This is a genomic window from Pedococcus ginsenosidimutans (assembly GCF_039544395.1).
GTDB classification, from domain to species: Bacteria; Actinomycetota; Actinomycetes; order Actinomycetales; family Dermatophilaceae; genus Pedococcus; species Pedococcus ginsenosidimutans.
This window is the reverse complement of record NZ_BAABLO010000002.1, coordinates 1-57,671: the sequence shown is the minus strand read 5'-3', so window position 1 is coordinate 57,671 and position 57,671 is coordinate 1. Positions and strand designations below refer to the sequence as shown.

General features: G+C 71.5%; 42 protein-coding genes, 2 tRNA genes and 1 pseudogene. 20 read left to right on the top strand and 25 right to left on the bottom strand.

All coding sequences use genetic code 11. From position 1 onward, the window contains the following. Positions 1–441: 441 nt before the first annotated feature. The 10 genes from ABEA42_RS04405 to ABEA42_RS04360 all read right to left on the bottom strand — a co-directional run bounded on the left by ABEA42_RS04405 (position 442) and on the right by ABEA42_RS04360 (position 12,189). Positions 442–1,968, bottom strand: a complete 1,527-nt coding sequence (locus ABEA42_RS04405) for a ParB N-terminal domain-containing protein (RefSeq protein WP_345501333.1) — start codon at positions 1,966–1,968, stop codon at positions 442–444. A gap of 233 nt (positions 1,969–2,201) precedes the next feature. Beyond that, positions 2,202–3,155: a hypothetical protein gene (locus tag ABEA42_RS04400; protein ID WP_345501334.1), complete on the bottom strand. Its 954-nt coding sequence runs from the start codon at positions 3,153–3,155 to the stop codon at positions 2,202–2,204. 1,354 nt (positions 3,156–4,509) lie between these two features. After that, positions 4,510–4,585 (bottom strand) — tRNA-Ala (locus ABEA42_RS04395). Between the two features lie 26 nt (positions 4,586–4,611). Next, entirely contained in the window at positions 4,612–4,731 is a 120-nt protein-coding gene (locus ABEA42_RS04390; protein WP_345501335.1) for a DLW-39 family protein, read from the bottom strand. A gap of 44 nt (positions 4,732–4,775) precedes the next feature. Continuing rightward, positions 4,776–4,852: transfer RNA gene (locus ABEA42_RS04385), tRNA-Ile, on the bottom strand. Between the two features lie 186 nt (positions 4,853–5,038). Then, positions 5,039–5,485 carry a DUF3566 domain-containing protein gene (locus ABEA42_RS04380; RefSeq protein WP_345501337.1) on the bottom strand — a complete coding sequence of 149 codons (447 nt, stop codon included), beginning with the start codon at positions 5,483–5,485 and terminating at the stop codon, positions 5,039–5,041. Between the two features lie 56 nt (positions 5,486–5,541). Next, a complete protein-coding gene (gene gyrA, locus ABEA42_RS04375; RefSeq protein ID WP_345501339.1) occupies positions 5,542–8,169 on the bottom strand; it encodes a DNA gyrase subunit A in 2,628 nt (875 codons plus the stop codon). A 118-nt stretch (positions 8,170–8,287) separates the two neighbouring features. After that, entirely contained in the window at positions 8,288–10,300 is a 2,013-nt protein-coding gene (gyrB, locus tag ABEA42_RS04370) for a DNA topoisomerase (ATP-hydrolyzing) subunit B (RefSeq protein ID WP_345501425.1), read from the bottom strand. 339 nt (positions 10,301–10,639) lie between these two features. After that, on the bottom strand, positions 10,640–11,743 hold the full coding sequence (locus ABEA42_RS04365) for an alcohol dehydrogenase catalytic domain-containing protein (RefSeq protein WP_345501340.1): 1,104 nt from the start codon (positions 11,741–11,743) through the stop codon (positions 10,640–10,642). Next, positions 11,740–12,189, bottom strand: coding sequence for an acyl-CoA thioesterase (locus tag ABEA42_RS04360; protein ID WP_345501342.1), 450 nt, complete (start codon positions 12,187–12,189; stop codon positions 11,740–11,742). Before ABEA42_RS04360 ends, ABEA42_RS04365 begins: the two co-directional genes overlap by 4 nt. Before the next feature lie 101 nt (positions 12,190–12,290). On the opposite strand from ABEA42_RS04360, the gene ABEA42_RS04355 reads away from it, so the two are divergent. Then, positions 12,291–13,952 (top strand): NUDIX hydrolase, encoded by a 1,662-nt coding sequence (locus ABEA42_RS04355; protein WP_345501343.1) that lies wholly within the window; start codon positions 12,291–12,293, stop codon positions 13,950–13,952. Here the strand turns inward: ABEA42_RS04355 and ABEA42_RS04350 are convergent. From ABEA42_RS04350 to dnaA, 5 genes are all read right to left on the bottom strand, one after another. Beyond that, positions 13,943–14,596 carry a DciA family protein gene (locus ABEA42_RS04350; RefSeq protein ID WP_345501344.1) on the bottom strand — a complete coding sequence of 218 codons (654 nt, stop codon included), beginning with the start codon at positions 14,594–14,596 and terminating at the stop codon, positions 13,943–13,945. The two genes, ABEA42_RS04355 and ABEA42_RS04350, sit on opposite strands and share 10 nt — an antisense overlap. Continuing rightward, the gene (gene recF, locus ABEA42_RS04345) at positions 14,589–15,788 is read right to left on the bottom strand and encodes a DNA replication/repair protein RecF (RefSeq protein WP_345501346.1); all 1,200 of its coding nucleotides are present in this window, start codon (positions 15,786–15,788) and stop codon (positions 14,589–14,591) included. The genes ABEA42_RS04350 and recF overlap by 8 nt, the downstream gene beginning before the upstream one ends. Positions 15,789–15,846: 58 nt before the next feature. Beyond that, positions 15,847–16,911 (bottom strand): phosphogluconate dehydrogenase (NAD(+)-dependent, decarboxylating), encoded by a 1,065-nt coding sequence (gnd, locus tag ABEA42_RS04340; RefSeq protein ID WP_345501347.1) that lies wholly within the window; start codon positions 16,909–16,911, stop codon positions 15,847–15,849. A gap of 121 nt (positions 16,912–17,032) precedes the next feature. Continuing rightward, positions 17,033–18,166 carry a DNA polymerase III subunit beta gene (gene dnaN, locus ABEA42_RS04335; protein ID WP_345501348.1) on the bottom strand — a complete coding sequence of 378 codons (1,134 nt, stop codon included), beginning with the start codon at positions 18,164–18,166 and terminating at the stop codon, positions 17,033–17,035. 682 nt (positions 18,167–18,848) lie between these two features. After that, the gene (gene dnaA / locus ABEA42_RS04330) at positions 18,849–20,381 is read right to left on the bottom strand and encodes a chromosomal replication initiator protein DnaA (RefSeq protein ID WP_345501349.1); all 1,533 of its coding nucleotides are present in this window, start codon (positions 20,379–20,381) and stop codon (positions 18,849–18,851) included. Between the two features lie 450 nt (positions 20,382–20,831). Here dnaA and rpmH point away from each other — a divergent pair, with 450 nt between their 5' ends. From rpmH to ABEA42_RS04290, 8 genes are all read left to right on the top strand, one after another. Beyond that, entirely contained in the window at positions 20,832–20,969 is a 138-nt protein-coding gene (gene rpmH / locus ABEA42_RS04325; protein WP_056882794.1) for a 50S ribosomal protein L34, read from the top strand. Further along, entirely contained in the window at positions 20,908–21,384 is a 477-nt protein-coding gene (rnpA, locus tag ABEA42_RS04320) for a ribonuclease P protein component (protein ID WP_345501431.1), read from the top strand. Before rpmH ends, rnpA begins: the two co-directional genes overlap by 62 nt. After that, positions 21,381–21,710: a membrane protein insertion efficiency factor YidD gene (yidD, locus tag ABEA42_RS04315; RefSeq protein WP_345501352.1), complete on the top strand. Its 330-nt coding sequence runs from the start codon at positions 21,381–21,383 to the stop codon at positions 21,708–21,710. Before rnpA ends, yidD begins: the two co-directional genes overlap by 4 nt. 96 nt (positions 21,711–21,806) lie before the next feature. Continuing rightward, on the top strand, positions 21,807–22,835 hold the full coding sequence (gene yidC / locus ABEA42_RS04310) for a membrane protein insertase YidC (protein ID WP_345501354.1): 1,029 nt from the start codon (positions 21,807–21,809) through the stop codon (positions 22,833–22,835). 11 nt (positions 22,836–22,846) lie between these two features. After that, the gene (locus ABEA42_RS04305) at positions 22,847–23,527 is read left to right on the top strand and encodes a Jag family protein (RefSeq protein WP_345501356.1); all 681 of its coding nucleotides are present in this window, start codon (positions 22,847–22,849) and stop codon (positions 23,525–23,527) included. A gap of 241 nt (positions 23,528–23,768) precedes the next feature. Continuing rightward, the gene (rsmG, locus tag ABEA42_RS04300; RefSeq protein WP_345501358.1) at positions 23,769–24,536 is read left to right on the top strand and encodes a 16S rRNA (guanine(527)-N(7))-methyltransferase RsmG; all 768 of its coding nucleotides are present in this window, start codon (positions 23,769–23,771) and stop codon (positions 24,534–24,536) included. A gap of 339 nt (positions 24,537–24,875) precedes the next feature. Continuing rightward, positions 24,876–25,856 carry a ParA family protein gene (locus ABEA42_RS04295; RefSeq protein WP_345501359.1) on the top strand — a complete coding sequence of 327 codons (981 nt, stop codon included), beginning with the start codon at positions 24,876–24,878 and terminating at the stop codon, positions 25,854–25,856. Positions 25,857–25,909: 53 nt separating this feature from the next. Continuing rightward, positions 25,910–27,163: a ParB/RepB/Spo0J family partition protein gene (locus tag ABEA42_RS04290; protein WP_345501361.1), complete on the top strand. Its 1,254-nt coding sequence runs from the start codon at positions 25,910–25,912 to the stop codon at positions 27,161–27,163. A gap of 166 nt (positions 27,164–27,329) precedes the next feature. Here ABEA42_RS04290 and ABEA42_RS04285 read toward each other — a convergent pair whose 3' ends face one another. The 9 genes from ABEA42_RS04285 to ABEA42_RS04245 all read right to left on the bottom strand — a co-directional run bounded on the left by ABEA42_RS04285 (position 27,330) and on the right by ABEA42_RS04245 (position 38,084). Further along, positions 27,330–28,526 (bottom strand): N-acetylmuramoyl-L-alanine amidase, encoded by a 1,197-nt coding sequence (locus tag ABEA42_RS04285; protein ID WP_345501363.1) that lies wholly within the window; start codon positions 28,524–28,526, stop codon positions 27,330–27,332. A 301-nt stretch (positions 28,527–28,827) separates the two neighbouring features. Further along, the gene (gene trxA, locus ABEA42_RS04280; RefSeq protein WP_345501365.1) at positions 28,828–29,154 is read right to left on the bottom strand and encodes a thioredoxin; all 327 of its coding nucleotides are present in this window, start codon (positions 29,152–29,154) and stop codon (positions 28,828–28,830) included. 91 nt (positions 29,155–29,245) lie between these two features. Next, the gene (trxB, locus tag ABEA42_RS04275) at positions 29,246–30,250 is read right to left on the bottom strand and encodes a thioredoxin-disulfide reductase (protein ID WP_345501366.1); all 1,005 of its coding nucleotides are present in this window, start codon (positions 30,248–30,250) and stop codon (positions 29,246–29,248) included. A gap of 116 nt (positions 30,251–30,366) precedes the next feature. Further along, positions 30,367–31,140, bottom strand: coding sequence for a hypothetical protein (locus ABEA42_RS04270; protein ID WP_345501367.1), 774 nt, complete (start codon positions 31,138–31,140; stop codon positions 30,367–30,369). A 79-nt stretch (positions 31,141–31,219) separates the two neighbouring features. After that, positions 31,220–31,768: an RNA polymerase sigma factor SigM gene (sigM, locus tag ABEA42_RS04265; RefSeq protein WP_345501369.1), complete on the bottom strand. Its 549-nt coding sequence runs from the start codon at positions 31,766–31,768 to the stop codon at positions 31,220–31,222. Between the two features lie 27 nt (positions 31,769–31,795). Then, on the bottom strand, positions 31,796–33,757 hold the full coding sequence (locus tag ABEA42_RS04260; RefSeq protein ID WP_345501371.1) for a protein kinase family protein: 1,962 nt from the start codon (positions 33,755–33,757) through the stop codon (positions 31,796–31,798). Between the two features lie 54 nt (positions 33,758–33,811). After that, positions 33,812–35,476, bottom strand: coding sequence for a murein biosynthesis integral membrane protein MurJ (gene murJ, locus ABEA42_RS04255; protein ID WP_345501373.1), 1,665 nt, complete (start codon positions 35,474–35,476; stop codon positions 33,812–33,814). Continuing rightward, the gene (locus ABEA42_RS04250; RefSeq protein ID WP_345501375.1) at positions 35,473–37,590 is read right to left on the bottom strand and encodes a DUF6049 family protein; all 2,118 of its coding nucleotides are present in this window, start codon (positions 37,588–37,590) and stop codon (positions 35,473–35,475) included. Before ABEA42_RS04250 ends, murJ begins: the two co-directional genes overlap by 4 nt. Then, positions 37,590–38,084, bottom strand: coding sequence for an NUDIX hydrolase (locus ABEA42_RS04245; RefSeq protein ID WP_345501377.1), 495 nt, complete (start codon positions 38,082–38,084; stop codon positions 37,590–37,592). Before ABEA42_RS04245 ends, ABEA42_RS04250 begins: the two co-directional genes overlap by 1 nt. A gap of 98 nt (positions 38,085–38,182) precedes the next feature. Between ABEA42_RS04245 and ABEA42_RS04240 the strand changes: the two genes are divergently transcribed. From ABEA42_RS04240 to ABEA42_RS04190, 11 genes are all read left to right on the top strand, one after another. Beyond that, complete coding sequence (locus ABEA42_RS04240; protein ID WP_345501426.1) at positions 38,183–39,631, top strand: CCA tRNA nucleotidyltransferase; 1,449 nt, start codon at positions 38,183–38,185, stop codon at positions 39,629–39,631. Beyond that, the gene (locus tag ABEA42_RS04235; RefSeq protein ID WP_345501379.1) at positions 39,628–40,392 is read left to right on the top strand and encodes a glycerophosphodiester phosphodiesterase; all 765 of its coding nucleotides are present in this window, start codon (positions 39,628–39,630) and stop codon (positions 40,390–40,392) included. Before ABEA42_RS04240 ends, ABEA42_RS04235 begins: the two co-directional genes overlap by 4 nt. A gap of 187 nt (positions 40,393–40,579) precedes the next feature. Then, a complete protein-coding gene (locus ABEA42_RS04230) occupies positions 40,580–41,053 on the top strand; it encodes a hypothetical protein (RefSeq protein ID WP_345501381.1) in 474 nt (157 codons plus the stop codon). Then, a complete protein-coding gene (locus ABEA42_RS04225) occupies positions 41,050–41,868 on the top strand; it encodes a PP2C family protein-serine/threonine phosphatase (protein WP_345501383.1) in 819 nt (272 codons plus the stop codon). Before ABEA42_RS04230 ends, ABEA42_RS04225 begins: the two co-directional genes overlap by 4 nt. Continuing rightward, positions 41,865–43,568, top strand: a complete 1,704-nt coding sequence (locus tag ABEA42_RS04220; protein ID WP_345501384.1) for an FHA domain-containing protein — start codon at positions 41,865–41,867, stop codon at positions 43,566–43,568. Before ABEA42_RS04225 ends, ABEA42_RS04220 begins: the two co-directional genes overlap by 4 nt. Beyond that, on the top strand, positions 43,565–45,160 hold the full coding sequence (locus ABEA42_RS04215) for a serine/threonine-protein kinase (protein ID WP_345501386.1): 1,596 nt from the start codon (positions 43,565–43,567) through the stop codon (positions 45,158–45,160). The genes ABEA42_RS04220 and ABEA42_RS04215 overlap by 4 nt, the downstream gene beginning before the upstream one ends. Beyond that, a complete protein-coding gene (locus ABEA42_RS04210; protein ID WP_345501388.1) occupies positions 45,157–45,927 on the top strand; it encodes a hypothetical protein in 771 nt (256 codons plus the stop codon). Before ABEA42_RS04215 ends, ABEA42_RS04210 begins: the two co-directional genes overlap by 4 nt. 12 nt (positions 45,928–45,939) lie before the next feature. Beyond that, positions 45,940–52,278: an Ig-like domain-containing protein gene (locus tag ABEA42_RS04205; RefSeq protein ID WP_345501390.1), complete on the top strand. Its 6,339-nt coding sequence runs from the start codon at positions 45,940–45,942 to the stop codon at positions 52,276–52,278. A 49-nt stretch (positions 52,279–52,327) separates the two neighbouring features. Further along, positions 52,328–53,296, top strand: a complete 969-nt coding sequence (locus tag ABEA42_RS04200) for an AAA family ATPase (RefSeq protein WP_345501392.1) — start codon at positions 52,328–52,330, stop codon at positions 53,294–53,296. 14 nt (positions 53,297–53,310) lie between these two features. After that, positions 53,311–54,807, top strand: a complete 1,497-nt coding sequence (locus tag ABEA42_RS04195) for a DUF58 domain-containing protein (protein WP_345501394.1) — start codon at positions 53,311–53,313, stop codon at positions 54,805–54,807. Further along, positions 54,804–57,197 (top strand): transglutaminase domain-containing protein, encoded by a 2,394-nt coding sequence (locus ABEA42_RS04190; protein ID WP_345501396.1) that lies wholly within the window; start codon positions 54,804–54,806, stop codon positions 57,195–57,197. The genes ABEA42_RS04195 and ABEA42_RS04190 overlap by 4 nt, the downstream gene beginning before the upstream one ends. A gap of 97 nt (positions 57,198–57,294) precedes the next feature. On the opposite strand, the pseudogene ABEA42_RS04185 reads toward ABEA42_RS04190, so the two are convergent. Beyond that, positions 57,295–57,671 (bottom strand): annotated as a pseudogene (locus tag ABEA42_RS04185) (inositol-3-phosphate synthase); the annotation flags it as partial.

The following is a 57,671-nucleotide window of genomic DNA, read 5'->3' as shown; positions in this document are numbered from 1 at the left end:
GACCTCCTCGACCTCATCATGGAGCCAGGCAAAGTTGTCCACCGTCCACGCGATCAGGTGAACATCATGTCCCTTCATTTGGTTGTGGTCGCGGCACAGGTAAACGGCATTGCCAGGGCTGGTCGGACCGCCGAGAGCCCAAGGAAATCGATGGTCCGTCTGCAAAGAAGTCGCCGAAGGGCACGCGTAACCCCATATCGTGCTGGCCGCGCATGACTCATAAGCCGGCGGCGGGTTCTGGAATGACCGCTGGCGACGGCAGGGCGTCTCACTAATGAGTTGGTCCCTCCACATTGGGTGGACCAACACTGCCGATTCAGGAAGGGTCAACGAGCCGCCTACGTACTCTATATAGATGTCAGACCAAAGGCGGTAGCGAACGGTGTTCAGAAAGCGAAAATACGACTCGGCCGAGTCGACTCGGCTACGAATGTCCACCAATCAACTCCAAGTAATGTTGATCTTTAGCTGACTTCGCGAGCCACCGTAGTATTCGGCCCCCACGAGAAGTCGCAGGGATCCAGGGGCCTGAGGAAGGATGACTCCACGTTTGAGGCTCGACAGGTTGAATTCGTTTCCGAGGGGTCGGCTCTCATCGACGATCCTCAAGTTGCCGACGTTGATCGAGTGACCCACAAGCTTTAGACGCCTAGCAGCGCCAATGTTCAAGGGCTTGGTCCCATTGATGGGCAGAACCGTTTCCAGTCTGTTGCGGCGGGCACCACCGCGCCCCGGATCCGAGGCCAGCAGGGTCAGTTCCGCACCGTCACCTGCCAGCCAAGATGGAATGTCGCTAGAGACCCCCAGGGCCCCTTTGGCGAACATGTCTTCGAATACCTTGTTGGCAACCCGGCGGGAGACGTTGCCGAAGTTGCCGCCCGTACTCTGAACCCAACCAGTTACGTCCCAGTTGCTCGCGTTGAATTTCAGCGCTTGGAGCACGCTGTCCCAGTCCGTTGGGACACCGTGTTTCAAGAGGTAGGTGAGGACTCCCACAAGATAGGCGTCCATCAGGTACTTCTGACGATGTGAAGCGTCGCCAAAGAACGCACTGTCCGTCGTAGGCGTAGTGACATTCCGCGAAAGGGCAAGTACCGCGAGGGCGATTTGATCAGCGACGACCGCTGGGCCGAGCGAGGACCCAGGGCGACTGAAGTACTGACCAAGGACAATTTCCTTCAGGCCCAGCGAAGTATATGAGAAGCCTCCCCCTGCGGCCGCGAGCAACTTCGTCGGGTCTGGGTTGAATTGGACCTTGTCGTAGAACGGATTCGTAACGTGGCTGGGCCCTACGTTCTGATGCTCGCAAAGCATGGCGACGGTAGTCATGGCCTTCCACTCTGATGTGGATGTCCCACCGGCGGCATCTTGATAGGCGCCGAGTTTGAATGCGTACTGCAGCCAGTGCTCATGCAACTCGTGTAGCGGAGTCGCATATGTCGTCACCTCAGCGAACACCTTTGCAAACTGCGCTGGGCTATAGGCTTGGGATGCCTCGCCGTGGAGGAGCACTAGGGGAATCGGATTGGAACTGTTAGTCGATTGGGACACTCCCTCCACGCGGTGTTGTCCGTCGAGGATCCACAACGGCTTACTACCCTGAGCAGCGGGAACATTCACTGATATTTCGAAGACCTCGGTCGCTTGACCGTTCAGAATCTGTTGCCGAACGTGAACGTGAGCAACATCTGCGACAGCCAATAGCACAGGGTTTGGCATTAGTTCGCCTGGTTGGCTGAACTTGTCCCTGATAGCTTGCCACTTCTCGGGAATTACAGGGCGTTGCCAGTTCTTGATGGGTGGATTGAGAACGTTACGAGCGATATCCGCATTTCCGCTATTTGGATTGAAACTCGGGACCTCTGCAACGGACTTGAGTTGGTCGGCGGCCAGATAGCCCAGGTAGATGGGAAAACTCTTCGTTCCGTCCGACAGCATCGTCTGCAGAGCGCGGATAACGGGCACCATCTTCTCCGATTCTCGGGGCGGCGACACAGGCATTCCGAAGCCTACCTGCGCCTCCCCCAGAAATTGAGGGGAGCGCGGAAGCTCGACCGGCTCGCGAGAGTCGTGGCGTGGGGAGGTCGCAACAGGAGGCGCAAGACGGGGGCGTGCGCTGCGTCCACGGTCGGCTCCTGCAGACGAAGCCTATGAGGAGCGAGTCCTCGTTTCAGTCGCGATCGACGTGGTGCCACCATTTGCTAGACCGGGTCAATGTTGCCGCGCGCGCTGAATCTTGTGTCGTACTCCCCGCGCTGTGCTGAGTACATATCCGGCGGTCTCTCCTGCGCATACACCCAATACCAGAGCGGTACCGGGGCGAACAGGCCTCGGATACTCGCCTCGTGCAGGAGCGTCTTTATGGTTTCCTTCGGGATCAGGATCGCGCGGTTGTTGGTCGTCACCGTGAGGTCCTGGAGGAGCTCCCGAGGCAGAAGGTACACCCCACCGCGGAATGTCACAGACAGGTCCACTGGCGTGGGTAGGCCATCTGTAAGCAGCGCCTCGACAAGAAGGGGAGGACAACGCTTGCTTGTCGCGACCACGTCGATCTCGTTCGCACCACGCCCTGATGCGACGTGCGCAGCCACATGCCGCCAAACGCGGCTGAACGAAAGCGCGTCCGCGACCGTTTGGCCCTTTTCGGTTGGGACGATGTCTAGCAGATGCGGCTGGCTGCCATCGGCTGGCCACCTCAGGACCAGAAGTGTCTTTCCCTCTGCGACGTACGGTCGGCCCAAGTCCGCCACCGCACGACATCTGAGCGACGTGGCCGTGTCTACCTCAACGAGCAGACTGCCTGGTGGGGTGTTGGACCCTAGGACGTAGACGATGGGGTCATCGAAGGACCATCTGTCTACGCCCTTCTTGGTTGCGTCCCACAGCGCCGCGATCTCGCTAAGACTTTGACTCACCTTGTGCGAGATCTGCAGCCCGTCGAACGCGTAGTCCCAGCCCTTCTGTCCCGTCGGAGGCCGCGTCAGCCGAGTCGAAGGTTCAACTTGGCGAATGTAGTTGCCCAGTGCATCGAAGAACAGATCCTCAAGCAGCGCCGCCGAGTTCAGTCCGTAGTAGTGGTCTCTGAACTGCCTCTCGGCTGCAGCGAGCGGAATCAAGTAGTCAGGTCGCGCCAGCATTCCCCGTACGGCCCTCATGAATCGAGCTTGGGGATCTTGGGATGCGGGTGTCAGCACAAGAGGCCACCTTGCCAAGCTCCGGACCGCAAATCAGTCATTCGCCCACCTTCTTCCAGAAGTCTTACCCCGCGCCGTCCCGTGCCGGCGCGAGAGCCAACTGGGTGAGCTTTCCCTGAGTAGCTTCACTCGAGCTGCTTTGAGCGAGCGCACGAGTTCCAACACAAATGGAAACCATCGCCAGCACCATGTCCCGGATGTCGATATCAGCGCGGCGAGTGTAGTCAGCGGGCCGCGCGCGCGGCGTTACCTGACCGGTGTCACACGCGAGAGGCCGCGCTCGATCGTGATCGCGTTGAGCGGCCGAGAGTCTGATGTCGGGTGGCGCCGGCGCAGCCGAGCAGTGACCGGCTGCAACAACGCGGTCACCGATGGCAGCCGGCAGGCGATCAAGCTACGGGCCAATCTCTGGGTGGGTGCGAAGTGCCTCAGGCGCCACGGATAGCCATGAGCGGGGGCTTATCTCCACTGGTACCGGGCCGCACCTTGAGACGCTGCGAGCCAGATCCGCAGCAGGATCTTCGGAGGCGAGGAGCTCCGCCTGTTTGTGCGCCAGGTCGCCTCCTCGACAGCCTCGTCTGGCGACTCGCCATCGACCCAGCGGAGCGCGATCCGGCCGCGGAGCCCGCCGTAGCCCGGCTGGCTAGTCAGACCGCGCATCCATTGCTCGAGCGTCGCGTCCAGAGCGCGGATCTTCGACTCGCCGAGAAGGTGTTCGGCGAGCAACGAAAGTGCATCCTCGTATTGCCGGGTGACGCGCTCGAGCTCTCGGCCCGAGTCGGCAGCCATCGCCCGCGTCGCAGATACCGTGTCTTTGCATAGGGAACACCGAGGGCACGCGCAATGTGAGTGATTAGAACCTCCGCCAGTCCTCACCTTTGCTCGTGACCATTTGCTGCCACTTGGGTGTCCTTGTGCAGTCATGCAACAGCATCTGCAGACGAACGTAACCAGGTCACGTCATTTGATCCTGCGGTTTCCTAATCCGCCACCCTCCAGTCGGAGACGTCGACCGTCGACCAGATGTCTGGGGGCAGGTCAGGAGAGTCCCCGCCGTCGGCCGCCATGTTGTCACTCTGGCACATTGCTGGTCGCAGATTGGGTAAACCCAAACGACGACACCCAATCGCGCACACCGCCGCAGCACTTCGCTGGACGACCAGTGGCATAGCCGGACCGTCCCGGCGAATCCGTCAGTAGCGACGTTCTGGGCCGGAAGACGTCTCAGCTCCCGTCAGGCACGTCACTGAGGTACTTCTCTGAGGTCCGAACGCGAAAGGGCTCTGACCGACGAGCGGAAAGTGGTTCTGACCTGTGGTGGAGCCAAGGGGACTCGAACCCCTAACCCCCTGCTTGCAAAGCAGGTGCGCTACCAATTGCGCCATGGCCCCCGGGTGGGGATCGAACCCCAGGACTCCTAGGAGGGAGAGTCCGTCGCCTGGGCCCAGAGGTCCTTCTCGGCCTGCTGGGCCTTGAGCTTCTTCTGGATCGCGGCAGCGCCGACTGCGGTCACGACGATGAGCAGGAGCTTCTTCATCGGTGGTCCGCCTTCCCTCGCAGAGAACCCGCGGGGATCGGGATTGGTGGGCCTAACAGGACTTGAACCTGTGGCCTCTTCCTTATCAGGGAAGCGCTCTAACCGTCTGAGCTATAGGCCCGTGAGCCCAATCTCCGCTGCGCCACGGAGGGTGGCGCGAGGCACGAGGTTACATGACGGTGGGGCTGCCCACCAAAACGGTTCCGCGGTGCCCCGACACACGCAAAACGCCGGTTGCCCGGCAACCCGCGGGACACCATCCCGAGGTATGCCGGGCAACCGGCGTTTTGCGTGAGAGAGCGGGGGCTCAGTCGTCGGTGAGGGTCAGCTGGAGGCCGCCCACGAGGGCCGAGCAGATGTTGTAGAGGAAGGCGCCGAGGGTCGACAGCGCGGTCAGCAGGATGACGTCGATGACCCCGATGACGATGCTCAGGGACAGCACCCGGCCGAAGCCGAGGAAGTCCATGATGTCGAACGGGTTCTGGGTGTCGTTGAAGACCGTCCCGACCAGGCGGTTGACCTCGGAGAAGACGCCCATGCCCGACAGGATCATCCACAGCACCGCGACCATGACGACGCCGGCGATGCCGAGGGCCACCGAGATGAGGAACGACATCTTCATCGCCGACCACGGGTCGACCCGGGAGACAGTGAGCTTGACGCGTCGCGCGCGCCCCGCGGCGGCGGTCGCTCCCGCCGGGCGGATCGGGGCTCCGGTCCGGGCCGTGCCGGCGGGCTCGGCGCCGCGGTTCATCCGCCCCGCCTCCGGTCCTCCCGGGCGCGACGAGGTGCTCGTCTGGCCTGCCGTGCTCACTCGTTACCTCCGGTGGAGTCGGTCCCGGGCGCCTCGGGTGCGGAGGGCTCCTGCTCGGACCCAGCACCGTCGACGACCTGCTCGTTCACAGACGACGGTACGGCATCAGCGGCCACGGAGTCGCCTGCGGCACTCCCGTCGGCGCTCAGGTCGCTCTCATCCTCCGACCGCTCGGGGTTCCGGGCCACGGCCACGACGGAGTCGCCGTTGCCCGGGTTGGCGAACTTCATGCCCTGGGTGTTGCGGCTGCGGCGGGTGACCGGGGCGACCGGCATCCGGACGATGTTGCCCTTGCCCATGATGACCAGGACCTCGTCGTCCTCGCTGACCGTGAGCGCGCCGACCAGGTCGCCGTTGCGCTCGGTGATCTTGGCGACCGCGACACCGAGGCCACCACGGCCCTTGGCGTTCCAGTCCGAGGACGGGCTGCGCTTGGCCATGCCGTTCTCGAAGACCACGAACACGTCCGGGTCCTCGCCCTCGTGGATGACGCTCAGCGACAGCAGCGAGTCGTCGCCGCGGAACCGCATACCGGTCACACCACTGGTGGCGCGGCCCATGGGGCGCAGCTGCTCGTCGGTCGCGTGGAACCTGACCGACATCGCCTTGCGGGACACCAGGAGCAGGTCGTCGGTCTGGGAGGCGAGGTCGGCGGCGACGAGCTCGTCGCCCTCCTTGAGGTTGACCGCGATCAGGCCACCGCTGCGCGGGGAGTCGTAGTCGGCGAGCCGCGTCTTCTTGACCAGTCCGTTCTTCGTGGCGAGCACGAGGTAGGGCTGCTGCTCGTAGTCACGCACGTCCAGCACCTGGGCGATCTTCTCGTCCGGCTGGAACGCCAGCAGGTTGGCGACGTGCTGGCCCTTGGCGTCGCGTCCGGAGTCCGGCAGCTCGTAGGCCTTGACGCGGTAGACCCGGCCGAGGTTGGTGAAGAAGAGCAGCCAATGGTGGGACGTCGTGGTGAAGAAGTGGTCGACCATGTCGTCGCCGCGCAGCGAGGCGCCGCGGACGCCCTTGCCGCCGCGGCCCTGCGAGCGGTACGCGTCGACGCGGGTGCGCTTGGCGTAGCCGCCGCGCGTGATGGTGACGACCACGTCCTCCTCGGGGATGAGGTCCTCCATCGACATGTCGCCGTCGATGAGCTCGATACGGGTGCGGCGGTCGTCGCCGTACTTGTCGACCAGCTCGCCGAGCTCCTCGGACACGATCGACCGCTGGCGCTCGGGCTTGGCGAGGATGTCCTCGAAGTCCTTGATGAGCGCCTCGAGGCGGTCGTGCTCGTCGATGATCTTCTGGCGCTCGAGGGCGGCCAGGCGGCGCAGCTGCATCTCGAGGATGGCCCGCGCCTGGATCTCGTCGATCTCCAGCAGCTCGATGAGGCCGTCACGCGCCGCCTCCACGGTCTGCGACCGTCGGATGAGGGCGATGACCTCGTCGAGGGCGTCGAGGGCCTTGAGCAGACCACGCAGGATGTGGATCTCGTTCTCGGCCTTGCGCAGGCGGAACCGCGTCCGGCGCTGGATGACCTCGACCTGGTGCTCCACCCAGTGGCGGATGAAGGCGTCGATCGGCAGCGTGCGCGGCACCCCGTCGACCAGGGCCAGCATGTTGGCACCGAAGTTGGTCTGCAGCTGGGTGTGCTTGTAGAGGTTGTTGAGCACGACCTTCGCCACTGCGTCGCGCTTGAGCACGATGACCAGGCGCTGGCCGGTGCGGCCGGAGGTCTCGTCGCGGATGTCCGCGATGCCCGAGAGGCGACCTTCCTTGGTCAGCTCGGCGATCTTCTGGGCGAGGGTGTCCGGGTTGACCTGGTAGGGCAGCTCAGTGACCACCAGGCACTGCCGGCCCTGGATCTCCTCGACCTCGACGACCGCGCGCATGATGACCGAGCCGCGGCCGGTGCGGTAGGCGTCCTCGATGCCCTTGCGCCCGAGGATGAGCGCACCGGTCGGGAAGTCCGGGCCGGTGACCCGGGAGAGGACCGCGTCGAGGAACTGCTCACGGTCGGCCTCGGGGTTGGCGAGGTACCACTGCGCCGCGTCGGCGACCTCACGCAGGTTGTGCGGCGGGATGTTGGTGGCCATGCCCACGGCGATGCCGGAGCTGCCGTTGACGAGCAGGTTGGGGAACCGGCTCGGCAGGACGGTCGGCTCCTGCGTCTTGCCGTCGTAGTTGTCGCGGAAGTCGACGGTCTCCTCGTGGATGTCCCGGACCATCTCCATGGCCAGCGGCGCCATCCGGCACTCGGTGTACCGCGGGGCGGCAGCCGGGTCGTCGCCCGGGGAGCCGAAGTTGCCCTGGCCGTCGACGAGCGGGTAGCGCAGCGACCAGTCCTGCACGAGGCGGACGAGGGCGTCGTAGATCGAGGAGTCACCGTGCGGGTGGTACTGACCCATCACCTCACCGACGACGCGGCTGCACTTGTTGTAGCCGCGGTCGGGGCGGTAGCCGCCGTCGTACATGGCGTAGACCACGCGACGGTGCACCGGCTTGAGTCCGTCACGGACGTCCGGCAGCGCGCGGCTGACGATGACCGTCATCGCGTAGTCGATGTAGCTGCGCTGCATCTCCGCGTTGAGGTCGATCGCCTCGGTCCGGTCGTACTCGACGGGCGGTATCTCAGTCATGAATTCCCTTGTCCCTCAGTGCAGTTCACGAGAACCGCACTTTCAAAGATCAGCACTTCAACGATGGGGGCGTACGTCGCGCGGCGGGTTCCACGTGAAACGTGGGCCCGCGGCGCGCCTAGATGTCCAGGAACCGGACGTCGCGGGCGTTGCGCTGGATGAAGCCGCGCCGGCTCTCGACGTCCTCGCCCATCAGCACGGCGAAGATCTCGTCGGCCGCGGCGGCGTCGTCGAGCGTCACCTGGAGCAGGACCCGGTGGTCGGGGTCCATCGTGGTCTCCCACAGCTCCTGGTAGTCCATCTCGCCCAGACCCTTGTAGCGCTGGATGCCGGCGTCCTTCGGCAGGCGCCAGCCCTGGGACTGACCGGCCTGGACCATGGCGTCGCGCTCACGGTCGGAGTAGGCGAACTCGTGCGCGTGGTTGCTCCACTTGAGCCGGTAGAGCGGGGGCTGCGCGAGGTAGACGTAGCCCTCCTCGATGAGCGGGCGCATGAACCGGAAGAGCAGCGTCAGCAGCAACGTGCGGATGTGCAGACCGTCGACGTCGGCATCGGCCATGAGCACGATCTTGTGGTAGCGCGCCTTGGACTTGTCGAAGTCCTCGCCGATGCCGGTGCCGAACGCCGAGATGAGCGCCTGCACCTCGTTGTTGGCGAGCACCTTGTCGATGCGCGCCTTCTCGACGTTGAGGATCTTGCCCCGGATCGGCAGGATCGCCTGGTTGTGCGGGTTGCGGCCACGCACGGCCGAGCCGCCGGCCGAGTCACCCTCGACGATGAACACCTCGGAGATCGAGGGGTCCTTGCTCTGGCAGTCGCGCAGCTTGCCGGGCAGGCCGCCGGACTCGAGCAGGCCCTTGCGGCGGGTGGCCTCGCGCGCCTTGCGGGCGGCCATGCGGGCGGCAGCCGCCTGCACGGACTTGCGGACGATGTCGCGGCCCTCGCTGGGGTGGGCCTCCAGCCAGTGCCCGAACTCGTCGGTCATGGCGCGCTGGACGAACCCCTTGACCTCGGAGTTGCCGAGCTTGGTCTTGGTCTGCCCCTCGAACTGCGGCTCGCCGAGCTTGACCGACACCACGGCGGTCAGGCCCTCGCGGATGTCGTCGCCGGTGAGGTTGTCGTCCTTGTCCTTGAGGATGTTCTGCTTGCGCGCGAAGTCGTTGATGAGCTTGGTCATCGCCGCGCGGAAGCCCTCCTCGTGGGTGCCGCCCTCGTGGGTGTTGATGGTGTTGGCGTAGGTGTGCACGGACTCGGAGTACGCGGTCGTCCACTGCATCGCGAGCTCGAGGCTCAGCTGGCGCTCGGTGTCCTCGGACTCGATCGAGATGATCTCGGCGTGGACCGGCTCGGACTTCTTCGAGCTCACCAGGTGGGTGACGTAGTCGACGAGGCCGTTGGCGTAGGTGTAGCTGACCTGGCGCGGCTTCTTCTCGGTGGCGTCGACGGTCTCGGCCGCGTCCGCCTCGGACTCCTCGACCCGCTCGTCCACCAGGTTGATGGTCAGGCCCTTGTTGAGGAACGCCATCTGCTGGAACCGCGCACGGATCGTCTCGAAGTCGTAGTGGGTCGTCTCGAAGATGTCGCCGTCGGCCCAGAACGTGATGGTCGTGCCGGTGCGGTCGGACTCCTCCATCTGCGCCAGGGGAGCGGTCGCGACACCGTGGTCGAACGACATCCGGAACGCGTGGCCCTTCTGCCGCACCTCGGCGTCGAGCCGGGTCGACAGGGCGTTGACCACGGAGGAACCGACGCCGTGGAGCCCACCGGACACCTTGTAACCGCCGCCGCCGAACTTGCCGCCGGCGTGGAGCTGGGTGAGCACGAGCTCGACGGTCGACACGCCGTACGCGTCGTTCATGCCGGTGGGGATGCCGCGGCCGTTGTCCTCGACCCGCACCCCGCCGTCGGCGAGGAGGGTGACGTCGATGGTGTCGGCGTACCCGGCGAGGGCCTCGTCGACGGAGTTGTCGACGATCTCCCAGACCAGGTGGTGCAGGCCCCGCTCGCCGGTCGACCCGATGTACATGCCGGGGCGCTTGCGCACGGCCTCGAGCCCCTCGAGCACGGTGATCGCGCTCGCGTCGTAGTCGACACCCTCGGGGACCCCGGCGAGCTCGGCCTCGGCGCGCAGGCGGGCAGCCTCTGCCTGCTCGGCGGTGAGGTTCTCGGAGGTCTCGGGGATGGGCGTGCTCTCGTGCGGTGTCTGGTCAGACTCGGACACGGTGCTCCTTCTCCGGTGGGGCAGCCGCTCGGGGGTGGCCCCGGCACGTCGCTGCACCCTGCTCATGACACGCGACCAGTCTGGAGACCAGCTGGCCGCGATTTCACCTCACAGTCTACCTGTCGGCGGTGTCGGAGAGGCCTCAGGCGGCCCGTGAGCCGGTATTCGAGCCAAAAAAGCACCCCCAAATGACTCCCGGTACGTCACCCCGCCCCTCAGAGCCGGATTCTCGCGTTTGTCGCCCGGTGGTCACAGCACGACGACCTGGCGGACCGCGCGCCCTGCCGCCAGCTCGTCCATCGCGTGGTTGAGGTCGTCGAGGGCGATGCGCGAGGAGACCAGCGCCTCCACCGGCAACCGTCCCTCCCGCCACCACTGGGCGAGGACGGGTATGTCGCGCGACGGCACCGCCGAGCCGAGGTAGCTGCCGATGACGGTCCGGGCCTCGGCGACGAGCAGCAGCGGCGAGATGCTGGCCCGGGCGTCGGGGTGCGGCAGCCCGACCGTCACCGTGCGCCCTCCCGGGGAGGTGGCCGCGAGCGCGGCCTCGAACGCCCGGGCGCTGCCGGCTGCCTCGACGACGACCTCCGCCCGCAGCCCGCGCCCGGCCAGCTCCGCCGGGTCCAGGGCCTGCGCGGCCCCCAGCTCCAGGGCCAGCTCGCGCTTGGCGGCGACCCCGTCTACCGCGACCACCGGACCGGTGCCCAGCGCGACCGCGGTGAGCAGGGCCGCCATACCGACTCCTCCGAGGCCCACGACCATCACGGACTCTCCCGGCGCAGGGGGAGCCGCGTTGAGCAGGGCCCCGCCACCGGTCAGCACGGCGCAGCCGAGCACCGCCGCGACCTCCGGGGGGACGTCGTCGGGCACCGCGACGACCGATCGGGTGTCGACCACCGCGTGGGTGGCGAAACCCGACACCCCGAGGTGGTGGTGCACCGGGGCGCCGTCGCGGGAGAGTCGACGGCCGCCACCGAGCAGCTCGCCCGCGGCGTTGCTCGCGGAGCCGGGTGCGCACGGCACGCGGCCACCGGTGGCGCAGCCGGCGCACTGGCCGCACCGCGGCAGGAAGGTCATGACGACCCGTTGGCCCACGGTGAGGTCGGTGGTCCCGGCGCCCAGCGCGACCACCCGACCCGCTGCCTCGTGGCCGAGCAGCATCGGGACCGGGCGGGGACGGTTGCCGTCGACGACGGAGAGGTCGGAGTGGCAGACCCCGGCCGCCTCGACGGCGACGACGACCTCACCCGGGCCGGGGTCGGCCAGGTCGAGCCCGCACACGGTGACCGGACGCGTGTCGGCCCAGGGCCCGGGTCGGCCGACCTCCTCGAGAACGGCTCCGGTGATCCTCATCCCCGGTCCTCGACGGCGCGCTCCAGCAGCTCGCGCACGGCGGCCGGGATGGGCACGCTCGACCGGGAGGTGCGGTCGATGTACACGTGGACCCAGTGCCCGAGTGCCGCCACCTCCTCGGCGTCGGCGGCGAACAGGCCCAGCGCATAGGTGATGCTGCTGCGGCCGAGCCGCTCGACCCGGACGCCGACGTCGAGCGCGTGGGGGTACTCCAGCTCACGGAAGAAGCGGCACCCCGACTCGGCCACGACCCCGAGCTCGGGCAGCGCCATGACGTCGACCCCGGCCCCGGTGATCAACCAGCCGTTGATGGCCGAGTCGAACAGCTCGTAGTAGACGGCGTTGTTGAGGTGGCCGTACATGTCGTTGTCGGACCACCGCGTGGTCGCCCGCACGACGTGGTCGAAGTGCCCGCGGGTCAGCGCGCGGTCGCCGTCGGCCGTCATGACCCGATCCTAGGGAACCCCGTCGCGCGGGGCCGCTTCACGGACATCGGGAGGCGATCCCCCTAGGGTCGGCGGCGACGACCCCGACCAGAGAGGCCCCCGTGCCCGACGCCAAGACCTTCACCGACTGGATCTCCGCGGCGGCCAACGTCTTCACGGTCGGGGTGCCCTTCACCGTGCTCCTGCTCTGGATCTCCGGCCGCAACCCGCTGGTGCGGTCGGCGCTGGCACGGGACCGGCGCCGTACGGTCGGGAGGGTCCTCGCTTCCCTCGCCGAAGGGCCGGTCGTCACCGAGCGCGTGCGTGCCAGGCGCGCCTGCGGCGAGAGGGTGCGGGCCGTGCTGGCCGACACCACGTGCCTGACCCCGGCGGAGGAGCTGCGCTGGCTGGACCAGCGCGGCGCGGACTCCGACCACCCCCTGTCCGCGCTGGGAGCGGGTCCGGACCCGGCTGAGTCGCTGCGAGAACTCGCCGACGCCTACCGGCGCCTGGGGGCCCGCCAGCGCGCCCGGGGCCTGCTCGGCGGTGGGTCGGCACCGCTCATCGCCATGCAGGCCGACACCGCCGACGCGGTGGCGACCCATCTGGGGGAGGCTGCCGCCTTCATGCGTGGCGGTGCCCCGACCATGGGTGCGCTGTCGGTCCGCTGCGAGGCCGGAACCTCACGGCTCGAGCTGTCGAACCTCGCCCCAGGGGCAGGTCCCGGCGGCCTGCTCAACGCTCTGTCGGTCTCCCACGTCCGCGAGCGGTGGGTCGTCGCCGGTGGCCTGAGCGAGGCCCTCGCCGAGGAGGACGGGACGCCCACCCGCACCGTGGAGCTCACGCCCTCCCAGCGCCGGGTCCTCGAGGACCGGATGATCGGGAAGGCGTTCGACGGGGTGCTTCCCTCGCTGCGGGCGGTGCGGCTGCAGCGCGACGGCATGAGCGGGTGGCTGCGCCTGCACCTCACCCTCGCGGAGGCGTCGTACAGCGCCGTGGTCGCCACCCAGTACGTCGGCAGCAGGGGACTGGGTACCCCGCGTGCGGAGCTGAGCGCCCAGGCCGCGGTCCTGACGCTGTCCTGCCTGCCGGTCACCTCGGACGGCTACCTCGTGCTGGCCCGTCGCTCCGAGCACGTGCCCTTCCCGCACCGGCTCAACCCCGGCGTCAACGGCAACCTCGAGATGCGGCCCCGCTTCGGCATCGGCCACGACAACGACCCGCTCGGGCTGCCCGACCCGCTGCGCGCCCTGGCCCGGGAGGCCTGCGAGGAGCTGGCGCTCGAGGTCACCCCCTCCGACATCCAGGTCTCGGGCACCTGCCGGTTCGACACCGACGACGAGGTCGGGACGACCGTCCTGCTGAGCAGCTGCCGCACCGGCCTCACCGCCCACGAGGTCGCCGTGCGGGCGGGTCGGGCCGACCCGGCCGAGGGGCTGTGGGAGGTCGACGACACCATCGTCTTCGTGCTGGCCCCACCGACGACCACCAGCACCGAGCTGCACCCGCTGCTGGTGGAGACGCTGCGCTGGACCCTCAACGCCGCCGACCACCAGCCCCACCTGACGAGCTGCCTGCTGGCGCACCACTCGGCCCAGCTGCACGACCACTTCCGTGGGCCCGGGGAGCCGGGTGCTCGGCGGCTCACCGTGGAGGAGGCGAGGCCGCGCGTCGAGGCGTTCCTGCACTCACTGGTCACGAGCGGCCCCGTGCCGCCTCCTGAAGGCACCATCCTGCTGAAGCGCGGTACGGGCGAGGCGGTCGAGGTGTCGGCTCAGCCGTAGGTGTCGCGCGGGCCGGGGCCCTGGCTGCGGCGCGGCCCCTTGGACCACGAGGGGGCGCTCGGGCCCACGATCTTGAGGGCGGCGACGGTCCCCTTGCCCACCTCGTTGTCCAGCCGACCCATGATCGAGGCCTCCAGCAGGCGCAGCTGGGTGGTCCAGGCCGTGGAGTCGGCCCGTACGGTGAGCACGCCGAGTTCGAACGTGACCGGGGTGCAGTGCTGCGCCACCTCATCGCCGACGATCTGGGGCCAGCGGCCCATCACCGACCCGACCGCGACGTCGACCTTCCAGCCGCGGTCGGACAGCAGCCGGTCGAGCTGGTCGCCGAGCAGCAGCGGGTCGCGCCCGTCGCGCCGGACCTTCGACGGCTCGCCCGGCCGGCGGCGACGCATCGGTCTCAACCCCGGACGCAGGCCCTTGTCCCGCGCGGCGGCCCGGGCTCGTTGCAGGGCCGCGGCCGCTGCGTCCTCCGCCGCGGCCGTCAGCTCGTCGGTCGTCAGGTCGGTGGTCGGGTCGTCAGTCTCGGCGTCGGCACCGGCTCCCTCCGCGCCCTCCGCGAGCTGCGCGGCCGGCTCCTCGAGCGCGTCCTCGAACGGACCGTCGCGGCGACCGTCCCCCGGTCCCGGCTCGCGCCCCTCACCCACGCAGGGCCACCTCACCCAGGCTCACGGCGTACGTGCGGCCGGTGAGGGTGCCCGGCACGTCCGCATCGACCGCCGCGGTGATGAGCACCTGCTCGCAGTCGGCCACCATCGCCGCGAGCCGCTCGCGGCGGCCGGAGTCCAGCTCGGCGAACACGTCGTCGAGGATGAGCACGGGGTCGTCGCCGAGGTCGTGGCGCAGGAGCTGGTATGCCGCCAGCTTCAGCCCCAGCGCGAACGACCAGCTCTCGCCGTGGCTCGCGTAGCCCTTCGCCGGCAGGTCCCCGAGCGACAGGACCAGGTCGTCGCGGTGCGGCCCGGCCAGCGACATGCCCCGTTCGACCTCCCGGTCACGCAGCTCGGCCAGGGTCTCGAGGATCTCGGTGCGGAGCTGGTCGATCTCGGGCACCTCACCCGCGGCCAGCTCCGCCGACGCCGCCTCGCGCAGCGAGCTCTTGTAGGACACCCGGGCGTCGGACTGGCCGGCACTCACCTCGTCGTAGGCCTTGGCCAGGTAGGGCCCGAGGTCGCGCAGGAGGCGGAGCCGGGCGTACAGGAGCTGGGACCCCACCGAGGCGAGGTGCTCGTTCCAGATGTCGAGGGTGTGCAGCGCGGAGGCGCGGGCGTCCTCGACCGGCTCGTCCGTGGGGCGGGGTGCGGGGCGGCGCTGCCCGCGCCGGAGCACCGGCGCCGCCGACTTGAGCAGGGCGTTGCGCTGCTTGAGGACCTTGTCGTAGTCACTGCGCACGCTGGCCCACCGCGGCTGCCGGGACACCAGCAGGTCGTCGAGGAACTTGCGGCGCTCTGACGGGTCGCCCTTGACCAGGGCGAGGTCCTCAGGAGCGAACAGGACGGTGCGCAGGGTGCCCAGCACGTCCCGCGGCCGCCCTGCCGGAGCCCGGCCGAGCCGCGCCCGGTTGGCCCGGCCCGGGTTGATCTCGAGCTCGACCAGGGTCTCGCGCCCGTCCCGCACCACCGCGCCGCGGATCACCGCCTGCTCGGCACCGAACCGCACGAGCGGCTGGTCGGTGGCGACCCGGTGGCTCGACAGCGTGGCGAGGTAGCCGATCGCCTCGACCAGGTTGGTCTTGCCCTGGCCGTTGAGCCCGACCAGCGTGGTCACCCCCGGCTCGAGCGGCAGCTCGGCCGTGGGGTAGCTGCGGAAGTCGGAGACGGTCAGGTGGCGGACGTGCACGGTTGACCGATCACGGACTCGAGGGCGGGCGCTGGCTCGACGGCAGGACGCCGAGGAGTCAGCGCGCCTTCTTGGCGCCGCGCGTGGAGCCGGTGCCCGAGGACGGTCCGGCCGCTGCGGCCTTGCGTCCCTTGGCGGTGGCCTTGGCGGCGCTCCTGGTGGGCTTCTCCTTCGGCGCGACCTGCGCGGCCACGGCCTTCTCGTGCTTGGGGGCACCCTCGGCCCGGAGCTTCTCGCCCTCGGCGACCGACATCACCTGGTGGCCACCGAACCCGCCACGCAGCGCGGCGACGGCCTGCATCGTGGGGGACTCCTGCTGGCGCGAGGCGAACCGAGAGAACAGCGACGCCGAGATGACCGGCATGGGCACCGAGTTGGCGATCGCCTCCTCGACGGTCCACCGGCCCTCGCCCGAGTCGACCGTGTAGCCGGACACGTCCTCGAGGTGGGGGTTCTTCTCGAGCGCGTCGACGAGCAGGTCGAGCAGCCAGGACCGGACGACGGTGCCGCGGGTCCAGGCCTTGAAGGCACCCGGTACGTCGGTGACGATGTCCTTGGCCTCGAGCAGCTCGTACCCCTCGGCGTACGCGGCCATCAGGCCGTACTCGATGCCGTTGTGCACCATCTTCGTGTAGTGGCCGGCACCCACCTTGCCGGCGTGGACGAAGCCCTCCTCGCGGGGGCCCTCCGGGCGCAGGGCGTCGAAGATCGGCATCGCCTTCTTCACGTTGGCCGCCGAACCGCCGACCATGAGGCCGTAGCCGTTCTCCAGGCCCCAGATGCCGCCGCTGACGCCGCAGTCGAGGTAGCCGATGCCCTTGGTCTTGAGCAGGGCCTCGTTCTCGAAGTCGTCGGTGAACCGGCTGTTGCCGCCGTCGATGACCAGGTCGCCCTTGTCGAGCAGGCCGGCGAGCTTGGCCACGGTGGCCCGCGTCGGCTCACCCGAGGGGACCATGACCCAGACGGTGCGCGGCGCGTCGAGCTTCTTGACCAGCGCGGCCAGCGTCTTGACGTCGGAGACGGCAGGGTTGTTGTCGAAGCCCACCACCTCGTGGCCCGCGCGGCGGATGCGCTCGCGCATGTTGCCGCCCATCTTGCCGAGGCCGATCAGACCGAGCTGCATGTGACGACGCCTTTCGTGTGGGGGATGCGCGGGGTGTTCCCGGGACGTCCGCACGTGGGGCCGGACCGGGCGAGACGGCATACCGCGCCGTGCGCGTAGGTCAGGCTACGCCCGGGGGTGGTCAGCTCGCGAAGCGGACGGGCATGAGCACGTAGCGGTAGGACGTGTCGGCCTCGCCGTCCTGCTCGGCCTGGCCGGAGAGCACCGCCGGCCGCGAGGGCTGGGTGAACGACAGCCGCGAGTAGTCCGTGCCGACGGCACCGAGGCCGTCGAGGAGGAACTGGGGGTTGAACGCGATCTCGATCTCGGGCCCGGACAGGGTCGACTCGACGGCCTCCGAGGCCTGGGCGTCGTCCCCGGTGCCGGCCTCGATGGCGACCTGGCCGTCGGTGAACCGCAGCCGGACGGGGGTGTTGCGCTCGGCCACCAGTGCCACGCGCTTGACCGCCTCGACGAGCTCGGAGGTCTTGATGACCGCCTCGGTGTCGACGCTGGTGGGGAAGATCGAGGTGACCTTGGGGTACTCGCCGTCGAGCAGGCGGCTGGTCGTGCGGCGCTGGCCCGCCTCGAAGCCGACGAGCCCGTCACCGCCGGCCGAGGAGCCGAGCGCGACCTCGATGGACCCGGAGGCGCCGAGCGCCTTGGCCGTCTCCGACAGCGTGCGGGCCGGCACCAGGGCCAGGTGGGAGGCGTCGGTGGCGTTGGGGTTCCAGGTCAGCTCACGCATCGCGAGGCGGTAGCGGTCGGTGGCCAGGAGCGTCATCTTCTCGCCGTCGATCTCCACGCGGACCCCGGTGAGGATCGGCAGCGTGTCGCCGCGGTCGGCCGCGATCGACACCTGCGCGACAGCCTGGGTGAAGAGCCCGCCGTCGACGTGGCCGCTCGCGGTGGGCGAGATGGGCAGGGTGGGGTAGTCGTCGGCCGGCATCTGCATGAGGCTGAACCGGGACGAGCCGCAGGTGACCGCGACCTTGTTGCCGTCGGTGGCGACGTCCACCGGCTTGGAGGGCAGGTTGCGCGAGATGTCGGCGAGCAGTCGTCCGAGCACGAGGACCGTCCCGGCCTCGGCGACGTCGGCGGCGACGGTGATCTTCGCGGAGACCTCGTAGTCGAACGCCGACAGGGTGAGGGTCCCCTCCTCTTCGGCGACGATGAGCACACCGGCCAGCACGGGGACCGGGGGACGTGCCGGCAGCCCACGGGCCACCCAGGTCACGGCGTCGGCGAGCACCTCACGTTCGACCCGGAACTTCACCGTCGTACCTGCCCTTCGCGCGGCCGCGCCGCGTACTCAAACCCCAAGAATGTGATTGCGCACTGACCCTAGTGCCCGGTGTGGGTGCGGCCAACCCGGATCGTGGGATTCGAGGGGCTCCGTCCCGTCCTCGTCTCCAGTCCTCATTTCTCGTCCTCAAGTCTCCGGGGGTCGTCAGGGTTGGTCCTCGGGGCTGGATCCATGAGTTGAGAGGGGTAGTCATCGTTGTAGGGGGTGTGGATCCTGTGGACCACGGGCATCGGTGCAGGTCAGCGGGCGCGGACGGCTGTGCACGACCCGGGGACGAGCCGTGGGGCACGCGGCGTCGGGCTGTGGACGCGGCATCGGCGCCCACAGGCGTTCCACACGACACGCCCGTCTCGTCCCCACCCTGCCGGGGTGTCGTGCACGGGTTGTCCACAGGTTGTCCACGGGTGTGCAGGAAGATCATCCGTTCGACGGATGGCGGTGGACGGTGCCCACATACCCACAGAGTTGTCCACAGGTGTGGACCACGGGGGGTGTGCGCTGTTTTGCCCTGATTCCGTCCGGTCCCGTGCTCAGCGGAGCACGTGGTCGTGCTCGCTCGCCACGAAGCCGCCGGGCGTCGCGCTGGGTAACGGAGCGGTGAACACGCACGCACACCTGTGGACTGTCCTGTGGACAACCCAGGCGGCGAGCGTCAGCGGGACTGCTGCTTGATGCGGTTGGTGAGCTCGGTGACCTGGTTGTAGATCGCCCGCCGCTCGGCCATCAGCTGCCGGATCTTCTTGTCCGCGTGCATGACGGTGGTGTGGTCGCGGCCGCCGAACTGCTGCCCGATCTTCGGCAGGGACAGGTCGGTGAGCTCGCGGCACAGGTACATCGCGATCTGGCGGGCCGTCACGAGCACCCGGGAGCGGGACGTGCCGCACAGGTCCTCGATCGTGAGCCCGAAGTAGGCCGCGGTCTGCGCCATGATCGTCGCGCTGGTGATCTGGGAGCCCTGCTCGTTGGGGATGAGGTCCTTGAGCACGATCTCGGCCAGGCCCATGTCGACGCTCTGCCGGTTGAGGCTGGCGAACGCGGTGACGCGGATGAGCGCGCCCTCGAGCTCGCGGATGTTCGTCGAGATCCGGCTGGCGATGAACTCGAGCACCTCGTCGGGGGCGCTCATCCGCTCCTGGATGGCCTTCTTGCGAAGGATCGCGATGCGGGTCTCGAGGTCGGGGGGCTGGACGTCGGTGAGCAGGCCCCACTCGAACCGGCTGCGCATCCGCTCCTCGAACCCCGACAACAGCTTGGGGGGGAGGTCACTGGTGATGACGACCTGCTTGTTGGCGTTGTGCAGGGTGTTGAACGTGTGGAAGAACTCCTCCTGCGTCTGCACCTTGCCCTGCAGGAACTGGATGTCGTCGATGAGCAGCACGTCGACGTCGCGGTAGCGGCGCTGGAAGTTGCTCGCCTTGTCGTCGCGGATGCTGTTGATGAAGTCGTTGGTGAACTCCTCGGAGTTCACGTAGCGCACCTTGACGTGCGGGTACAGGTTGCGGGCGTAGTGCCCGATCGCGTGCAGCAGGTGGGTCTTGCCCAGCCCGGACTCGCCGTAGACGAACAGCGGGTTGTACGCCTTGGCCGGCGCCTCGGCGACCGCGACCGCGGCCGCGTGGGCGAACCGGTTGCTCGCACCGATGACGAAGGTGTCGAAGGTGTACTTGGGGTTCAGCCTCGTCGCCGACTCGTCGGTGATGCTGGGCACCTCGTCGCGCGGGCGGCGCTGCGGGGGTGCCGGCGGCTGGTCCTGGCTCGACCGGTCCAGCGAGGGGGTGCCGCCGTGGTGGCCGGCCATGTGGTCCACCTGCCCGGACCCGCCGCGGTCGGTCGAGAACGCGGTGTCGTCGAAGGCATGGCCCCCCGTGCCCCGGTGCTCCTCGACCAAGCCGACGGTGTCCTCGACGTAGTGGTCCTCGTCGAGGGAGGGGTCCACCGAGACGGCGAGGTTGACGGGGGCGCCGAGCTGGCTCGAGAGGGCCCTGGTCACGGCATCGCGCACGCGCTGCTCGACGACGTCCTTGGTGTAGTCGTTGGGCACCTTCACCAGGGCGGTGCCGTCCAGCAGTCCGGACAGACGGGCCAGGGCGAGGAAGGCGCGCTCACGCGCGGGGAGCCCGTCGGCGTCGAGGGTGGCGATGGTGTTCTGCCAGATCTGAGCAAAGTCCAGATCGGCGTCACTCACTGGTCCACATCCCTTTCGACGGTGTCCGCGGTCGCTGCCCTGTCGCAGGGTCATGGTGCCTTGTCCACACTCTTATCCACAACCTGTGGGTATGGGGATGGGACGAGGGTGGACGCTAACAAGGCCGGAGGCCGCGGAGCAAGCCAAACCCCGAAAATTGGGGATCTGCGAGTCAAAATTTTCCGATCCCGCGGCGTGTCCGCGGTGCGGGTGCTCGAAACCGATGCTAGAGGAGGTCCTCTCCGGGTGGCGAGCAGGGCGCCGGGCGCTGGTTTGACCCTGTGGACAGCGCTCGCGTACCGTGGAGCAGGCCTGTCGGCCGTTTTCGCATGCCCGTGACTGCCCCGATCCCACCCCGGTGGCGTCAGGTCGCGGGTTTCCGATTGCGGCTGGTGGACCGCAGACCAGCACTCAGCAGGCGCCGCGCCTGACCAGTAACGGAGATCCCTCGTGAGCAAGCGTACTTTCCAGCCGAACAACCGTCGTCGGGCCAAGACCCACGGCTTCCGCCTGCGTATGCGGACCCGTGCGGGTCGCGCCATCCTGTCGGCCCGTCGCGCCAAGGGCCGCTCCGAGCTCTCCGCCTGAGGCGACCCCTGTGCTGCCCGCGGGGCACCGGCTCCGTGCGAGCTCGGACTTCGCGGCGGTTCTGAGGGGACCCAGGGGAGCCCGAGCAGGCTCCACGCTCATCGTGGTCCACGCTGGCCAGACCGACGCGCGCGCGGGACTCCCGCCGCGGGTCGGTTTTGTCGTATCCAAGAGCGTCGGTAACGCGGTGGTGCGCAACCGCACCAAGCGCAGGCTCCGCGCCCTCGCCGCTGCGAGGATCGGGCAGGTGCCGGCCGGGGTGGACGTCGTGGTCCGCGCCAACCCGGCCGCGGCGCACGCCACCTCTGCCCAGCTGGGTTCCGAGCTGGACCGGCTCCTGCCGCGGGTCACCGCCAAGGTGGCCGCCCACGCTGCCACCGCCCACGCCGCCTCCGGCGTGGCGGCACCGTCGTGACCACCGTCGGCCGGGTGGTGACCGCCCCGGTCATCGGTGCGATCGTCCTCTACCAGCGGTTCGTCTCACCCCTGCGGCCACCGACCTGCCGTTACTACCCGTCGTGCTCGGCGTACGCCGTGACCGCCCTGCGCCGTTTCGGCCCCGTGAAGGGAACCTGGCTCGCGCTGAAGCGGTTGGGCAGGTGTCACCCCTGGACTCCGGGTGGCGTGGACCACGTCCCGGAGCTCTCCCCGGAGCACACCGAGCACACCGCGGTGCGCGCCGACCCGGTGACCGTGCCCCCAGACCCTGCACCACCCGCCCCGGCCGCCCACCAGCGCTAGGGCCCACTCCCTGCCGGCAGGGCGGACTACGCACCGTGCTGCCGGAACCATCGGCGAGGCGTCACCCCGACGTCGCGCCACCAGATTGAGGACACCATGAGCTTCAACAGCCTGATCTACCCGTTCGAATGGATCGTGTCGTGGATCCTGTGGGGTTGGCACTCCGTGTTCACCGCGATCGGGATCCCCGGGGCTTCGGGTGCCGCGTGGGTGCTGTCCATCATCGGCCTCGTGGTCGTCATGCGCGCGGCGATGATCCCGCTGTTCGTCAAGCAGATCCACGCCTCGCGGCGCATGCAGCTCATCCAGCCCGAGATGCAGAAGATCCAGGCGAAGTACAAGGGCAAGACCGACCCGGACTCCCGTCAGGCCATGACGCAGGAGACGATGGACCTGTACAAGCGGACGGGGACCAACCCGTTCAGCTCGTGCCTGCCGATCCTGCTGCAGTCGCCGTTCTTCTTCGGCCTGTTCCGGGTGCTCAACGGCCTGCAGAAGATCGCCTCGGGCGAGAACCCGCAGATCGGGCCGATCACGCGGACCCTGGCCGGTCAGGCTGAGCAGTCCACGCTCTTCGGCGCGCAGCTCTCCGACAAGTTCATCGGGGCCGACACCCTCACGACCAAGATCGTGACGATCGTGCTCATCGTCCTGATGTCCGCCAGCACCTTCACCACCCAGCGCCAGCTGATGATGAAGAACATGCCGGCCTCCGCGCTGGACAACCCCTTCGCCAAGCAGCAGAAGATGCTGCTCTACCTGATGCCCTTGTTCTTCGCCATCTCCGGTGTGAACTTCCCCATCGGCGTCCTGCTCTACTGGCTCACCACCAACGTGTGGTCCATGTGCCAGCAGTTCTACGTGATCCGCCGCATGCCCGCCCCGGGGTCACCCGCGGAGAAGGCCATGCAGGCGCGCAGGGCCAAGCGGGGCAAGCCCGTGGAGGAGTTCACGGTCAAGGGACTGGACAAGAGCGACAAGTCGGACGGTGCCGAGGCGCCGAAGCCCAGCGGCCAGCGTCAGCAGCCCAGCCGCAACAAGAAGAAGAAGAGTGGCGGCGCCAAGCCGCGGGCAGCCACGCCCGGCGCCGCCGCCACCGAGACCACGTCCAAGACCGACAACTGAGAGCCATGACCATGACTGAGCAGCACGACAGCGCCGTCGACGGCGACCAGGCCCTCGAGGCCGCGGTGGCCACCAGCGAGCCCGCCGCAGCAGAGGGCACCGCGTCCACCGGTACCGAGCCCTCCTCCCAGGCCACCCACGCGGACGTCCGCGAGGCGGAGTCCGGCGAGGCGGAGTCCGCCGACGCGCACGGCGAGGGCGCCAGCCGTCGCCGCCCGGCCAAGACCGCTGACCTCGAGCGCGAGGGCGAGGTGGCCGCCGACTTCCTCGAGACCCTGCTCGACATCGCCGACCTCGACGGCGACATCGACGTGGACGTGGACGGGGACCGTGCAGCGGTGTCGATCGTCGACTCCGAGGAGGGCCGGGTACCCCGTCGCCTCGTCGGCCCCGACGGCAAGGTGCTCGACGCGCTGCAGGAGCTCACGCGGCTCGCGGTGCAGTCGGCGACGGGAGAGCGGTCGCGCCTCATGCTCGACGTCGCCGGCCATCGTGCCGAACGCCGCGCTGCACTGGTCACCATCGCCCAGAAGGCCATCGCTGACGTGCGGGCCACCGGCGAGAAGGCCTCGTTGGAGCCGATGACGGCGTTCGAGCGCAAGGTCGTGCACGACGAGGTGCTCGCGGCCGGGCTCAGCTCCGAGTCCGACGGCGTCGAGCCGCGCCGCTTCGTCGTGGTGCTGCCCGGCTGACCTGTTTCACGTGAAACGGCGCCACACGGCGCCTGCCCGAGAGGCGCAGGACCACTGGTCCTGCGCCTCTCGTGTCTCCACGACGCCTGAGCTTGGACCGACGTGGCGGAACCTCGCTGGAGCAGCTCGGCTCGGCGCGTGCCTGGCACGGGCCCTGGACCGGACCTCGGGTGGGAGGCCCTAGGCTGTCGCCGCAACGCCAGCACGGACCGCGTGACGGCGATCGACCACCGAGGTGACCATGACCCTCCCCGCCGACAGCCCCGACGCCGAGTCCACTGCGGAGTCCCCTGCCGAGTCCTCTGCCGCGTCCTCCGCCCCAGAGGCGCCGCTTGTCGCGCCCGCGGCGCCGCCGGCGGCGACGACCGTGTTCGGCGACAGGCTCGTCGTCGCGGAGCAGTTCGCGAGCGTCCTGGCAGACACCGGCGTCTCCCACGGGCTCATCGGACCCCGTGAGGTGCCGATCCTCTGGGAACGCCACATCCTCAACTGCGCGATCGCCGAGGACTCCTTCCCCCACGGCGTCGCGGTCGTCGACGTCGGCTCGGGAGCCGGCCTGCCCGGCCTGGCGCTCGCGATCGCGCGTCCGGACCTGCACCTGCACCTGGTCGAGCCCATGCTCCGGCGCACCACGTGGCTCAGCGACACCATCGCCGAGCTCGGGCTCGACAACTGCACGGTGCACCGCGGCCGGGCCGAGGAGTTCGACGGTGTCCTGCAGGTTCCGTGGGCCACGGCGCGCGCGGTCGCCCGGGTCGACAAGCTCGCGCGCTGGACCTTCCCGTTGCTGGAGGACGGCGGCACGCTGGTAGCGCTCAAGGGCAGCAGTGCCCAGGACGAGCTCGACGCCGCCACCCCCGTGCTGCGGCGTCTCGGCATGAGCGGTGCGGTGGTGCGCACGCACGGAGTCGACCTCCTGGAGGTGCCCACGACCACGCTCGAGCTCACGGTCGGCAGCCGCAGTGGCCTGCGCAGCCGCCCCGCAAAGGGGTCCCGGGCTCGCCGCTGACCAGCCACGACCCAGATCGAGCGCTCAGGTCTCGGCGCGCTCACCGGTTTGTTCCGGATGGTCCGCGTAGGGTTGGATGATGCCCATGGCCAACGAGGTGACCGCGTGACTTCAACCCCGCTGGAGCTCGAATCCGGGCTGGGGTGGCCGCGGCGGCCGGGCGGCTCGTCGGCCCCGGTCGGCTGGCCGACTCCCGTCTCGGACGAGCCTGTTTCACGTGAAACGAGCGACGCGATCGACGGCGAGACGGCGAAGACTGCTCCCGCTGAGCAGCAGCGCCGCGAGGACGGTGCCGTTTCACGTGAAACGGTGAATGAGAGCCCGAGCCACCACGGCGATGTGGAAGCGGCCGATGAGGCCCTGGCCGCTGTCGTTTCACGTGAAACAGACGAGCGCGAGGAGCTGGCCTCCTCCCTGCCGACGGCGGACCACGACACCCCTCTGGCCCGCGCGGTCGCCGAGGACGCCCGGAAGCGCATCGCCCTCACAGGTCGCGTGTTCCCGAAGCCGGTGGCCACCCGCGTGCTGACCGTGGCCAACCAGAAGGGTGGGGTCGGCAAGACCACGACCACGGTCAACGTGGCGGCGGCGTTGGCCCAGGCGGGTCTCACCGTGCTGGTGATCGACATCGACCCGCAGGGGAATGCGAGCACGGCGCTCGGGATCGACCACCACGCAGAGGTGCCGAGCATCTACGACGTGCTCGTGGACGGGACGCCGATGGCGGACGTCGTGCAGGAGTGCCCGGACATCCCCGGCCTGTACTGTGCGCCCGCGACGATCGACCTGGCGGGCGCCGAGATCGAGCTGGTGTCGCTGGTGGCCCGGGAGACCAGGCTGCAACGGGCCATCACCGCCTACCTTCAGCACGCGGCCACCGCAGACCTCCCCGTGCCGGACTACGTGCTCGTGGACTGCCCTCCTAGCCTGGGACTGTTGACGGTGAACGCCTTCGTCGCCGCCCAGGAGGTCTTCATCCCGATCCAGTGCGAGTACTACGCGCTGGAGGGGCTCTCCCAGCTCCTGAAGAACATCGAGCTCATCCGCAACCACCTCAACCCGACGTTGCACGTGTCGACCATCCTGCTGACGATGTACGACGGCCGCACGCGCCTGTCGGCCCAGGTGGCCGAGGAGGTGCGCAACCACTTCCCCGACCAGGTCCTGCGCAACACGGTGCCCCGCTCGGTACGGATCTCCGAGGCGCCGAGCCACGGGCAGACTGTGATGACGTACGACCCGAACTCCAGCGGCGCCCTGTCCTACCTCGGCGCGGCTGCCGAGCTCGCCGACCGGGGCGCGGCCCCCACCAGCGCCTGAGCGATACCAGACCTCCCACCACCGATCCCGCAGAAGACGAGAAGGACCACCACATGAGCGAGAAGCGCCGCGCCCTCGGCCGGGGCCTGGGTGCCCTCATCCCCAACGCCCCCACCTCCCCGACGGGACGCCCGGTGGACGTCTTCTTCCCCGACCAGCGCCTCCAGCCCAGCACTGACAAGGATCCCTCCGCGACGGTGCCTGCCGCAGTGCCGTCCGAGGCCGACGGGGCGGGGACGGACAGCGGCGCCAACGGCGGCGCCCGGGCCGGCGCCAACGGTGAGGGTGCGGCCGAGGACGGCGCGACCGAGCGCGGCACTGCTGGGAACGGCAGTGACGGGACCGAGGGCGAAGGCACCGACCTGCGGGCCGACGGTGCCGCACCGGCCGAGGCAGGCCTCTCCGGCTCCAGTGAGGGCGCGCCCAGCGACGACGAGCCGGCGCGTGAGGGACTGGCCCCCGTGCCGGGGGCCTCCTACGGCGACCTGCCGATCCTGTCGATCCGGCCGAACCCCAAGCAGCCCCGCGCCGTGTTCGACGAGGACGACATGGCCGAGCTCGTGCACTCGATCCGAGAGATCGGGGTGCTGCAGCCGGTCGTCGTGCGCCCCATTCCTGCAGGTCAGGGGCCTGACGAGCTCGACAGCGCTCCTGAGGGCGTGCGCTACGAGCTCATCATGGGTGAGCGCCGGTGGCGTGCCTCGCAGGAGGCCGGCAAGGCGACGATCCCGGCGATCGTCAAGGAGACCGACGACGACGACCTCCTGCGCGACGCCCTCCTGGAGAACCTGCACCGCAGCCAGCTCAACGCGCTCGAGGAGGCCGCGGCCTACCAGCAGCTGCTCGAGGACTTCGGGTGCACCCACGACGAGCTGGCCGGGCGCATCGGGCGGTCGCGACCGCAGATCTCCAACACGCTGAGGCTGCTCAAGCTGCCGCCGCTCGTGGCACGCCGCGTCGCGGCCGGGGTGCTGTCGGCCGGGCACGCTCGGGCGCTGCTGTCGCTCGACGACGCAGCAGGGATGGAGCGCTTGGCCCAGCGGATCGTCGCGGAGGGCCTCTCCGTGCGCAACGTCGAGGAGATCGTCGCCCTCGGCGGCGACCAGGAGCGGCCGGCGCCGCGGCGGCCGCGGGCGGGCAACCGGCACCCGCAGCTGGACGACCTCGCCGCCCGTCTCTCCGACCGCTTCGACACCCGCGTCAACATCGCGCTGGGTCAGCGCAAGGGCAAGCTGACGGTGGAGTTCGCCTCGGTCGAGGACCTCAACCGCATCGTCGACCTGTTGGGCGTCGACCGCAGCGCCTGAGCCCGGCGTCGGGTGGATGTTTCACGGGAAACATCCACCCGCAGGCCCACCCACCACGGCGGTCTCGACGACTCCCTGGGCGCCAGGGCCGCCCAGGGCAACGAACGAAAGCCGTTGTGCTGCTTGGTGATTCGCGCGTCAGGAGTGCGCGGCGAGAACGCTCGCGTCAGGAGTGCGCAGCGAGGTAGGCGCGCAGGTCGCCGAGCTGCAGGACGCCCGTGGTGGCGGTGTCGTCGTCCCCCAAGTAGAGGCGCTGGAGGCTGACGAGGACCGCCTCGGCGATCGTGTCGCGGAACGCCGGGTCGGCCAGGCGCTCGGCGTCGACGGGGTGGGAGAGGTACCCGGCCTCGATCCGCACCGCCGGCATCGTGGTCTGCTGGAGCAGCGCCCAGGAGCGGCCGTGCGAGCGGCAATTGGCCAGCCCGGTGCGGGCGACGATCTCACGCAGCACGAGGTCGGCCAGGTGCTCGCCGATGGCGGACCAGGAGGTCCTGCGGTCGCGGCCGAAGAAGAAGGTGGCCACCCCGCTGGCGTCGGCCACGTCGTGGGAGTCGCAGTGCAGCGAGAGCAGGAGGTCGGCGCCGGCAGCGTTGGCGATCGCGGCCCGCTCCTCCTCGGTGGGGCTGCTGTGCTGGGTGCGCGTGTAGACCACGGACACGCCGATGGCCGTGAGGCGGCCCTCGATGCGGCGCGCGAGGTCCATCACCAGGTCGGACTCGACCAGCGCGTTCGCCGCGGCCCCGCTGTCGGCACCCCCGTGACCGGGGTCGAGCACGACGGTGCGGCCGCTGAGGTTGTGGCCGGCGCGGCGTACCCGCTCCCGCTCGCGCAGCACGGTGGCCGAGCCGCCCGAGACCGACCGGCGGAGGTCCTCGAACGCCCGCAGCGTCTCCGGGCCCACGGAACCGTCGCCCGGCAGGCCGTAGGCACGCTGGAAGCTGCGCACGGCGCGCTCGGTCTCGGGACCGAAGCGACCGTCGGCACGGCCTGCGGCGAAGCCCAGAGTGTTGAGCCGCTCCTGGAGGGCGGCGACGTCCTCGCCGCGCTGCAGGTGGCCGGGGGTGTGCACGAGGATGCGGTCGCCGAGGGACCAGCGGGCGCCGTCGATCGCGCCGAACGTCTCGACGCCTACGACGCCGTCGACGATGAGGCCCTTGTGCTGCTGGAAGGCCCGGACTGCGCGCTCGAGCGCCCGGTCGAACACGTCAGGGGATTTGTCCACAGCGTCGTCCACAGGTGCGTCGAGCAGGCCACGCAGCTCTGGCAGGTCGTCGGAGGCGAGGGCTGCCAGGCGCGTGCGCACGTCGAGGACGGCGGCGCCGCGGCTGCCGAGGCCGAGCAGACCGTTCTTGCTGTCGGACACGCAGCCTCCAAGGGGGACAGGGACGTTTGTGCAGGTCAGGGGTATCTGGTGCGGATCGGGCTGTCCGCGTGCAGAGGTCGAGCGTAGGTCAGGGTCCCGGGTTCATCCAACCGCAGTACGCCGGGTGGACGAGTGCCGAGTCGCCCCTGGGGTCCCGCTCGTGCCCGAGGTCCGGCGCCGGCACGCGCCGTACGCCGCCGTGGCGGGGTGTGGACAGCGCACCGGGCCGGGGACGGGGGCCACATGTAGCGTGCCGGCCGCCCCACGGGGGCGACCGGCACGTGCTGCCGTGGCCGCTCGGTCAGCCGAGGTAGTCGGCCAGCTCGCGGACGAGCTTCGGCTTGGGCATGGCGCCCACGAGGGTCTTGACGACCTCGCCGTTGACGTAGACGTTGAGCGTCGGGATGCCGGTGATGCCGTAGCGCGAGCTCACCTGGACGTTCTCGTCGGTGTTGAGCTTCACGATGTCGATCTTGTCGGCGTGCGCGACAGCGAGCTCCTCCAGGACGGGGGCGACGGCGCGGCACGGACCGCACCAGGGCGCCCAGAAGTCGACGAGGACGGGCTTGTCGTTCTGGAGGACGTCTGCCTCGAAGGTGGCGTCCGTGGTGTCCTTGATGGCTCCCACTCGGGGGCTCCTTTCGGTGGTGCTGCTGGTTGGGGATCTGGGGTGGTCGCGGTGGTGCGGCCCGACCGGCGTGAGCAGGGCGGGCGGGGCGTCAGTGCGTGAGCGCCGGCGCCTCGGTGAGGGCGGCGTCGGGGTTGGGGGAGCCGGCGTGCTCCTGGTCGGCGAGGAACCGCTCCGCGTCGAGGGCGGCCGCACAGCCGGAGCCCGCCGCGGTGATGGCCTGGCGGTAGGTGTGGTCGACGAGGTCGCCCGCGGCGAACACGCCGGGCAGGTTGGTGAGGGTGCTGCGGCCCTGGACGAGCACGTAGCCCTCGTCGTCGAGGTCGACGACGCCCTTGACGAGCTCGTTGCGCGGGTCGTGGCCGATGGCGACGAACAGGCCGGTGACGGGCAGCTCGCGGGTCTCACCGGTGACGGTGTCGCGCAGCGTGACACCGGTCAGCTTGTCCTCACCGTGGATGGCGTCGACGGCGGAGTTCCAGGCGAACCGGATCTTGTCGTTGGACAGGGCGCGCTCGGCCATGATCTTGGAGGCGCGAAGCTCGTCGCGGCGGTGGACGATGGTCACCGTCCGGGCGAACTTGGTGAGGAACGTGGCCTCCTCGACCGCGGAGTCGCCGCCGCCGACGACCGCGATGTCCTGGTCGCGGAAGAAGAACCCGTCGCAGGTCGCGCACCACGAGACGCCGTGGCCCGAGAGCCGCTTCTCGTCGGGGAGCCCGAGCTCGCGGTAGGCCGAGCCCATCGCGAGGATGACGGCGCGGGCGCGGTAGGTGTTGCCCTCGGCGTCGACCACGGTCTTGACGTCACCGTCGAGCTCGACCGACTCGACGTCGTCGGTGATGATCTCGGCGCCGAAGCGCTCGGCCTGGGCCCGCATGTTCTCCATGAGGTCCGGGCCCATGATGCCCTCGCGGAACCCGGGGAAGTTCTCCACCTCCGTGGTGTTCATGAGCGCGCCACCGGCGGTGACGGCGCCCTCGAACAGCAGCGGCTGGAGGTTGGCCCGGGCGGCGTACACGGCGGCGGTGTACCCGGCCGGCCCGGAGCCGATGATGATCAGACTGCGGATGTCAGCAGGTGCGGTGGTGCTCACGCGGCTACAGCCCCTTGTGGTCGGGAAGGCGGTGCACCGCTACATACGGTGCCGATGTCTGCAACCGATCGTAGGGCCTGGATGTTCCGCGCCGGCAGGCGGCAGGCCGGTGCCGGTCAGCGGATCCGTACCGGTCCGGCGAGGGCCCTGGCGTGCGTGGCGTCGCACCAGGTGGGCACGGCGTACGCGTCCTGGCCGGTGTCGCTGCTGACCACGGCGACCACGGCCCGCGAGCCGTCGAAGGTGGCGACGTCACCCACCACGGGCATCCACGCGGGCACCCCCATGGCGGTGAGGCACTCGCGGAGCCCGGCGGCGTCGAGCGCACCGGTCGCGCGGCCCTGGCCAGCCGATCCCGGGGAGGACCCGTCGAAGGGCCCCAACATCGTGGTGCGCGCCTGCTCGGCGAGCTCGGAGGACGTGTACCCGGTGCCGGTCGCCACCATGGTGACGGTGCCCACGGCGCTGGTGGCCCGCGCGCCCGACCCCGAGGAGCCGGGCGCGGCAGGGGTGAAGGAGGCGATCGGTGGCGCGACCTTCTCGGCGGAGCTCGCGGCAGCGCCGGACTGGTCCGAGGAGCGGCTGAGCGACGCCATGACGTCCTGCGGACCGGTCCCGAGGAGGGCGGGGACCCCGACGGCGAGGCCCGCGACGGCGGCGGCGACCAGGCCGTACTTCTGCCAGCCGGGGACCCGACGGCGCATCGGCACCACGCTGGAGCCCTGCCCGCGGGCCGCCTGCTCCGCCGCGATGGAGGCGTTGATGCGGTCGACGAGGTCGGCCGGCATGGGCCCGGGGTCGCCGAGGCCCGACAGCAGTGCCCGGATGCCGGTCGGGTCGTCCGCGTCGCGGTCCTCGGGTCCACGAGGAGGGACGGGCGGGGTGCTCACCACGACAACCTCCTCGGTGCGACGGGGAATGAGGACGGGACCTGCCGGTGGGCACGGCGGTTGCTCCATGGGTACGACGTCACGGCTGCCCCGATCGTTCCCGCAGCATCGCGGCGAGGGCCTCACGTCCACGGCTGCACCGGGACTTCACGGTGCCCTCGGCCACCTCGAGGACCAGGGCCGCCTCGGCGACGGACATGCCGTGCATGTCGACCAGGACGAGGGCGAGGCGCTGGCCCTCGGGGAGGCGGGCGAGCGCCTCCCGGACGTCCAGCCGGGTCTCGAGGGAGGCGTGGGCGTCGCGGCGGTCGGCCAGCTCGTGCTCGGGCAGCTGGGAGGTCGGCTTGTCGCGGCGCAGGCGGTCGAGGCAGGCGTTGACGACGATCCGGTGCAGCCAGGTGGTCACCGCCGCGTCGCCCCGGTAGGAACCGGCCCTGCGGAACGCGGAGATGAACGCGTCCTGCACGCAGTCGGAGGCCAGCTCGCGGTTGCCGGTGGTGCGCAGCGCCACGGCCCACATGCGGTCGCGGTGGCGCCGGAAGAGCTCCCCGAACGCGTCGGGGTGGCCCTCGACGTGCAGCCTGACCAGCTCGCGGTCGTCGCGTTCGTGCAGGGGCCGGTGGTCCATGGGTGTGCCGCCTGCTCGCCGGGGCGGCTAGCGGACCGAGACCTCGGCCAGCGTGGCGCGGAACCGACCGTCGGCGACCTTGGAGACGGAGGTGAACCAGACGAAGACGTACTGGCCGTCCACCGGCTTGTCGGCCTTGAGGGTGATCTCGCCCTTCTTGCCCTTCGAGGTGCCGATCACCGTGGTGTTGTCGCGCGTGCGGTCCTGGCCGACGAACACCGTGACGTCGGAGGCGTCGGGCAGCACGAGGTCGACCTGGGAGATCTTGTGGACCTGGCCGAGGTCGACCCGGACGCCGACGCCCTTCTTCAGGCCGCCGAGGTTGGCGCTGGCATAGCCCTCGGAGCTCCAGAAGGTGTCCGTCTTGCCGTCGAAGACGCGGGGCGCCTCGCTGTTGCGCTCGGCGTTGTCGCCCTCGGGGTCGAAGCCGGTGGCGCTGAGGATGGCGAACGGCTCACCGGCGGAGGCGGTGCCGCTCGGGGCGCTCGAGCTCCCGCTGGGGGTCACGGTGGCCGTCGGTGCGGTGACCGTAACGGTGTTGCGGGGGGTCTTCGTGCCCAGCCCGAGGTCGGTCCTGGAACCGATCCGCGACGCTCCCCAAAAGCCGAACAGGGTGACCACCACGAGGAAGGCGGCCATGATCGCGAGCACGATCTTGGACTGGTCGCGGGTCGGGGCCTCGGCCGTCTCCGGCGGCAGCATGGGCAGCGGCGGGTCGAGCAGGTCGGGTCCGTCGACGAACGCCTCGTCGAGGCTGATCCGCCGCTGCTCGGCCTGGCGCTCGGCAGCCTCGCGGGCGGCCTTGCGCTCGGCGGCCTTGTCGGCAGCGGCCTTCGCGAACGACCCCACGCGGTGGGCGGCCGCACCAGCGGCGTGCCCGGCAGCCTGGCCGGCTGCACCGAGGGCGGTCCCGACCGCTGCGGCCGTGGCGGCGGCGCCGGCGGCGGCACCGCCGTGCTCCTCGCCGGCCGGTCCGGGTGCGTCCTCGGGGTGGCCGCCGGCGCCCGGGGCGGGGACCACGTGGGTGGCCTGGTCGTACGGTGCGCCCGCACCGCTCGCTGCGCCGCCGGCAGCGGCTGCGCCCGCTGGTCCCGCTCCGGTGCCGTGGGCTCCCTCGTCACCCCGCTCGGCGCGCAGGCCGCTGCGCTCGAGGTCGGCGACGGGCAGGGCCACGGTCCGGGCCAGGCCGTCGTCGGCCTCGCGGGGGGCGCTGCCCCCGAGCCCGACCACCTGCGTGGGGGCCCAGGGCGCGATCTGGGCGGCGAAGTCGCCCGGGGTGAGGGGACCCTGGTCGTCGTTGAGCGTGAGCCGGCACAGCGCGTCGAGGTCGCCGGGCACCCCGGCGGCGATCTCCGAGGGGGCGGGGACGCCCCCGACCACGTGCGGCGCGGCCTCCAGGCCCGGTACCGAGCCGGGCAGCGGCCAGCGGCTGGTCAGGGCTGCGTACGTGATCGCGACGACACCCACGGCGTCGAGGCGCGCTGCGGCGGCGGAGGGGACGTCCTCCTGCGAGGCGATCGCGGCAGCCGTCGCGACCCCGCGCACCTTGATGGTGCCGTCGGAGGAGCGCAGGACGGCGTGGGGGGTCAGGCGCAGGTGGTGCAACCCGCGGGACCGGGCGGCCTCGAGGCCGGTGGCCGCCTCACCGGCGATGCGTCGGGCCTCCTCGGCGGGCAGGCCGCCCTGCTCGAGCACCTGGGCGAGGGTGTGCGACTCGGGGATGGCCTCCTCGACGAAGAAGGCGATGCCGTCGGACCGGCCGACGTCCAGGACCCGGACCAGGCGGTGGTTGTCGAGCCCGGCTGCGCGCCGGGCGGCGTCGAGGGTCGCGGCTGCGTGGCCCTCGTCCTCGCCGAAGCACACGACGACGACGTCGCGCTCCAGGGTCAGGTCGTGGGCGGACCACCGCTCGGCCCTCGGCAGCTGCTCGAGCCGGCGCTGCACTGCGTAGCGGCCGCCCAGCACCGTCGAAGGCCCAACCCCGTGCACTGTGCCTCCTCGTGAGTCGCCGCTGCGCTGCGCTGTCATCCTAGGGTCTGGCCCTCAGGCGGGGCGACGACGCAGCCGTCGCGTCACCGGGTCGAGCAGCTGCCCGACCTCCTCGACCCGGAGGGTGTGCGCCACCCCCAGGGCGACGGCCACGAACACCCCGCCGCCCAGGGCCAGCTCGACCGCGGCGCCGGACCAGCGTTCGGCGTCCACCCCGAGCCGGCCCAGCAGCCACACCAGGACCAGCGTGGGCACAGCCGCCACGAGGGAGGCGACGGCCAGGCGCACGTAGACGCGCACGGCCGGCGCGAGCCGCAACGGGCCGAGGCGGCGACGCAGCAGCGCGAAGCCCACCAGGGCAGCCGCCAGGTTGCTGACGGTCTGGCCGAGCCCGACGATCACACCCGCGCGAGAGGGCGCGGCGACCAGGGCGGTGAGGTTGATGGCGCAGGCCACCACGGTCACGAGGACCTGGAGAAGGAACGGGGTCTTCGCGTCCTCGTAGGCGTAGAACACGCGCTGCACGAGGTAGAGCCACCCGAAGGGGACGAGCCCGGTCATCATCGCCACCATCACCCCGGCGATCGCCATGGTCTCTGCGTGGGAGTTGCCCGGGAAGGCCGCCCTGGCCACCTGGGGCCCCAGCACCCCGACGGCCACGGTGGCGGGCAGGAGCAGCACCGCCGGCATCCGGAGGCCGCGCCCGAGGTCGCTCACCACCTCGGCGTCGTCACCGCGGTGCGCCGACTGGGACAGCCGGGTGAACAGGGCCGTGACCAGGCTGACGGTGAACAGCGAGTGGGGGAGCATGAAGAGAAGGAAGGCGTAGCCGTACGCGGAGATGCCGGCCCCGACCTCGTGGCGCTCGGCGAGCAGGTCGCCCGCCCGGGTCATGACCTTGGACGTCACGATGAACCCGAGCTGGCTCACGGCGACCGCGGCGAACGTCCACACGGCGACCCGGGAGGCGGAACCGAGGCCGACGCCCCGGAAACCCCAGACGGGCCGGTAGCGGAACCCGATGCGGCGCAGCGGAAGCCACAGGGCCACGGCTTGGGCCACTACGCCGAGGGTGGCGGAACCCGCCAGGAGCAGGACCATGGGGCCGGTCCACTGCTCGACGGGGACGTTCTTGGTGTACGCCAGGCGGAACCAGACGAGCCCGACGATCCCGACGAGGTTGGCCAGGACGGGGGCCCACATGTAGGCGGCGAACCTGCCGCGCGCGTTGAGCACCTGGCCGAGCAGCGTGTAGAGGCCGTAGAAGAAGACCTGGGGCAGGCAGATGAGGGCGAAGGCGGTGGCCAGGCCCAGGGTCGTCGAGCCCCAGCCCTGGGAGAACAGCCGCACCAGCAGCGGCGCCGCCGCGGTGACGACCAGGGTCGCGCCGAGCAGCAGGGCCAGCGAGAGGGTGATCAGGCGGTTGACGAACCGGTCGCCGCCGTCCGCGTGGGTCGAGGCCTTGGTGATCTGCGGGACGAGGACCGCGTTGAGGACGCCCCCGGCGAGCAGCAGGTAGAACTGGTTGGGCAGGGTGTTGGCCACCTGGAACGTGTCGGCGGCGAGGCCGATGCCGACGGCCGAGGCGAGCAGCGCCGCCCGGGCGAACCCGAGCAGCCGCGACACGATCGTGCCGGCCGCCATGACGGCGCTGGAGCGGGCGAGGGACCCCTCGGGCGCCTGGTCCTCGGCGCTCGCCTCCGGGGAGGTGTCGCTCATCCGGAAGCCTCCACGGGGTGGGTGTCGGGGACGGGGTGGTCGTCGCGGTCCGGCCGGCGCCGGACGGTGCGCACGATACCGAGGGCGAGGATCAACGCCGCGATCCCGCCCAGCGCCGCGTACACCCACTTGCCCGTCGGGGTGACCCGGACCATGACGTCGGCACCCTGTCCGACCACGGTGCCGTCGGGGGTCGTCAGGGTGGTGCGCAGGGGCACGAGACCGGCCGCGAGGGCGGTGACGCTGACGCTGACCGTGGCCCGGCTGTGCGGGCCGATGCGCAGCACCGGGGGCTGGCTGTCGATGCGCAGGCGCGGGTTGGACGCCTCCACCAGGAGCTTGACGTTGTCGACCGGCACGTCGAGGTCGTTGGTGACGGTGATCTGCAGGCGCCCGGAGTCGGCGAGGAAGTTGATGGTGCCCGCGGCGACCTTGACGGCGGTCGTCGTCTGCCGGGTCGCGGTGTTGACCCGGCCGCTCAGGGTGTTCCAGGCCGTGGGGGCAGAGCGCCAGCGGGTCGAGGCCAGCTGTTCGGCGGCGCGGGTCCAGGTGCGGGCGAACGCGTCACCGTCGTCGCGGATCTGCGCGACGCCGCGCACCGTGCGCAGGGTGCCCTCGAGGTCGCTGATGCGGGAGGGCGTGAGCACCGGCCGGCTGGTGGCGGTTGCCGGGGTCGTGGGGCGCGTCACGGGTGCCGCGGCGGTGGGGGCGGTACGGCGCGCGGCCTCGAGCTCGGCCTCGGTGCCGGTGGGGGTCAGCCACGGGATAGCGGAGACGGTGGACAGGAACTTCTTGGCCGCGGTGGGGTCGGGGTTGAAGGACCGGGGGGCGGCGACGAAGACCGCGCGCCCGGACGTGCCGGGGAGCTCGTTGAGCAGGGCGGCCGACTCGGCCACGAACTGCTGGGTGCTGAGCACGCCCTCCTGCGCCGACCGGGTGTGCCCGAGCAACGTGCTCAGCGAGTCGTCGTAGGCGAGCAGCGGCAGGCCGGTGCTGCTGCGCTGGGCCGCGCCCGGTGTCTGGCCGGCGAGCCCCGGGGGGAGGGCCGAGGTCGAGGCGACCTGGGCCGCCAGCGCGGGCACCCGGAACAGGCGGCGCAACCCGGTCTCGGCACGCACCGTGTAGGTCCCGTCAGCCGGCCAGGCGATGTCGGCCCGGCCGTGGATCTGCTCCGCCACGTCGGCGGACCGCCCCACCAACGACTCGAAGAGGCCCTCGGCGCTGCCCTGGCCCGCGACGGCGCCGAGGTCGGCGTCGGTGTCGGGCAGCACCCACGGGGTGTGCAGCGTGGACGCGGAGGTGATGCGCAGCTCGGTGGCGGTCCGCAGGGCGCTCTCCCGGGAGCCGGTGGCCCCGGTGTCGGCCGGGGCGGGCAGCAGGCTCGGGGTGAGCGTCGGGTCGAGGGCCCAGGTGACGGGGGCGTCCTGGGTGGCGTCCAGCACCCGGCTGAGGCGCGAGGAGGGACTCAGCGCGGAGGTCCAGGCGCTCTCCCGGGCAGTGCCGGGGGCCCCGAAGAGGTCGGGGTCCGGGTCGAGCGTCAGCGGGACGGCGAACGCGACGGACATCGGCTGGTACTGCTTGATCCGCTGGTACCCGGCGAAGGTCCGTACCGCGCTCGCCCCCGACTCCACGCTCAGGGGCAGCGCACCGTACGTCGCGTCGGTGCGCAGGCTCGCGAGGCCGGTCACCTTGACGCGGAACGCCGCGGCCGTGCCCGGCGCCACCGTCCCGGCCAGCCGGGCCTGGCCGACGACCGTGCCCTGCGCCGGCCCGGTGGCGGCCGCCCAGTCGCGCACCGCTTGGCGTGCGTCGGGGGCCGCCGGGTAGCTGCCGGCGACGACCCGCACGAGCGGCCGGTTGAGCGGCGTGGTGCCGTCGTTGCGGAGGGTCCCGGTGACGGTGAGGGTGTCGCCCGGGGTGACCACGGCGGGGCTCATGGCGGTCAGCTGGAGGGTGGCGCCGCCGGCGGACGCGGCAGGGCGGACCGAGGGCAGCGCGGCAGCGGCCCCGGCGGCGGGTGCGGGGTCGGCCGACGCCCCCGGGACCGCGACTGTGGCCGCGGGCAGGGTGAGCACTGCCGCGGCGAGCACGCGGCATATCGGGGACCGGGCCATCACCCGTCTCCGGCCAGACGGTGCCAGGCCTGACGGGCTATGCGGCGCTCGTTGGGGAAGGTGAGGTGCTCGTGGGCCTCGCGCAGCGGCAGCCAGGCGACGTCGATGGCCTCGTGGTCGGGGTCGTTGTCGATGGTGAGCCGCCCGCCGGTGGCCTCGAGGAGGTAGTGGTGGACGAACTTGTGGACGCGGTGGTCGTGGGTCGCGAACCAGTAGTCGATGGTGCCGAGCTCGGTCAGGACGCGGCCCTCGATACCGGTCTCCTCGGCGACCTCGCGGGCGGCGGTCTCGGGCAGGGTCTCCGAGCCCTCGCTGTGACCTTTGGGCAGGCACCACTCGATCCGCCCGGCCCGGTTGCGGCGCGCGATCACGGCGATCCGGGCGACCCCGTCGTGGATGTCGACGACGATGCCGCCGGCCGAGCGCTCCTCCACCGCGGGCAGCCTCGGACGGCTGGGGACCAGCCGTTCGGGGTCGCGCGCAGGGGAGCTCACCCGGCCACTCTAACGAGCGCCTAGGCTTGTCCCTCGTGTCCACCGCTGATCCCCGCGAGCCGCAGGCCGACCCCACGTCGGCCCCGCTGCCCGAGCTGATGCGACAGGCCACCGCCCACCTCGCACCCGTCGTGCCGCTGCTCACCGAGCTCGGTGGGCTCTTCGCCGCGGCGGGCCACGAGCTGGCCCTGGTCGGCGGTCCGGTGCGCGACGCGTTCCTCGGCCGGGTGTCCCCCGACCTGGACTTCACGACGAGCGCCACGCCCGACCAGACGCTGGCCGTGCTGCGCCCCTGGGCGGAGGCGCACTGGGACATCGGCCGGGAGTTCGGCACCATCGGCGCCCGCCGCGGCGGGCACACGGTGGAGGTGACGACCTACCGCGCGGACGCGTACGACGGCGAGACCCGCAAGCCCGTGGTCGCGTTCGGCGACAACCTCGAGGACGACCTCGTGCGCCGCGACTTCACCGTCAACGCGATGGCGTTGCGGCTGCCCTCGATGGAGTTCGTCGACCCGTACGGCGGCCTGGCCGACCTCGCCGCACGCCGGCTGCGCACACCGGGGACGCCAGAGCTCTCGTTCGGCGACGACCCGCTGCGGATGATGCGGGCCTGCCGGTTCGTCGCCCAGCTCCGCGTGGACGTGGCGCCGCAGGTGCGTGCCGCGATGGTGCAGATGGCGCCCTCGATCGGCATCGTCTCGGCCGAGCGGGTGCGCGACGAGCTGACCAAGCTGCTCCTCGCCCCCACGCCCCGCCCCGGCCTGCGGCTGCTCGTGGAGTCCGGGCTGGCCGACCAGGTGCTGCCCGAGCTCCCCGCGCTGCGGCTGGAGATCGACGAGCACCACCGCCACAAGGACGTCTACGAGCACTCGCTCACCGTGCTCGACCAGGCGATCGCCCTCGAGGGTCCCCCGGGCGGCCCGCCCGAGTCGGTCCCCGGGCCCGACCTCTGGCTGCGCCTCGCAGCGCTGCTGCACGACATCGGCAAGCCCGCGACGCGGCGCTTCGAGGACGGCGGCGGCGTCTCCTTCCACCACCACGAGGTCGTCGGCGCCAAGCTGGCGTCGAAGCGGCTCAAGGCGCTGCGCTTCGACAAGGACACGGTCAAGGCGGTGGCCCGGCTCACCGAGCTGCACCTGCGCTTTCACGGGTACGGCGACGGGCAGTGGACCGACTCGGCCGTGCGCCGCTACATCACCGACGCCGGCCCCCTCCTGCCGCGGCTGCACCGCCTGACCCGCTCCGACTCCACGACCCGCAACGCGAGGAAGGCGGCGCGGCTGTCCGCCACGTACGACGCCCTCGAGGTGCGCATCGCCGCGCTGCAGGAGGCCGAGGAGCTGGCGAAGGTGCGCCCGGAGCTCAACGGCAACGAGATCGCGGACGTGCTGGGTATCCGGCCGGGCCCGGTGCTGGGGCGCGCCTACTCCTTCCTCCTCGAGGTGCGCATGGACCAGGGCCCCATCGGCCGGGACGCCGCCGAGGCGGCCCTGCGGGAGTGGTGGGCGCAGCAGCCGGAGTCCACGGGACCCGGCGAGGCGTGAGGGTCTTCGGGGGGCGTCCCACGGTCCTGGGGCACCGGGGCCTGGGTCGCGACACCGTCGACGGCCACCCCGAGAACTCGCTCGGCTCGATCCTGGCGGCGGCGCAGAGCGGGCTCCGCTGGGTGGAGCTCGACGTCCGGCGCACCGGTGACGACGCGCTCGTCGTGGGGCACTACCCCACGCTCGGCGGCGCCGAGTTCGTCGCCGACCTGACCCTCGACCGGGCCCGGGAGCTCGGCGCGGTGACGCTGGGCGAGGTCCTCGACGCCCTCCCCGCAGGAACCGGCGTCAACCTCGACCTCAAGACCTCGCTCGAGGACGCCCTGCGCCCCCGGGGCTCGACCACCGCCGCCCTGCTCGGTCCGGTCGTCGTCGCCGAGGCTGCCAGGCGGCCGCTCCTCGTGTCCTCCTTCGACCCGGCTGCGCTCCTCGTCCTGCACGAGGTCGCCCCCGACGTCCCCCGGGCGCTTCTCACGTGGATCGGCTTCCCGCTGCGCAAGGCCATCCCGGCGGCCAGGCACCTCGGTGTCGACGGTGTCGCCGCCCACTGGTCCTCCTTCGGCCCCAACGCCATGGACCACTCACCCACCTTCCGCTCCGCGGAGTACTCGGTGCGGGTGGCCCACGAGGCCGGCCTCGAGGTGGTGGCGTGGTGCCCCGACGCGAAGGTGGCCAGCGAGCTGGTGCGGGCCGGCGTCGACGCCGTGGTCGTCGACGACGTGCCGACGACGCTGGCGGCGCTGCGCGGTGTCGCCGACTGAGGGGCGCGGGTCTGACCGGACTGTCGAGGTTTCCCGGTTTGCCCTCCTGTGGGAGCCTTGGCCCGACCGTGTCGGCAGGGTGGGTGATGGGGAGTGCTCCCCATGGGAGCCGGTCTGCGCCGCACCTAGCCTTGCCGGTGCGGTCGTCGGCCAGGCCGCTGGCCACTGAGCACCCCGAAAGGTCCCGATGCCCACCCTGAAGTACCCGAGCGAGCAGTTCCCCGGCCCGCCCTCGGTCACCGTCGACATCCCGGACGGGTGGTCGCCGGTGCGGGTCCCCGGCACGCTGCTGGCGGCGCGACGGGCGGAGCAGGTGGGCACGTTCGCCCCCAACCTGGTCGTCCGCGGGTTCACGCGCTCGGCGGAGTTCACCATCGGCCGGGCGCTCGCCGAGCTCAAGGCGTTCGTGGGCGAGCGGCCCGACGGTGAGATGGACGACCCCTTCGAGGTCGAGATCGACACCGTTCCCTTCGTGGGCGTCAACGTGTCGTGGACGGACGAGCAGGTCGGCGACGTGGTCCAGGCCCACCTGTTCGCCGGGGCCCGGCGAGGCCAGGTGGTCGACCTGATCCAGGTGACCGGTTCGGTGGGTGGCCCGCAGGTGGCCGACGAGTACGCCACCATCCAGGAGCTCATGCAGACCGTCCGGGTGACCCGGTGAGCACCCGGGAGGTGCACCTGTCCGGCCTCGCGCTGCGCGTCGGCGCGGCCACCGACGTCGGCCGCGTCCGTGGCCACAACGAGGACGACCTCACCACCGACGGCGCGGTCTTCGCCGTCGCCGACGGGATGGGCGGCCACGCGGCGGGTGAGGTGGCGAGCGCGATCGTCGTCGAGTGCCTGCGCGGGCTGTCCGAGCGCACCGTGCTGGTCCGCGACGACCTGGTCGCCGCGCTCACCGAGGCCAACGCCCGGATCCTGCGGTCGGTGGCGCGCCACCCCGAGCAGACGGGTATGGGGACGACCGCCGCCGGGCTCGCCGTCGTCAGCGCCGGCGGGTCCACCCACTGGGCCGTCTTCAACGTCGGCGACTCACGGGTCTACCGGTTCGTCGACGGGCGCCTGCAGCTGGTGACCGTCGACCACTCGGAGGTCCGCGAGCTCGTCGACGCCGGGCTCATCACGGAGGCCGAGGCGGCCCGCCACCCCCTGCGCAACGTCGTGACCCGCTCGCTGGGCGCCGACACCATGCCCGCCGTCGACCTGTGGGTCTTCCCGCCCCACGTGGGGGAGCGGTTCATCATCTGCTCGGACGGCCTCAACGGCGAGCTCGGCGACCGGGAGATCGCGGCGGTCCTCGCCGAGCACGACGACCCCGGCAGTGCCGCCACCGCGCTCGTCGAGGCGGCCGTCGACGCCGGCGGCCGCGACAACGTCACCGTGGTGGTCGTGGCGCTCGACCGCCGCGACGACGACGCGGACGACCTCGACGTCGACACCGCGCCGCGCAGCGAGGTCAGGAGGACCGCGACGTGACGGAGGTCCGTTTCCACGCCCCCGACCAGCCGGGATGGTCCGCCATCTCGGCCGGTGGCGTCTTCGCCCTCGTGCGCGGCAGCGACTCCGACGACGTCGTCGTGCGCGCCCGCGCAGCGGTTGGGTCGGGCGAGCTCGACGACCTGCTCGACGCCCTGACCCGCGACGGCGTGCGCACCACACCGGACTTCGTGGCGGTCCAGGACGGTGCGCCCGTGCGCGTCGTGGCCCGCGGCACCGCGTACGCCGTGATGCCGACCCCCGACGGTGAGGTCGAGATCCGCGCGGCGCGGCGGGGTCCGTGGGCCGACGAGGACGCCCCGGACGGGACCACCGTGCTCATCCTGCACTCGGGCGAGCCGCTCCCCGCGCCGCAGGGAACGTCCCTCCCCGACGGCGAGCTGAGCTCCCCGGGCGGCGCCAAGGGGTGGCAGCTGCCGGCCCGCCTGCGACGCGGGGGACCCCCGCCCGCCGGCGCGGCGACCGACTCCGGGGCGCAGGACGCGCCGTCGGTGCAGGACGTGCCGGGGTACGACTACCTCTTCGGCGCACCCGGCTCGACGGGCTCCCCGCCGTTCCTGCCCGACCACGACACCGGCACCCTGCAGGAGCCACCCATCGGCCGGGTCCCGATGGAGGAGGCCGCCGGGGTCGACCGTCCCCCGGCGCAGCCCGACCCGCGGCCCACGGAGCACACCCTCCCGCCGCCGCAGCACACCCAGCAGGGGCGCCCTGCCAACCCGCCGGCCGACGCCCCCGTCAAGGAGCCGGCTACAGGTGGACCGGCCCCCGGGAGCGGGCTGATCGAGTCGGTCCCGTGGCGCCGCGGCGGCAGCAACGTGGCCCCGGCCGACGACCCCGCCCCGGCGGCCACCCCGACCACGCAGGTGCCGGTGGTGCCCGCCGTCCCGACCCCACCCGCACCGACCCCACCCGTCGCGGCCGCACCGTCCCCGGCGCCCGCACCCGCGTCCCCGCCGGTCGAGCCGCGCCCGGATGTGCAGGGCTGGGGGGCGCAGCCCGCCGAGGCGCCGGTCCAGATGCCCGGACGCAGCGGCACCACGAGTGCCGACGCGGTCGCCGCCCCGCCGGCGCCCCCCGCTCGAGCGGGCGTCCCGTCGGACCCGACCCCGCCCCCGCCGGAGGCGCCGCAGGACACGGCCGCCCCCGAGGTGGAGTCGGCCACCGTCGACCGCGCGAGCCTGCCGGTGACCGCCACCGGCTCGATCCCGCGCGGGCCGATCGTGCTCGCGGTGCTGTGCCCCGCCGGCCACCCGAGCCCCCCGCACGCGGTGACCTGCCGGGTCTGCGACCGCGACATCCCGCCGCAGCAGCCGTTCCAGACGCCCCGGCCGCCGCTCGGGACGCTCCGCCTGTCCACCGGCGACGTCGTGACCCTCGACCGGGGGGTGCTGCTCGGCCGCGCGCCGAGGGTCAACGCCGACCTGCCCCCGGCCCAGCGACCCCACCTCGTGCGCGTCGTCAGCCGCGAGAACGACATCTCCCGCAACCACGTGGAGATCGTCCTCGAGGGCTGGCACGTGCTCGTCCGCGACCTCGGCTCCACCAACGGCACCACCGTGGCGCTGCCCGGGCAGCAGCCGGTGCGGCTGCGGCCCAGCGACAGCCAGGTGGTCGAGCCGGGCACCGTGGTGGGCATGGCCGACGAGGTCACCTTCACCTACGAGGTGCCGTCGTGACCGTGGCGACCCCTCCCGAGCTGGAGGGGCTGGTCTTCCGCGAGCTCGTGGGGTCCGGTGGCTATGCGGACGTCTACCTCTACGAGCAGCAGATGCCGCGCATGCGGGTCGCGGTGAAGGTGCTCAAGGGCGAGGGGCTCACCGACGCGATCCGGCGCCAGTTCCGCGACGAGGCCGACACCATGGCCCAGCTCGCCGACCACCCCTACATCGTCCAGGTGTTCCGGTCGGGCACGTCCACCGACGGCCGCCCCTACCTGGTCATGAAGTACTACCCGCCGCCCAACCTCGCGATGCGCTCGCGCACCGAGCGGCTCGGCGTCGAGGACGTGCTCCGGACGGGTATCCAGCTCGCCAGCGCGGTCGAGACCGCGCACCGCGCGGGCATCACCCACCGGGACATCAAGCCCGCCAACGTGCTCGTGAGCCAGTACGGGGCGCCCGGCCTCACCGACTTCGGCATCGCCGGCCAGCTCGGACACGGCGCCGCGGACGACGACGAGGACGACGTGGGCGTCAGCGTCCCGTGGGCGCCGCCGGAGGTGCTGTTCGGCCAGTCCAACGGCGACGCCAGGGCCGACGTCTACTCCCTCGCCGCCACGCTGTGGCAGCTGCTCGTGGGGCGCTCCCCGTTCGAGGTGCCCGGCGGCGACAACTCCGCCTACGGCCTCATGCCGAGGATCCGCACCGCACCCGTGCCGCCCACCGGGCGGGCGGACGTGCCTGCCTCCCTCGAGCGACTGCTGGCCCAGGCGATGGCGAAGGACCCCGACGCCCGGCCGCAGAGCGCGCTGGCGTTCGCGCGCTCCCTGCAGGAGATCGAGCAGGAGCAGCGCTTCTCCCGCACCGCCATCGTCGTCCTCGACGAGCAGGGCCAGACCACCCTCGCCGACCAGAGCGCCCCGGCGCCCGGGGCGGACGACGACCGCACCCGCGTCCGGGCCCCGCAGTCCGTCCAGGGCCAGGCGCCGGCCGCCCCGCCACGCCCACCGCGGTCGGTGGGCGGCACGACCGCGGTCACCGGCGCCCAAGGTGTCGCGGCGGCAGGCACGCACGCCACCTACGAGCGCCCAGCCCCCGACCTGCCCGACGCCGGGGGCACGGTCAGCCGCGACCGGCTCGGCACGCGTACCCCCACCGAGGAGCCCACGGCTGCACCGGCCGCCGGCCGCAACCCCGCCGTCACGCTCGCGGCGATCGCCGTGGTGGTCGTGGCCGTCGTGTTCCTGGCGTCGCAGCTCTTCGGCCGGGGCGGTGCAGGGGAGCCGTCGTACACCCCGAAGACCGTGGCGAGCCAGAGCGACGACCTCGCCCTCGACGTGCCGAGCACGCCCACCCTCGAGGCGGTGCCCGTCGCGGGCGCGGTCCGTTTCACGTGGACCTACCTCGCGCCCGAGAAGGCCGACACGTTCTTCGTCCGCACCGCGGGCGACACGAGCGGGCTGGGTGCCGCGGTCGGCAAGGGACCGCTCAGGGACGCGACCTTCACGGTCAAGGTGCCCAAGGGGAAGCAGGTGTGCGCGCAGGTGCAGGTCAACCGCAGCGGTCCGACCTCGGAGTACTCGGCAGCGACGTGCGGGAGGGCGAAGTGAGCACTGGGGGCGTGACGGTCGAGTTCTGCGGCGAGGAGTTCGCCGCCGCGAAGGGGACGCCGCTCACCATCGGGCGCACCGGCGACGTCGAGATCGACGACAACCCGTTCCTCCACCGCAGCTTCCTGCAGGTGGTCGAGGACGGCGGCCTCTGGTGGCTCACCAACGTCGGCACCACCCTCACCGCGACGGTGGCCGACAAGAAGGGCCTGTTCCAGGCGTGGCTCAACCCCGGTGCCCGGATCCCACTCGCGCTCGAGCGGTTCACCGTGTGGTTCACCGCCGGCCCGACGACCTACGACTTCGACATCATCGTCGACACCCCGGCCTTCACGGCGACCGGCACCGAGGACGTCGCCGAGGACGACACCACGGGTGAGACGACGGTCGGGCGCGTGACGTTCACCCCCGACCAGAAGCTGCTCATGGTCGCCCTCTGCGAGGGGCTGCTGCGGCGGTCGTACTCAGCTCCCGGCCAGATCCCGTCGTCGGCGGACGCAGCTGCGCGGCTGGGCTGGAAGGTCACGAAGTTCAACCGAAAACTGGACAATGTCTGTCAAAAGCTCGCCGATGCTGGTACTCGTGGACTGCACGGTGGGCCGGGGAAGCTCGCCAGCAACCGCAAGGCCCGCCTGGTCGAGCACGCCCTGTCGACCCGGCTGGTGACCGAGGCCGACCTCGCCCTGCTCGACGCGCTCGACCACGACACCACCGGTGCGGGGACGACTCACCCGCACGACGCGACCGCACCACCACGGGGGACCTAGGAGATGAGTCCGGTGACACGCCGGCGCGCAGGGGTCGCGTCAGGGGTCGTCGTGGCGCTGGCCGCGTCCAGCCTTGCCTTCTTCGCGGTCCAGTCCAGGGGCGAAACCGTCCACGAGGCCGACCTCAACGACGGCGGCGTCTGGGTCTCCGCGAGCAACTTCAGCCAGTTCGCCCGGATGAACAAGGCGGCCCGGCAGTTCGACGCGGGCATCCAGGCCAACGTCGCGCCGGGCTCGGGGCTCGACCTGCTCCAGGACGGTGCGGCCGTCGCGGGGCTCACGCGGGCGACCAACCAGGTGGTCCCCATCGACCCGGTCACCGGCCGGCTCGACTCGGCGTCGGCGGTGCAGGCGCCCCCGCAGGCCAAGGCGGTGGGCGGTGAGTACGTGCCCGCCACCGTCGACCTGCGTGGCGGCACCCTGGCCATGGTCGACCCGGCGACCGGCAAGGTCTGGGCCCAGCGGGTCAGCCCCCGCGCCCCGCTGTCGGGCCTGACCCTGTCGCCCACGGCCAAGCCGATCGCCACGGTCGGGGGTGTGGCGGCGCTCGCGGTCGACACCTCCGGTGGGGTGCACGTCGTCTCCGGGGCCAAGGGGACGGTCGTCTCCCTGCCGGCCCTCGGCACCGGGTTCGGGCCGCCGGTCACCGAGAAGCTCGGCGTGCAGGCACCCGCCGTCGACATCACGGCCGTCGGCACCCGCTGGGTCGTCTACGACCCCCGTGAGGACCAGGTCTTCGCCCACGGGCTCGACAAGCCGGTGCCCGGGGGCGCCGACCGCGCCGGCGGCCTCGCGTACGCAGCCCTGCAGCAGCCCGGTCCGGCCTCGGGCTCGGTCGCGCTCGAGACCACGACCGAGCTCAAGCTGGTCGGGCTCGACGGCGACCCCGGCCAGGGCGGCGTCCGGGTGCCCAGCGAGGTCGGGCCGGGGGCCGAGCAGCCCAAGGTGTCACGACCGGTACGGCTCGGCGACTGCGTCCACGCAGCCTGGGCCCAGACCGCGCGGGCCTACTACGGCGCCAACTGCGGGCAGGACCAGGCCGTGACGGCCGGCATCCTCGAGCGCCCCGCGGACGTCCCCCTCACCGACGGCATGAAGCTGCGCACCAACCGCAACCTCATCGTGCTCAACGACCTCGACACGGGCAACGCCTGGGACCTGGACTCCAAGCCGGTCAAGGTCGACAACTGGGACTCGGTGATCCCCCCGAGCAAGGCCGACGACAAGTCGCAGAACAAGGACAAGAACGTCGTCGACGACACGACGACGCCGCAGCCGCCCAAGGCCGAGCCCGACAACCTCAAGGTCCGCCCGGGGCGCACGTCCAAGCTCCACGTCCTCGACAACGACACCGACAGCGCCGGGGCCATCCTCGCCATCGCCCCGGGTGAGGTCACCCAGCCCGAGTCCGCGGGTGTGACCGCCACGGTGTCCGGCGACGGCCAGTCCGTCGACGTGTCCGTGCCCCAGCACCCGCAGGCGAAGTCCTTCTCCTTCTCCTACCAGGTCAACAACGGCACCGCCGCCGCCCACCCGAGGGCCACCGTGACCGTCACGGTCGTCGACGACGCCGAGAACGCCCCGCCGTTCGTCCGCGAGGGCGGCGCCAGGCTCACGACCACGCCGTACCCGGTCGTGGCCGGCGGCCGGCTGCCCGTCCAGGTGGTCGGTGACTGGCGCGACCCCGAGAACGACCAGGTGACGATCCAGCCCGCCGGCGAGGGGAGCCTCGTCGACGGCCTGGGCCGCCTCGTGGTCCAGGCGGGCAGCAAGGCCGGCTCCCAGGCGGTGCCCTACGTCGCCGACGACGGCCGGGGCGGGACCACCCAGGGCAAGGTCACCCTCGCCGTGCTGGGGGCGGGCAGCAAGTTCCGCGCCCCCCAGACGCAGCCCGACGTGGTCCGGGGCGTCGTGGGCAAGCCGCTGCAGGTCGAGCCGCTCGGCAACGACATCGCCGGCGCCGACCCGGAGGAGCCTGATGCCCGCATGCGGCTGGCCACCGAGGTGCGCGCGACCAGCCAGCTCGACGTCCAGAGCGACCTCGACACCGGCGTCGTGACCATCACTGGGGCGAGCAAGGGCACCTACGAGCTGACGTATGCGGCGCAGGTGGGCCAGGGGGTCGCCCCGGGGCGGATCCGCGTCGACCTCATCGACGACCCCGACCCCGACGCCCCGCCGGTCGCGGTGCCGGACTCGACGACGGTCCGCGACCAGACCCCGGTCATGGCCGACGTCCTCGCCAACGACTACTCGCCCCGCGCGGACGTGCTCGTGACGCGCAGCGTCTCGGTCGACTCTGCCGACCAGTGGCTGCGGCCCTCGATCTACCAGGGGCGCTGGGTCCGGGTGGAGGCGCTCGACCCGTTCACCGGTGGCACCAGGCCCCGCACCGGCACCGTCCACTACACCGTCAGCGACGGGAGGAAGGCGACCACGGGCGAGCTCACGGTCACCCAGCGGCCGTCGGACCCCAAGGCCCTGCCGATCATCCAGGACGACACCGCCGTGGTGCGCGACCAGGACAGCGTGAGCATCCCGGTCCTGGACAACGACTCGATGGCCGAGGGCATCCCGCTCGTCCTCGACCCCGCGAGCGTCAAGGTGCTGGGCCGCGGCCAGCCGCAGAACGCCTTCGCCTCGGGCAACCTCATCCGCTACGTCCCCGACGTCCGGACCCCCGTCACGACCGAGCGCACGGTGACCATCGAGTACGCCGCGTACCCCATCGGCGACGAGAGCAAGTCACGCAGCGGCCGGGTGACGGTCACGGTCAAGCCGCTGCCCGGGACGGCCAACCCCAACCAGGCGCCGGTGGCCAAGAGCTTCTCGGCGAGCGTGGTGGCCGGCGAGCCACTCACCATCACGGTGCCGACGACGGGGGTCGACCCCGACGGCGACAGCGTCACCGTGCAGGGCATCGCCGGCGAGAACGGCCAGGCGCTCGACCTCGGCCTGGGCCGGGTCACGGGCATCGGCGCCTCCACCATCAAGTACGAGGCCTACCCGAGGGCCGGTGGCACCGAGGTGCTCCACTACACGGTGGCCGACCGGTTCGGCGGCAAGAGCACCGGGTTCGTGCGCATCGGGGTCGTCGCCCCGGGCGACCCCCAGCCGCCGGTGGCCGTCCTCGACGAGGTGCGCGCCGCCCCGGGCAAGACGGTGACGGTCGACCCGACCGAGAACGACCTCATCGCGCGCGGCGACTCGGTCGACCTGCAGTACAAGGACCTCAACAGTGCCGAGGCGCTCTCCGGCTGGAAGGTCGACACGGCGTCGTCGACGTTCCGGCGGACCGTGCCCGAGGTGAAGGCCGGCGCGCAGACGCTGACCTACGGCATCGACAACGGTGTCTTCGACCCGTCGCGGTCGACCATCACGGTGCGCCCCGTGGCCGGCTTCAAGAACCGGCCGGTCGCCGTCGACGACACCGCCAAGCCGAAGCCGGGGGAGACGACCACCCTGGTCGACGTCCTCGCCAACGACCGTGACGTCGACGGCGACGCGAGCCAGCTGACGGTGAGGTCGGTGCTGTCCACCCACGCCACCATCGAGGACAACCACGTCCGGGTCGAGGTGCTCGACCACCCCTACACGGTGCCCTACGTCATCACCGACGAGGACGGCCAGACCGCCATGGCCCTGGTCTACGTGCCGACCGGCGACCACGGCCTGCCGTACGTCGTCAGCGGTGCGCTCATCGAGATGGACCCCGACTCGACCAGGACCGTGGCGCTCGGCGACTACGTCAAGTCGCCGCGTGGACGGGTCATCGGCATCACCACCCCCGACACCCTGAGCGCGTCACCGTCCGACGACCTCGCAGCGGCCAACGAGGGCAAGAACTCGCTGACCCTGACGTCGTCCCACGGCTACGTCGGTCCCGGTGCGGTGATGGTCGAGGTCACCGACCAGGAGTCGGTGGACCAGAAGGACTTCCGCACCGCGTACGTCTCGATCCCGGTGCAGATCGGCCCCAAGGTGCCCCTGCTCTCCTGTCCCGACTTCGCCGTGTCCCTCGTCGCCGCGGGACGCCCTCGCCAGCTCGACATCCCGACCCTCTGCCACGCCTGGCTCCCTCCCGGCCTGACCCTCGACAAGGTCGCGTTCGAGGCCAGGTGGGAGCCGCAGTCCCGCGGCGTCGACCTGTCCCAGAACGGGGAGGGTGGCCGCGAGGTCGACCTGCGGGCCGGTGCCGATGCCCCGAGCAGCACCAACGGGCGTGTCCGCATCCAGCCCAAGGGCGGTGCCGTCTCCTACCTGCGCGTCAACGTGCTCGGCCTGTCCAACGACCCCACCGAGCAGGTGACCGACCGCAACGGCGACCCACTGCCCACCGCCCCACCGCCGCGGGTGCGACCGTTCGCGGTGGCCGGTCTCCGGGCCGGCTCGTCGCAGGCCGTCGACCTGCGTTCCTACCTCGACTCGCCGCTGGAGAAGCCGACGTGCTCGATCGGCTCGGCGCGGATCGAAAGTGGGAAGGGCCTCACGACCCGGTTCAGCGGCTGCACCCTCACGGTCAGCGCCTCCGGTGACGCCTCCGGCACCGGCTCGGTCGCCGTCTCGGTCTCGGACGGACCCGGCCGCAACGCCGTGGGGCGCGGCACAGTCAGCGTGCTCGGCAAGCCGCTCGCGCCGACCGGGGTGGGCGCCGTCGCCGACCGCGTCAACGGCGGCACGGCCCGTGTCTCGTGGAACCCACCGGCCTTCGACGGCGGCAGCCCCATCACGAGCTACACGGTCAGGGGCCGCGGGCCCGGGGCGACGTCGGTCCGGTGCACCGCCTCACCGTGCACGATCAGCGGACTCCAGGACGGTGAGCCCTACTACTTCACCGTCGTGGCCACCAACGCCGTCGGCGACAGCCCGCCGAGCGCGCAGGCCGGCCCGGTCCGTCCCGACACCCTGCCCAACCCCGTGAGCGGCGTGAGCCTGGTGTCCCGTGGTGACGGCACGCTCACCGTGACCTGGTCCAAGCCCGCCCAGAAGGGCAGCGCCGTGACCGGGTACGTCGCGAAGTTCCAGGACGCGACGACCGGGGTCGCCCGGACGGTCTCGGTCGCCGGGGGCGACAACCTCCGCGCCTCCATCTCCGGGCTGACCAACAACGACAAGCAGAAGGTGTCCGTCCGGGCCCGCAACGACCTCGGCGCCGGTCCCTACGGCCCCGTCGTCGAGCTCCAGTCCGCCGGCACCCCGCCGGCCGTCGGCAAACCTGGCCTGACGGTGCCCACTCCTGCCGCGGGAAGCTCGTCGACCACCGTCCGCGTGTCGTGGAACCCGGTGTCGCCCAACGGTCCCGACCTCGTGCGCTACACGGTCTACCGGCGCACCGACAGCGGCCCGTGGTCGGAGGTCGGCCGCGCCTCGCCCGACAGCACGTCCTACCCGGACTCCAACGTCCCCTACAGCGGCTCGACCTACACGTACGCCGTCACCGCGACCAACGGCGCCTCCAAGGAGTCGCCGCGGACCAACACGTCCTCGATCAAGCCGACCGGCTACCCGCAGACGCCGACCGGCCTGAAGGCGCAGACCCCCAAGGCCAACTACGGCGCGACCTTCACCGTCCAGCTGAACGAGTCGAACGCCAACGGCTACTCCCGCGTGGAGTGGACCAGCGGTGGCCGCAGCGGCTCGGTCGCCTGCAGCTGCCCGGAGGGCAGGGTGACCCCGACGCTGACCATCGGTGCCAACCTGGGCACGGGGTCGCAGACGCTCAAGGTCCGCGGCATCAACACCGCCGGACGCCCCTCGCCCTGGTCTGCCGGGGTGACCATCCACCCGTACGGCCCGACGAACGCGCCGCGCTCGGCGGGGTACACGGCCAGCGGCAGGACGATCACCTACAAGTGGTCGTGGAGCCAGAACGGTCGCGCGGCGACCCAGTTCCAGGTCTACCGGGGCGGCACGAGGCTGGCCACGCTGGGCGCGAGCGCCCGGTCGTGGTCGCACACCGAGGCGAAGTTCGACACCACCTACTCCGTCACGGTGTACGCGGTGGCGGTGGACTCAGGGCGCTCCCCGGGGGCGGGGGTCAGCGGCCACACCGACGCCGGCCCCACCGTCACCGTGCTCAAGGGGAAGTCCTGCTCACAGCGGGCCTGCGTCGGCACCGGCTCCTGTACCAGCTCCAACTGCTACTGGATCGCCGTACGCACGGCGAACTTCGGCGGCAACGTGACCTGCAGCTTCCGCAAGAACGGGGCCACGGTCAGGGGCTGGACGTCCATGAGCATGGGCGGCAACGCCACCAAGGAGAGCAACAACTTCTTCGGGCAGACCGGCGACACCGTGAGCGCCACCTGCTCCAGGACCGGACAGAGCGACACGGGGAGCCTCCAATGGTGAAGGTCCCCGCCCAGCCCGTACCACCCGCAGACACGAGAGGCACCACCCGATGAGCGTCACCCCAGAGCAGGCCCGGTGGTTCGAGCAGGCGTTCACCCAGATGGTGCAGAACGTCGAGAAGGCCGTGCTCGGCAAGGACCACGTCATCCGCCTCGCGCTGACCTGCATGCTGTCCGAGGGGCACATCCTGCTCGAGGACTTCCCCGGCACCGGCAAGACGCAGCTCGCGCGGGCGCTGGCCGGCACGGTGAAGGGCACGAACACCCGCATCCAGTTCACGCCCGACCTGCTCCCGAGCGACGTCACCGGCGTGACGATCTACGACCCGAGCAGCCAGAAGTTCGACTTCCACCCCGGGCCGATCTTCGCCAACATCGTCCTCGCCGACGAGATCAACCGGGCCTCCCCCAAGACGCAGTCCGCGCTGCTGGAGGTCATGGAGGAGGCCCACGTCACCATCGACGGCGTGCGGCACGAGGCCGGCCGCCCCTTCATGGTCATCGCCACCCAGAACCCGATCGAGCAGGCCGGCACCTACCGGCTGCCCGAGGCCCAGCTCGACCGGTTCCTCATGAAGACCTCGCTGGGCTACCCCGACCTCGAGGCGACGGTCGCCGTCCTCGCCGACGCCAAGGTCCGCGACCGGGCCGGCGCGCTCGGCGCCGTGGTCACGAGCAGCGTCGTCACCGACATGGCGGCGCTGGCCGACGAGGTGCACGTCGACCCGGCGATCCTCGCCTACATCTCGCAGATCGCCGAGGCATCCCGCCGCCACGTCTCGGTGAAGCTCGGGCTGTCGGTGCGCGGGTGCCTCGCCTTCGTGCGCTGCGCCAAGACCTGGGCGGCCAGCCAGGGGCGCACCCACGTCATCCCCGACGACATCAAGATGCTGTCGAACCCGGTGCTGTGCCACCGGCTGCTGCTCACCGCGGAGGCGCAGTTCGCCGGCACCACGGTCGACCAGGTCATCTCCCAGATCCTCGGCGAGGTCGCGCCGCCCGCCGAGCGCGCCGCCTGAGCCCCGAAGGAACCATGAGCTCACCCACCGGGCCCGACCCGGACGGTCCCGCACCCGAGGAGGAGCGGACCGTCCGTCGCGCCGACCTGCGCACGGGACGGTCCGCCGACCGGCGACCGGGGCGGCGGACCGACCGCGCCGTACCCCGCCGTGCCCGACGCGGAGGTGGCCCGCGCGAGGGTGCCGGACGCGAGGGTGCCCGACGGGGCTGGTCCCTGCCGGCGCTGCGGCTGCCGGCCGTGCGCGTCCCCGGCCTCACCGGAGCGGGCGGGCTGACCGTGCCCGCGGTCCCCGAGGGCGTCAGGGACCGCGTGCTGCGGCTGCGCGACCGGACCCGCCCGGCGTGGTCACCGGTGCTGGGCTTCCTGCGCTGGGTCTCGCCCCTCGGCTGGGCCGTCCTGGTGCTCGGGGTCGTGGGCTGGGTCGTGGGCAGCCTCACCGGCTGGACCGAGTGGCTGATGATCGCCGCCGCCGCGTTCGCGCTGCTCCTGTGCTGCGTGCTCCTGGCCGTCGGCCGCACCCGGGTGGCCATCAGCACCGAGCTGGAACCGGTACGCGTGAGCGTCGGCGAGCCCGCAACCGGTCGCATCACCGTCACCAACGCCTCCCGGCGCGGGATGCTGCCTCTGCTGGTCGAGCTCCCGGTGGGGGTGTCCGCCGCCCGGTTCACGCTGCCGGCGCTCGGGGCGGGCAAGGAGCACGAGGAGCTGTTCGTCGTGCCCACGCACCGTCGCGGGGTCATCCCCGTCGGCCCCGCGCGCACCGTCCAGGGCGACCCCCTCGGGCTCGTGCGGCGCACCGAGCGCTGGACCGACGTCACCGACCTCTACGTCCACCCGCGCACGGTCTCCCTCGAGAGCCTGGGCGCCGGCCTGCTGCGTGACCTCGAGGGGGAGACCACCCAGGACCTGTCCATGTCCGACCTCGCCTTCCACGCCCTGCGCGAGTACCAGCCCGGCGACGACCGTCGCTACATCCACTGGCGGTCGTCGGCCAAGGCCGGCCGGCTCCTGGTGCGGCAGTTCCTCGACACCCGCCGCTCCCACCTGTGCCTGGTCGTCGACGCCGACCCGGAGCAGTACGAAGGCGGGGAGGACGAGGCGGAGACCGTCATCAGCGCTGCGGCGTCACTGGCCCTGCGCGCGATCCGCGACGAGCAGGACACGACCGTGGTGTGCCGCGGCGAGACGGCCTCCCGCACCACGGCCGCCCTGACCCTCGACGCCCTGGCCCGCGTCGAGCTGGGGCCGTCGGACGTGTTCGGCCGGTGCACCGAGGCCCACGCGCTGGCCCCGGACACCTCGGTCGTCGTCCTGCTCACCGGTCCACGACGTCCCTTCATCGAGGCCCAGCGGGCGCTGGCGCAGTTCGAGGTGGAGGTCACCAAGGTCGTGCTCACCGTCGACGCCCTCGAGCGGACCGGCGTGCAGCACCTCGGCGACATCACCCGCCTCAACATCCGCCGCATCCAAGACCTGCGGGCCGTCCTCGCCAGCGGGGTGCTGGCATGAGCCCGCGCCCCGACGACACCACCGGGCCCTCCCGGGACGCGACGGCCCCCGGTCGCACGCGCACCCGCAGCTCGTGGACCGCCACCCGCGCACGGGTCGCCGCGGGGCAGCAGGGCGGCGCGCTCCGGCCGACCCGGGACGCCCTGGTCGACGCCGCGTTCACGGCGGCGCTGGTCGGTGTGGCCCTCGTGGGGTTCCGCACCGACTTCGCCGGTGCCGCCTGGGTGCTGCCGGCGGCGGTCGGGCTGCTCCTGGGCATCCTCGTCACGCACGTCACCAGCGCGCTGCGCCTGCCTCTCGCGGTGCCCCTCGCCGTCGTGGCGGTCCTCTACCTCCTGCTCGGCGGGCCGTTGGCCGTGCGCCGCGACCTCGTCGGAGGGGTGCTGCCCAGCGGGAGGACGTTCGCCGACCTCGCCGACACCAGCGTGCACGGGTGGAAGCGGCTGGTGACGCTGCTCCCGCCCGTCGACTCCACCGCCGAGCTCCTCGCCCTGCCGCTGCTCGTGGCCCTGCTCGGCGGGTGCCTCACCTACGCCGTGGCGCGGCGCTGGCGCACCCCGTACGCCGTGCTCGTCGCCCCCCTCGCGGTGCTCGCGCTGGTCATCGTGCTGGGCACCCTCGAACCGGCCGCCCTCGCCGTCCAGGGTGCGGTCTTCGCCGTGCTCGGCATCGGCTGGATGGTGGTCCGGGCGGCGCGCTCGCGCTCGCGGCTGCAGAACGGCTCCGGGCAGCGCACCCGGCAGGGCATCGGCGCCGCGCTCGTCGGCGTGGCCCTGCTCGCCGGCTACCTCGTGGGCCCGCACCTGCCCGGTGGGGGCTCCACCACCCGTCTCGTCGCGAGGTCCTACGTCGTCCCACCCATCGACGTGGCCGCGTACCCGAGCCCGCTGGCCGGGTTCCGCCGGTACACCGAGCCCAACCCCGCGAAGCTCTGGCACACACCGCTGCTCCAGGTGAGCGGCCTGCCGGCCGGGACGCCGCTGCGCTTCGCCACCCTCGACTCCTACGACGGCTCGGTCTGGGGCGCGTCCGACCGCGCCAACACCGGGACCGCCACCGCCGGGGCCTCGTTCCAGCAGGTGGGGGAGAGCGTGTCCACCCGCGGCCCCGGGCGCCGCACCACCGTGGAGGTCACCGTGCCCGAGGGTGGGTACGGCGACGTGTGGCTGCCGACGGCCGGCACCGTGACGGGGGTCAGGTTCGGCGGTCGGCGCGAGGACGAGCTCGCCTCGAGGCTCTGGCTCAACATCGACACCAACACCGCGCTGGTCCCGGCACGCCTCGAGGGCGGCGACTCCTACACCTTCACCGCCTTCGTGCCGCCGACGCCCGCGACGATGCCGGCCTCGCTCGGCGTCGACGCCGGGTCACTGGTCGAGGACGTCGACACCGGCTTCCTCGACGCCAAGCTCGACGCCTGGACCGGCGACGCCCCGGACCCGTGGGCGCAGTTCCGCGCCGTGGCCAAGGTGATGCAGGGCGAGGGGGCCTACACCGACGGCGGCACGAAGAACTCCGTCGAGCGCTACTACCTGCCCGGGCACAGCATCGGCCGGCTCTCGCGCTTCACCGGGCTGGCGCAGCTGGCCGGCAACGACGAGCAGTACGCCGCGACCCTCGCCCTCGTCGGCAACCGGCTCGGCATCCCGACCCGCGTCGTCATGGGCGCGATCATGCCCGCGAGCGGCACCGTCACCGGCGAGGACGTGCACGCCTGGGTGGAGGTCCGCGACAGCCTCGGGACGTGGGTGCCCGTGCTCAAGGACAGCTTCCTGCCCGACCGCAACAAGAAGCCGCGGGAGCTGCAGACCAAGGTCGAGGACCGCAAGGTCGGGGCGCTGGTGCCCCCGCCGGCCGGGCTCAGCCCGCCGAGCGTGCTCCAGGGACCCGACCAGGCCCAGAACGCCACCAACCTCAAGAAGCCCCCGAAGAAGCTGCTCGACCCCTCGAGCTGGCCGTGGTGGGTGCGGTGGCTCGTGTTCTACGTCCTGCTGCCCCTGCTCGTGCTCACCGCGCTCTACTGGCTGGTGCGCGCGCTGAAGTCCTGGCGTCGCCGTCGGCACGCCACCCGAGGCCCCACCGCCACCCGCGTCGCGTGGACCTGGGCCGACCTCATGGCCAGCGCGCGCTCCTACGGCCACCGGCCCCCGCACCGCGCCACCCGCCTCGAACAGGCGCGCGCACTGCGTGGGCCGGTCGACACCCTGCCGCTGGCCCGCCGGGCCGACGCGCACGTCTTCGGGCCGGGCGAGCCGTCCGACGAGGACGCCGCCGGCTTCTTCCGCGCAGCCGACGAGGTGCGCGGCGACCTGCGGGCACAGGCCGACCTCTGGCGGCGGCTGCGCTCGGACGTCGACGTCCGTCCCCTGTTCAGCCGGACCGCCCGCTGACCCACCCCTGGCCCACCGGAGTCGGGGGAGGGGGACGGCAGAAGGGGCACCACCCGCGGACGGGTGGTGCCCCTTCTGGCTACGGGGAGTGCTGGGGTCAGCGCTCCTCGGTGCCGGCGATGAAGGCCTCGAGCCGGGTGCGGCCCTCGGTGTCCTCGCGCTGCACGGGCGGGGACTTCATCAGGTAGGAGGAGGCGCTGATGAGGGCGCCGCCGATGCCGCGGTCCTTGGCGATCTTGGCCGCGCGGATGGCGTCGATGATGATGCCGGCCGAGTTCGGGGAGTCCCAGACCTCGAGCTTGTACTCCAGGTTGAGCGGGACGTCGCCGAACGCGCGGCCCTCGAGGCGCACGTAGGCCCACTTGCGGTCGTCGAGCCAGGCGACGTAGTCCGAGGGGCCGATGTGGACGTTGCGGCTGTCGGTCTGGCCGGCCAGGGCGCCGGTCAGGTTGGAGGTGACGGCCTGGGTCTTGG

What these genes read in the sequence shown, in the direction of transcription:
- ABEA42_RS04195 (WP_345501394.1), top strand. Translation starts at nt 53,311, where the DNA reads ATGAGCTCACCCACCGGGCCCGACCCGGACGGTCCCGCACCCGAGGAG.
- ABEA42_RS04250 (WP_345501375.1), bottom strand. Translation starts at nt 37,590, where the DNA reads ATGGCCCGGTCCCCGATATGCCGCGTGCTCGCCGCGGCAGTGCTCACC.
- ABEA42_RS04405 (WP_345501333.1), bottom strand. Translation starts at nt 1,968, where the DNA reads ATGGTGCCCGTTATCCGCGCTCTGCAGACGATGCTGTCGGACGGAACG.
- ABEA42_RS04390 (WP_345501335.1), bottom strand. Translation starts at nt 4,731, where the DNA reads ATGAAGAAGCTCCTGCTCATCGTCGTGACCGCAGTCGGCGCTGCCGCG.
- ABEA42_RS04360 (WP_345501342.1), bottom strand. Translation starts at nt 12,189, where the DNA reads ATGACGGCCGACGGCGACCGCGCGCTGACCCGCGGGCACTTCGACCAC.
- ABEA42_RS04400 (WP_345501334.1), bottom strand. Translation starts at nt 3,155, where the DNA reads ATGAGGGCCGTACGGGGAATGCTGGCGCGACCTGACTACTTGATTCCG.
- gnd (WP_345501347.1), bottom strand. Translation starts at nt 16,911, where the DNA reads ATGCAGCTCGGTCTGATCGGCCTCGGCAAGATGGGCGGCAACATGCGC.
- ABEA42_RS04230 (WP_345501381.1), top strand. Translation starts at nt 40,580, where the DNA reads ATGCCCACCCTGAAGTACCCGAGCGAGCAGTTCCCCGGCCCGCCCTCG.
- rsmG (WP_345501358.1), top strand. Translation starts at nt 23,769, where the DNA reads ATGACCCTCCCCGCCGACAGCCCCGACGCCGAGTCCACTGCGGAGTCC.
- gyrA (WP_345501339.1), bottom strand. Translation starts at nt 8,169, where the DNA reads ATGACTGAGATACCGCCCGTCGAGTACGACCGGACCGAGGCGATCGAC.
- murJ (WP_345501373.1), bottom strand. Translation starts at nt 35,476, where the DNA reads ATGAGCGACACCTCCCCGGAGGCGAGCGCCGAGGACCAGGCGCCCGAG.
- ABEA42_RS04305 (WP_345501356.1), top strand. Translation starts at nt 22,847, where the DNA reads ATGACTGAGCAGCACGACAGCGCCGTCGACGGCGACCAGGCCCTCGAG.
- ABEA42_RS04190 (WP_345501396.1), top strand. Translation starts at nt 54,804, where the DNA reads ATGAGCCCGCGCCCCGACGACACCACCGGGCCCTCCCGGGACGCGACG.
- ABEA42_RS04290 (WP_345501361.1), top strand. Translation starts at nt 25,910, where the DNA reads ATGAGCGAGAAGCGCCGCGCCCTCGGCCGGGGCCTGGGTGCCCTCATC.
- yidC (WP_345501354.1), top strand. Translation starts at nt 21,807, where the DNA reads ATGAGCTTCAACAGCCTGATCTACCCGTTCGAATGGATCGTGTCGTGG.
- ABEA42_RS04365 (WP_345501340.1), bottom strand. Translation starts at nt 11,743, where the DNA reads ATGAGGATCACCGGAGCCGTTCTCGAGGAGGTCGGCCGACCCGGGCCC.
- ABEA42_RS04200 (WP_345501392.1), top strand. Translation starts at nt 52,328, where the DNA reads ATGAGCGTCACCCCAGAGCAGGCCCGGTGGTTCGAGCAGGCGTTCACC.
- ABEA42_RS04380 (WP_345501337.1), bottom strand. Translation starts at nt 5,485, where the DNA reads ATGAACCGCGGCGCCGAGCCCGCCGGCACGGCCCGGACCGGAGCCCCG.
- ABEA42_RS04240 (WP_345501426.1), top strand. Translation starts at nt 38,183, where the DNA reads ATGCGACAGGCCACCGCCCACCTCGCACCCGTCGTGCCGCTGCTCACC.
- sigM (WP_345501369.1), bottom strand. Translation starts at nt 31,768, where the DNA reads ATGGACCACCGGCCCCTGCACGAACGCGACGACCGCGAGCTGGTCAGG.